Source organism: Sinomicrobium oceani (genome assembly GCF_900119185.1).
GTDB lineage: Bacteria > Bacteroidota > Bacteroidia > Flavobacteriales > Flavobacteriaceae > Sinomicrobium > Sinomicrobium oceani.
Genome location: NZ_FPJE01000017.1, coordinates 57,672 through 109,492 on the forward strand (window position 1 = coordinate 57,672; position 51,821 = coordinate 109,492).

Below are 51,821 nucleotides of genomic sequence, written 5' to 3' on the forward strand. Positions count from 1 at the left end.
ACTCCGCACGTTATTATCCACTATGGTTTGGCTGCCCTTCCCAAAGGGTGCTTTGTGTGCAGCCTCTATTAACGCCTTTGCCTGAAGTTGATTTATCGGATAGGCTATTTCGCCTATCGTTTCGACCTCCAGACCGGGAAATAAAAAATCTGCTGTGCGGATGCTTGCAAATTTCCCACTGCCTTTGATGTCTTGTAAACAGATAAGGATATTTTTCTTTAGCCGATTCATTTTCTTTTTTATTTAATCCACTTATCGTTTATTTTATAGCGGAGTTCATTGATGTGCTTCGCAATTGTTTTTAATTAGGTCAGATGCCCGCCTGCCGGCAGAGCAGGGAATTCCCTAAGAACATTATCGGTTGGTTTGCTCGAATTGTTAATGGGCATTTCATAAGTATCTACCACATTAACTTATGGTGCTTATTTTTGTATATGTAGACCTGTTTTATAATTGGTATTGCGATATGAAATAATCCAAATATTCCGGGATCATTGTCCCCAGGAAATACGGGAGGTTCATTAAAATATAAGGTGTGCCTTTAGGGGTTGTACTTTTTTGCACTTTAAATTCTCCGGCATAGACGCGAACTGCATACGGATGGTTCACGCTGTCCATAAATTGATGCAGTGATTTCAGCGAACCCGTACTCCCTGATTTGATTTCAATGGGAATTACCAGTCCTTTCGTCTCATAAATCAAATCTACTTCTGCTGAAGCCTGATTCTTTTCCCGAACCCAAAAAAGAGGTATCGTTTGCTTTCGGGACCGTATGGAAATAAGTTCCTGGGTGATGATGTGGGGAATGATGGCTCCTTTATAACTCTCGCTTAAATCCTCCATCATAACCATTTTGGAGGCAATGCCCAGGATATAATTGAGTATTCCCGTATCCAAAAATTGTAAGCGTGGATGCTTTTTTAAATCGGGGAGTATAGGTAGCTCAATAGCGGTGGTCGGATAAATGAGGTGTATGATCTTGACAAGGTCCAAGTTCCTGAATGCCTCCCCCACTTCCCTGGATCTGTAATTTGAATTTCCGAAATTCTGGAACTTGACCCGTTGATCTACTGCGAATGCTGCAGTTGCCATAATATGTTTCAGTATGTTCCTCGCTGTGGCATTGCCTGCATATTTTTCGGTATCGCTTATATAGGCTCCCCAGATACTTTCATAAATGGTGGCAAGGTCGGAAATAAGCTCCCCACTGATATGGGCATCCACAATCTCCGGCATTCCTCCTATGATGGTATATTGATTGAACAGCTTTAAAAGGGTATGGTGTGCCGCCGGTTTTATGGGAATTTCACTTAAGGCCTCAAGTGCGGCCTTTTGTCCCATAGCTTCCAAATATTCCCTGAAATTAAAAGGATAGAGATATAGAAATTCTACCCTCCCTACGGGAAAACTTTGTACTTCCTTTAAGGCAAATTCCAGTAGGGAACCTGCCGCTATCACATGAAGTTCCGGTACTTCTTCGTAAAAATAACGTAATAGCTGAATGGCTTTGGGCTGTCCTTGTACTTCATCAAGGAATAATAAGGTACTGCCCAGTTCCTTTGAAGTAATATTGTTGGATATCAATAAGGACTCAAGGATGGTATGGACATCATCGGTTTGCTCAAAATAGTTACTATCCTCTTTCTTTTCAAGATTCAGGTAAATGCTATGCTTATACGTTTTGGCAAAGTCCCTGACCAATGTCGTTTTTCCAACTTGTCTGGCCCCCCTTATGATAAGGGGCTTTCTATTGGATTTTTTTTTCCAACTGTCAAGTTCTACCGTAAGTTCTCGTTTATAGCTCACAGCCCATCAATTTGTAATGAAATAAACCCAAAAATACAATTTTCTTGTAACAAAATAAGAGTTGTTTTTCTATTTTTTTGTAATAAAACAAAGGATGCTTCTCTGTCTATTAGGAATTAAACTTATAAGTACTTTCCTTCGGCCCATTCCCCTACATTCCATTCCTCTTCACCTACGGCTGACTTCCTAAGGTGTTTATTTCCACATTTTCCATACTGACCGGTTCAGACGATACTTTACATAAAATGAATTAGTCAATATTTAATCGGACAACGACAAGTATATGAGTAATTTCTACGACAGAGCAGAAGAATTAATATCAGCTGTTCTTACTTTCCTATTTTTTCCATCATTATTGTAAATTTTATGTACCTTTGGCTCCCTTTCAGAAGACTTAGGGAAACCCCTTTCCATCTTTTGAAGGATGTACTTTGATAAAACAAGAATGGACTGTAAAAATCGCTGCCTTTGTCATAGCCGTAGCTTTACAGGTACATTAGTCGTATATTGAGCCATTTAGTATTTTAGGGTTTGGGCATTGCTAATCGCTTCAAATCCTCCAAAAAATGGTTCGAAAATTGTTTTGCTAAGGCTATTACGAAAAGCCTCAGGACATCCTGATGCGTTTTTGGGTCATTAACTCAGTTGGTTTAGAGTGTCACCTTGACAGGGTGGAAGTCACTGGTTCGAATCCAGTATGACCCACGTTTAAGTATAATAAAAAAGGTCTAAAAAGGCAGCCTCGTTTTTTTCGGGTAGGTCCGAGAAAAATCTCAAATACGCAAATCTCACGTCACGTGGAAAAAACTTTTTAGACGCCTAAAGATATCCTACCTCAACCTTACCCTCACCACATACATATCATTCGTAATATACAATATCTTTTCATCGTCTGAAAGAGCTACATTCGAAGCAGATTCTTCCAGTCTTATTTTCCCCAGCACTTTTGCATTTTTATCGAATATCCATATTCCACCCGGGCCGCTGGCATAGACATTCCCTTTTTTATCAATCTTTAATCCGTCCGGAAGTCCTTTGAGTCCTTTTCGCTCGTTCGTCGCGCTGTAAAACAGTTCGGGGTCTTGTCCGGTTTTCTCCGGGTCCAGAAGATACCAATTGGCCACACCGGGATCGGAACTGGCTACGAGGAGCTTTTGCTCCCCGGGAAAAAAGGCAATGCCGTTAGGCCTGGTAATCTTCCCGGTCAGTAATACGATTTCCCCGTTCTCTTTTAGCTTATACACTCCGTTAACATCAATTTCCTTTGCCGGATCGTCATCGTTCTGCATAGGCAGGCCGTAAGGCGGATCTGTAAAGAACAATGCGCCGCTGCTGTTATATACCGCATCATTGGGACTGCTGAATTTTTTGCCTTTATACCGGTCGGCCAGGGTTTCAAACACGGGTTTCGGATTGTTGAGCGGGGCTTTCATACGCGCCATCTGCCGGTTACCGTGCTGACAAAGCACAAGATTTCCCCGGGTATCCAGTAACAAGCCGTTACTGCCGGGCTCTTTACTCTTGCTCGGTGTTGTTCCGGTATAACCGCTGGGACGCAGGTAAACTTCTTTCCCCCCGGTTTCCGTCCATTTGAATATCGTATTCTCCGGAACGTCCGAGAACAGTAACATCTGTTCCGATTCTATCCATAAGGGTCCTTCACTCCAGGTAAAACCTTCGGCTATAACCGCTATCTCGGCATTGGTTTTAACAATGGCATCAAGATCCGGGTCGAGACGTTCGATATATCCGGAGATTTTCTGAGCCGTGACGGGGTTTATTATAAAAATCAGAATTGGTATAAGCAATGAGGCCTTCATACGATATGATGTTTCTTTAGTGTATACGGGAGATTATTTTTTTTACCTTTTTTCTTTATAAGCTGAGATAGCTTACGGCCCACCATATCAGTAAAAACTGTAAGGGTATCCGCAATATCAGCAACCAGCGTGGAACACCGGCCCCGGCTTCCGGGGAGGAAAGCATGTGAAAGTGAACGGTGAAAAATACCAGGAGCATCAATATAATACCGTAAACCGCATAGTCTTTGGTTACCGGAAAACACAGAGCCATACCGAGCAGGATCTCTGCTACTCCACTCCAGTATACCATAGCCCGATGTGCAGGAATATACGGGGGCATGATCTTTATATACATGCGGGGGTTGATAAAATGGTTTATTCCGGCCAACACATAAAGCACAGCCATCAGGTAAAGATGCCAGGGGTCATTCATTATTTTTTTAAGGTAAGATACATTTTTTATCCGGCTTTACCAATGACCGCATAGACCACAAGGTAATTTTGTATACCAAAAATCCCCCGACACTTTCCGTGCACGGGGGATATCAGCTGCTTTTTTAGCATTCCGGAGAACTACGGCTTATTGTGTCATCCCGTTATTTTCCAGCAGATAATTCGTGATCAGCGTATATAAATGCCACTGGGTATTTGCGCCTTCATAGATACCGTGCGAACGGTTGGGATAGGCCATCATCCGGAATTGCTTGTTCTGTCGGATCAGCTCATTAACCAGGTATTCCATGTTCTGATAGTGCACGTTATCATCGCCGGTACCGTGAATGATGAGCAGGTTTCCTTCGAGGTTCCCGGCATGGGTAACAGGGGAACCTTCGATAAAATCTTCCGGGTTTTCCTGAGGAAGTCCCATATAGCGTTCCTGGTAGACGTTGTCATAAAAAAGCTGGTTGGCTACAGCAGCTACGGCTATTCCCGTTTTGTATATTTCCGGGTAGCGGAACATGAGATTGAGCGTCATGGAACCTCCCCCGCTCCATCCCCAGACAGAAACTTTTTCTTTGTCTATAAAGTCCCATTTCAGCACTTCTTTTGCCGCCAGTGCCTGGTCGTCCGCATTGATTACGCCCAATTTCCTGTAAATACTCTTGCGCCATGCACTACCCTTAAGCGAGGGTGTACCGCGGTTGTCCATATTGATAATAACAAATCCCTTTTGGGCCAGGAAAATATCATAGAGACCTATCCAGCTATCGGTAGCCATCTGTCCCCAGGGTTCTCCGTATACATGAAATATTACGGGGTATCTCTTTGATGGGTCAAAACCGGAAGGTTTCGTCATACGTCCTTCTACCTCTACACCTTCTGAGGTTGTGACCCGGAAAAACTCAACAGACGGACGGTCCAGCGTTTGCAGTTTATTTTTTAATACCTTATTATCCACCAGGACACTTACGGTCTTATGGTCCGGTAAACGTACGAGCCGGGTAGTTATCGGGCTTTCGGCATCGGTATGGTGGTGAATGGCATATTTGCCATCCGGTGCTATATTGTAGGTATTCACCCCGCTGAAATCGTCCGGGGTAAGGCGCTTCAGCGTACCTTCACCGTTCAGCGGCACACTGTACAGGTAACGCTGAGCCGGATCGTCAGGCGAAGCGCTGAACAGCATATCCTTACCGGTAATGGCATAATAAGCAGCCACATCGTATTCCCCCGGGGTAAGCAATGTTTTACTCCCGTCTTTCAGGCTTATTTTATAGATATGCCTCCATCCGTCTTTTTCCGTCATCCGCAGGAGTGACGTATTGTTATCGGTCAGCAGAAAATCGTTGTTCCCCCATTGATTGGAAGATATGTCCGGATACCGCAGGTCTACCCAGGTATCTTCGGTTTCGGTATATATCTTTTGCAGATCGCCGGACGAAGGGCTATAGGTATAGATACGGAGTTCGTTTTGTTTCCGGTTGAGCTGCTGGATTAGCAGCAGGTCTTCATCCACCCATTGCATGGCCGGCAGGTAATGCTGTACGGGATCGCCGGGAACAGGTATCCAGGTAATTTCGACGGAATTCACATCAACTACACCCACCCTGGTTTCGGAAGGGTCATACCCTACTTTGGGATATTGCAACGGAACGGGTTTGGCATAGACCGAATCGGTATTGTTTATCATATAGAAAGTACCGATGTCCGAGGCATCGAGTTGCCAGAATGCTATTTTTGATGCATCCGGGCTCCAGCTGAACCCGTCGCGCATACCAAATTCTTCTTCATATACCCAATCGAACGTACCGTTGATGATGTCTCCGTCACCATCTTTGGTAAGCTGTGTAACTTCTCCTGTTGTAAAGTCTTCTTTGTAGATGTTAAATCCCTGCACATAAGCCACAAAAGCATTATCCCTGGAAAACTTGGCAAACATCAGGGAAGAGGAAGGGAAATCTTTTCCTATACGGCTCAGGTTACCGCTATCGAAATCATATACCCAGTAATCGCCCTTGGTATTGGAGCGCCAAACGCGGCTGGAATTGGTAAAGATCAGCACTTTGGATTCGTCGGGAGACAAGGTGAAATCTTCGATATTCAGGCCTTTATCCGCACCTTCCGGTGTGATAGCCGATGCGGAAAGATATATACTGCTCTTGTTATTTTTGCTGATATATTTTATCAACTGGTCTGCTCCTTTCTCATCCCGTTCTATGGTTACGAAAGCTGTACCGCCTTCGACCCAGAAAACAGGGCGTTGCCGCTCTGCACGGAATTCGGAGGAATTATAAATACGGTCCAGGGTAAGCTCCGGACCGGTCTCCTGTGCGCCGAGCCACGCCGTGCCTGACAACAGCAGGGTCAACAGTAGTTTGTGTATCGTTTTCACGTTGTCTTATGAGTTTTTGAGTTCTTCTATCGCTTCGGGGGTTTTGGCCAGGGGATCTCCGAGCAGCGTACTACCGGAATCCGTGATTACGAAGTCCTCTTCTACACGGATACCACCGAAACCTTTGAATTTTTCGACCTCATCATAATTGACAAAATCGCTATATTTCTTCTGTGCCTTCCACGCATCAATCAGGAAGGGATTAAAATAGATCCCCGGTTCTACGGTAAGTACATAACCCGCTTCCAGTTCCTTGCCTAAACGAAGCGATTTAAGTCCGAACTCGGTACTCTTTTTCAGGTTGTCGGTATAACCTACATAAGCTTCTCCCAGGTTCTCCATATCGTGCACATCCATACCCATCATGTGCCCCAGTCCGCACTGGAAGAACAGGGTATGTGCCCCTGCCGCTACGGCTTCTTCGGTATCTCCTTTCATCAGTCCCATGCCCTTCAGTCCTTCGGTGAGCCGGGTACAGGCCAGAAGGTGTACGTCTTTAAAACGGATTCCGGGTTTTAGTGCTTCTACGGCGGAATTATGGGCGTCGAGTACGATATTGTATACTTCTTTCTGCAAGGGCGAAAAGGTTTTACCGGCAGGAAAGGTACGGGTCATATCACCCGCATAGTTCATGGCGGTTTCCGCACCGCAATCGCACAGGATAAGATCGCCTTCCCCAATGACGGCTTGTGTAGCGTGATTGTGGAGGTATTGCCCGTTTTTGGTCAGGATGATCGGGAAGGATATATTTCCCCCGCCACCGATGGCTATGGCCTGTAAATCTCCCGCAATCTCCTTTTCTGTTTTGCCCGGTACCGCATTCCGGATCGCATAGGTATGCATTTGTGCCGTAATGTTTACAGCCTTGTTTATTTCCTCTATCTCTTCACCGGACTTTACCGAACGCTGTTTGACCACCGCTTTGATAAAGGCATCCGACTTGTGTTTTTCCACTTCCCCTACGGGAATGCCGAGCAGGTCGCTGAGTTGTACGGTAGTTTCGGCACGATAGGGCGGTAAAAAGTGAATTGTTCTGCCTTTTTGTTTTTGTGCCCTGATAAAACCGGCGAGTTCTCCGAAAGGTTTTACTGTGGCAATGCCGGATTTACCTGCCAAATCTGCCAACGGGTCTGCGGCGCCCGTCCAGACCATTTCTTCGGGGGTAGGGTCGTTCCCGAAAAGGATTTCCCGGTCTTCATCGATATCGATCGCAAAGTAGATATCGGGGATATTATTAATACCGGTATAGTACAAAAAGGTACTGTCCTGCCGGAAAGGGTACCAGTTGTCCTTGTAGTTCATCCCGCTTTCCCCGTTGCCCGGGAACAGCAAGATACCTTGTTTTACTTCTTTCTTCAGGTGTTGTCTTCTGGATTGATACGTCTGTTTTGAAAACATAAAAATAAACTGCTTTTATCGATTAGGGTAAAACGTCCGTCTCTTTTACCCGGATGTAATACATTTTTTCTATAGCTTCCGGAAGGAACAGGGCACGCTGATCTTCATCGACCTTTACACTTTGCCATTCTCCGGACGGAATGATACGGATCTCCGCTTTTTTGTTCTGTAAAGATAAGGGTAAATCAAAACCTTTTACAATATCGCCCCACCTGTAGTGCATCTCTTTTTTATCGCTATCGTAATGGAGTTCCAGCAGGGGGATTTGTGTGGTGGTCAGGTACTGCTCAAAAACCCTGCTGTAATCGTATCCTGCTTTTTGTGAGATATAGTCCAGTATTTCGACGCCGTCGACAGTCCGGTGATAAAACGTACTGTTCAAACCGGTAAGGATCTCCCGGAACAGGGTATCGTTATTTATACTGTGCCTTACGGTATGGAGCATATTTCCTCCCTTGGGATACATATCGCCGCTTCCTTTGGCATTGATCCCGTATTCGGGAATTATAGGCGTATCGTTCTGAATACCTTTACGGATTCCGTAATTGTACTGGTTACCGGCTTCTTTTCCGAACATGGACTCCACGAACAGGGTTTCGCTGTAATTGGTAAAACTTTCATGCACATACATGTCTGCCAGGTCATTACTGGTTATGTTATTACCGAACCACTCGTGACCACTTTCGTGTATGATGATAAAGTCCCACTCCATCCCCAGGCCTGTTCCGGAGGCATCGCGCCCACGATAACCGGGTTTGTAGTGGTTACCATAAGCTATGGCCGACTGGTGCTCCATACCGGTATGCTCGGTTTCCACCAGTTTGTAGCCGTCTTCATAGAACGGGTAGGGCCCAAACCAGTATTCGAAGCTTTTCAACATATTGTGTACTTGCGCAGGCAGGTATACCCTGGCTTTTTCGAGGTTATAATCGAGCACCCAGTAGTCGATATTGAGCTCTCCTTTTTCTCCGGGATAGGTTTCTCCGAAGTTGACATAATACCCGATATAGGGAATGATATTGTAATTGTTTACCGGGTTCTTCACTTCCCAGGTATAGGTTGTTTTTCCGTTTGCAGAAGTCTTTCCGCTGAGCCTGCCGTTAGCTATGGCGGTGAGGTCATCGGGGACGGTCATGGCAAGCGATGCACCCTGGTCGGGCTCATCGCTCTGGTGATCTTTATTGGGGTACCATACGGAGGCTCCAAGTCCCTGGCAGGTTACTGTCATCCATGGACGATTAAGGGAGTCCCGGGTAAAGGTCCATCCCCCGTCCCAAGGAGCCCGGACAGCTTCGCGGGGATTACCGCTGTAATAAACGGTTAGGGAATTCTCCTGGTCTTCGGCCTGTTTCCCGGTTTCTATATACCATACGTTACCGTCACTGGTAAAGGACAGATTTTTATTGTCATCGCTGAAGACACTATCTATTTTCAAAGGCGGCTGCAGATCGATCTGCATATAGTCGGAATGGTCCTTTTCTACCACTTTATAGGTGATCTTATTACTCCCCGTCAGACTTTTGGTATCGAAATCGGGGGTTATAGCAATGTCATAGCGTTGTACATCCCACCAGCTTCGCTCCGGTGTGATACTCCCCCGGAGCTCTTCCTGGCTCCTTTTTTCGGGTTGCTGCTTTGCTTCCTTTTTTTCTCCACAGCCTTGTAAGACAAGGAAAAGGGAGATGAAGAGGTATTTTATTTTCATGTGCTCTTATTTTTATTCTTAGCTGTAAACCATGCTTAAACAGGCCTTTCCGGATATCCACGGATATTCTCATGCGCCCGGGATTATCCTGATGGTTCGGGCTCTCAAAGCCCTCCCCCCTTCGTTATCACTCGGGTACCTCCCTTCTCCCGATAATCATCGGGATGAAGGGAGGAACTTCATATATAGCAACTCTACAAGCAAGCATCATTGCGAGCATAGCGTGGCAATCTTAGGGGGTAGACGGCATACTTCAATGGCAGGCTCAGACGCGCCAAGAGACCGCCGCGCTATGCTCGCGGTGACGATTGTTTTAATCTCATTGCCAGCCTTTCGCATTTCTTTTATTTAAAATCCGTGGAAAATTTCCACTGCGTCGAAAACTTCTTTGTCAATGGCTTATCCTGTAATACGGCCCTGAGGACCTCCACCGGCATCCTGTTCTCTTTCATCACCCGGTCGTGGAACTGCTTTTCGGTCCACCCTTTTTCGAGCATTTCTTTTCGCAGGGCGTAGAACTGCAGTCCTCCTATCATATAGGCTACCTGGTATAACGGCGGCGTATAGGTGGTGGCGAAAGATCGTCGCACTTCGGCTTCGGCATTGGCGTATTCATGTCCGACCTTATCCACCAGCATATCTATACATTGCTGCGGGGTCATTTCGCCGAGCTGAAATTTCAGGGAAAAAATAATCCGGGCACAGCGATGGATACGCCAGAAGAGCATTCCCATTTTCTGTTCGGGGGTCCGTGCAAAATCTTTATTCCACAAAATGATCTCCCAGTACAGGGCCCAGCCCTCTATCCAGAACGGGGTATCGAAAGCCCGGCGATAACTCTTGTACCGCGAATTCATAAAAAACTGCAGGTTATGCCCGGGCAGCAATTCATGCTGTACGGTACCGAAAGAAAAGTTGGGGTTGTTCCCCCGCATGCTCATCAGTTTATCCTCCTGCGACATATCCTGCGTGGGATAGGAGATACTGATTTCCCATCCACCGGTAAAAAACGGGTTTACTTTTTGCCGCTCCGGCGTCATCATGATCATCCGCCAGGTTTCTTTGGCCAGGTCCGGCAGTGTGATCAGGTCCCTTTCTTCGATAAAGTTAACGGAATAATCAAAAAGGTCCTTGATAGCCTGTGGTTGCTCCCCGGCCGGAACATAGGTATCCTTTACATGTTCGAGGGCCGTTTTCCAGTCGTCCCCGTACCCCATTTCACGGGACGCCTTTATCATTTCCTGTTTGCACCAGTCGAATTGCCTCTCTGCGGTAGCAATGAGTTCTTCAGGGGTATAGGGAATAAACTCAAAAGCCAGCTCTTTCAACAGTGCATCCCTGCCTATGGGTTTTCCTATAATACCACTTCCGTCATCCTTTACGCTGTTATCGGCATAGTGCTCTTTTAAAAAGGTTTCGTAAGCGGACAGCTTTTCATGCAGTTCTTCATAAGGTTTTTCCATCCACCAGGTAAATTCGGGATCGTAACCGAAATAAAAACCGTAAGCTTCTTCCAGGGCCTTATGTAATGAAGAGACCACGGCTGCCGCTTTTTCGGCCTGCACCCAGTCTTCGAAAGGTTTTGCTTTCAGCGCTTCCGTCTTGTTAACGATCTGTCGGGATACGGCCGTAAACCGGGCAGCAAGTTGTTTGGCATCCGGACGTTTACCATGTCTTCGCTCCCTGATAAATATATAGATATCGCCCGCAAAAGCGGTTACATCAGCTACTTTCTTATAAGCCTCATACGCGAGTTCCAAATGATAATCTTCCTTGGCTATACGGTTTTTAAGCATGATATAATCGGCTTTCCCTTCCCGGGACAACTCCTCAAAACGGATAGCTTCCAGTCTTTTGTTCCAGTTTTTATAAAAGGTACCGAACCGCTGGTAATACGTCTCGGATTCCCGGATCGTATAGGTGGCATCTAACGTCCGCTTGTCCGCCTGATAGCTTTCTACGGCATCGATCATCTCATGGGCATGCCCCGTAGTGTACATGGAAATAAAAATGACAAGAGCGCTTATTCGTTTTATCATAGCAAAGGTTTAATGAGGTTTGACAATTTATAATTCACATCCGTGAGTCCTGCAGACTTACTTTAACGTAACATCGAGATAAACCGAATGGCGCCCGTAGGTTTCGTAAAAAGGCTTAAAAACCGTATCATCGATGGTAAATTCCAATTTTGCAGGATCTCCTTTTACGGACTTGCCTATATCCCCCGCATCCAGGGTTACTTTTCGCCAGTCTTTCCGTGGTCCGGATTCCTGAGCCGCCAGTAATACGGGACCGTAGAACAGACTGGCAATGTTTTGCTGGTCCATCACCGGTTCCAGGTGAAACCCGAAAGGCATTTGTAATGTAATGACATCTCCGTCTTTCCAGTTCCGGTTCAGGGTCAGATATGTACCGGGAACAGCTTTATGTTTTTGCTTTTTGCCGTTTATCGTCACCACAAATCCATGGGTTGCCCACTTGGGGACGCGTACATTGATATCGAATTTACCACTGCCCTTCACCGTTAAACGGGTCTGATCCTCTTTCGGGAAGTCGGTAACCTGGGTCAGGGTAACATCGCGTTCTTCCCATTGCAGGACGGAAGGAACATAAAGGTTGACATACAAGGCCCGGTTATCTTTGCTTTTGAAATAAACAGCGTTCTGGAGTTTGGTACTGCTCTCTATGGCGGTACCGTTGCAACAGGTGAAGCCCGTCATGTCCGGGTTACCGAACTGCTTGACGGAACCGGGCCTGAGGGGAACGTGATAGGTGTTGGCAGGACTGTCTTCTGCCACAGAAGCGAGAATATGATTGTACAATCCCCGTTCGTAATAATCCATCAGCTCGGCGCGTGGTTCGAACAGGAACAGGTTCCGGGTTAATTTCAGCATATTATAGGTGGCGCAGGTTTCGTTCTGTCCGCCTGCGGAGAACCCGTTCTCATAGAGTGTGGCGGGTTCGGCGATAAAACATTCGGCATTGACCGGATTACGGGCTCCGGCAACGCCTCCGATACTGTACATGTAGTCATTAACGGTTTTGTACCAGAAATTATCGGCCACGCGATAATATTCGGGCGCATCGGAATCGCGGTACATTTCTATGGCACCGACGACCTGCGGAATATGCTGATTGGCATGCAGTCCGCGGAAGGAATCTACATTTCGGGCCAGTCCGTGCGAATGCCGGGCATCACCGAAAAACATCTTGATGTTGTCGAACAAGCGGGCTGTTTCCAGGTAACGCGACTCGCCCGTGATGCGGTACAGACGTGCCATGGCTTCATTCATCCCGCCGAATTCACCGGCTATGTAGGTATTCCACATACCGATAAGGGTCTCCGTAGGTAACTGACTCAGCCTGGCGTGTACCCAATCGCTCATCCCGGTGACGATATCCAGGGCTTTGGGATTACCACTCACCTCGTAAACATCCATCAACCCGGCCAGAATTTTATGAAGGGTATAGTAAGGCGCCCAGACCTGGTTTTTCTGTCCGCCGTACTTCGCCCCTTTTTCGAGCATGATAAACTGGTCCGGGGGATAGGCGCTGATATAGCCTTCTCCCCAGTTCTGGTAATCGGTACGGATCCCTTCTTCACTGAGATCGGAATCGTAATCCGGCCTTCCGGGGCCCGGAGGCACCGCAACAGGATCGGATACATGTGTGCCTCCCGCTTCTGCAGGTTTCCCGGCCATTTGCGATAATTCGTAAAGGGTATTTACCATATACTCCATTTTGTCCGCAAAATTGTCGTGCAGGCTTTTATCATATCCCGTACCTGCATAAGCCTGTGCAATCGCTGTCAGGTAATGTCCCGTAGCGTGCCCGCGCAACTTGGTTTCCTGGCTGTCCCATACGCCCAGGGGTGTTGCACTATCGGGTTGTTCCTGCCCGAAAGCGTTACGGAACATATACAGGAAAGCATCCGGATCTGTTTTGGCCAGCGTGATGATAAACTTGTCCCGGTTCTCTGTAAACTTGGTTTCATGTCCATGTGCACCCTGAGTTAAGGAAACCTGGTCCAGGGGAAAAACATCGAGTACACGTCGGGGAGTAGCTGTTTCTTTTGCTTCTTTAACGGTTACCGTAGCTTTCGGTTGCAAACCGGTGCCGGGAATACGGCCGGTTACTGTATAGCGGCCGGGTTTCAGCACCTCGCTGTTATCGGTCGGCGCCGGCCATAACACACGCACTTCCGGGCCTTCCATACCTTTGCTGTATGTCCCCTTTAGATAGCGGGGTAAGCGGGGCAGGTAACCTGCTTCCGTCTCTACCTCCACATCGGCGACACTTAAGAGATACCGGTTGTAAAGCCCGGGTTCGTTTTCGGAAAATACCGGGAGGTCATCCTCCGGCTTTTCTGTCCCTGCCGAACTTCCGTGGTCGCCGCGGAGTGCATTATTGTAAATCCGCCCTACTTGTTTTTCATTCAGGGGAATTCGATAGATACGGAAATCGTATAGGTCAGCAGAAAGATAAGGAATTCCCTGTACGAGTGATTTACCGATATAAAGCTGGTTATTTTTACCCGACTCACTATCGAAGACCTTCGCCAGATCAAGTGGTACTTCTTTACGTTCTCCTGCCTGTTTACCATTGATGTATGTTCGTATAGATTTTGAAGGGATATCAAGAACCACGGCCACATGCTCCCAACGACCGGTTTGCAAAGCGGGTGATGCGGGACCACGGGTCTGATTTTCTCCGGATATAACCGCTACTCCGCAACCTTCCCGGTCTGCTGTTCCGGAGGGCGTCATGGCAAAACGATTGCCGGTATCTTTACCGAAATCGAAAAAATGCACTCCTTTTTCATCGGTATGCAGGTAGATCCATCCGGTTATACTTAAGGATTCTATCCCGGTCAGGGCTTCGCCGGGAAGGGAAACAAAAGACTCATTGTCTCCCGGAAGTGACAGCACTTTGCCGAATTGCTCATCTTTACGGAATTTTGCGCCGGGGCCGTGAATTCTGCCATGTAAATTATTACGGGACCAGTCTTTGCTGTCGCCGTTGAATATATATCGTGCGATCATCCCGGTCTCCCCTATCCCGTCGAGGATCTGATCACCGCCTTGTGCCCGGGCCGATATTGCACAGCCTGCAAGAACCGTAAAAAAAAGAACTGTTCTCGCCAATGTCATGTTGAAGACCTTCATACTTTAAATTGTTTTCTGAAATGGTTTATAGTTTTGATTTTCTTTTTGTTGTTGCCGACAGGTTTCTTACTCATATATATCCTGCCATGACGGAGGGGTAACTTTTAAAAGGTTCTTTACAAAAAAGTCCTTTCGCTTGCGGTCTCCGTATGTTCCGCCAGAGGTATGGGACTGTCCGGGCAGTACCACCAGTTCGAAATCTTTCCCGGCTTTGATCAGGGCATCGGCAAACTGCATAGTGGTGGCCGGGTCTACATTATCATCGACCTCTCCGACCATAAGCATGAGCTTTCCGTCCATCGAGGCCGCGTTTTCGGTATTGGAACAGGCGGCATAATGGGGGCCGACAGGGTATCCCATCCACTGCTCGTTCCACCATATTTTATCCATTCGGTTGTCATGACAGCCACAGGAGGCCACCGCCACCTTATAAAAATCGGAATTGAACACTACCGCGGCCCCGGCATTCTGCCCCCCTGCCGAAGTACCGTGAATACCGACCATGTCGCTGTTGATATAGGAATATTTCTTTGCCGCAGCTTTAATCCATAATTTCCGGTCAGGAAAACCGGCATCTTTCAGATTTTTCCAGCAAACGTCATGAAAGGCCTTGGAGCGGTTGGATGTTCCCATACCATCGATCTGTACGACGATGAACCCCAGCTCGGCAAGATTGGTCATGCCGTAATACACGGTGCGAAAACTTTTGGGCACAAAAGAATCGTGAGGGCCCGCGTAGATATACTCGATAACGGGATAATTTTTGCCGGGATCGAAATTCGTTGGTCTGACGATGATCCCCCAGATGTCCGTTTTTCCATCGCGCCCTTTAGCGGTAAATACTTCGGGCGTTTTCCATCCCGTATCCATCAGGGCACTGACGTCCGCTTTTTCCAGGGGGAGCACTTCTTTTTGTGTCGCTGCATCTTTTAGCACGGTTACCGGCGGTGCATCTACCCTGGAATACCGGTCTATGTAATAGGCGTGACCGGGTGAAAAAGTAACCTCGTGGTTCCCGTTTTCCCGGGTAAAACGCACCAAATTCTTCCCGTCGAAATCTACACGGCAATAATGCAGTAAATAGGGGTCCTGATCCTTATCCATTCCGCTTGCGGTAAAATAGACCTGACGGTTCTCTTCATCGACTTCCAGGACCTTACGCACAGGCCAGTTGCCTTTGGTAAGCTGTTTTTTTACTTTTCCCGTCTCTCCGTCATACAGGTAGAGATGGTTGTAGCCATCTCTTTCGGATGTCCATACTATTTCTTTTCCATTTTCGGTATCATAGCGGTATTTTTTGCTGCTATAGTCGATGAAGGTAGGACTGGTTTCTTCTATAATTGCCCGGACTTCTCCCGTGTCGGCATCGGCCGAAAGCACACGGTACACCTGATGGCCCCGCTGGTTATACTCAAAAGTAAAAGCGCTGCTGTCCGACCTCCAGGAAAAACCGGAAAGCCCGTATTGTTCGGCAAAAAGACCGGTGTGGAGCGGGAAGTGTTTCCCGGAAGCTACATGAAACAATTGGGGACTGCGAAAAGGCAACTGGTCACCGGGCTTCAGATAATCGCGTGATTCGAGTTCGGGTTGAAACTGGTTTTCGGGTGCCGATCTCACAAAATAGATCTTGCGGTCTCCCCCGGGCCGTACTTTGTAGGCCATTATTTTTTTACTGTCCGGAGACCAGTGGATATAGGAGGAATAGAAAAAACCGGGAGAACCGTCAAAACTCAATTGGGTTTCTTCTTCCGTATTTCTGTTCTTTATATAAAGGTTACTGTTTTTTATAAAACCCACATAGCTACTGTCCGGGGAGATCACGGGGTCGTTCCCGGTTTCATCGAAACGCCCACCCCAGTACTTACGCCTTCTATCTTCTTCCCGGTCCATCTTTTTCAGTACTTCCAGGCGGTAATCCGGAAGGGAGCAACGGATCTTCAGGCTGTCCGTATGAAATACAAATGACCGATCTTCTATCAGGAGATCACTGATGCCAAGGTTTGCAGCATTCACATCATTTCCTGTGAGATCACTCAGGCGGGATGCGAGTTTACCGTGGTCGAAAGCGGCTTTCCTGGACAAGTCTCCGGTGGAAACCAGGAGGTATTCTGTTCCTTTGGCGGTATTATTTTTGTACCAGCACAGGCTATCCCCCTGCCAGTGAAAAAGTTCCGGGCTGTTGTAGACCTTGTTTTTAAACAGGGTATCTACCGCCAGAGACCTCTTATATTCTTCCGGTGTGCCCTGTCCGAATACCGAGGGGACCACACCTAAAAGTGCTAATAATACACTTAATTTCAGTCGGTTTTTCATCGCAAAATAATTATTTATAAACCTATAAATAATCGTTCGCTTTCTGTACGTGTATATTAGCCAAAACTTATACTTTATTAACAGCTATACGGAATCAAGATATGTATTTGTGATATTTTAATATGATTTTCCGTACTTTTTAACACCTCCGGCCTGCTATGCGGTTCGTATAGATATTATCGGAAACGTTCGGGTTTCAGAGCCGACAGGTCCATGAACGGTTTTTCGTCGGTCACCAATTGTTTGACCAGTTTACCGGTTACGGGCCCCAGACTGAATCCCATCATGGCGTGGCCCGATGCCACAGTGAGGTTATTGTATTTTGCCGTCTTCCCGATAAAAGGCAACCCGTCCGGAGACACGGGGCGCAACCCGGAAACTGCAGCTGCTTTTTCCCCGGCATTGATCTCAATGCCGTTATAGTATTTTTTTACGGCACCGGCAATGGCTTCTACCCGTTCTTTTCGTATATAATCGTTATTACCGGAAAACTCCATACTCCCGGCAAACCGGGTAAAGCCCTGCATGGGGGTTACGGCTACCTTGGCCTCCGTGAGAATGGCGGGCATGGTAATACCGGTTTCCCGTTTTACATTCATACTATACCCTTTACCTCCCTGTACCGGAATATACAGTCCCAGTTTTTTAGCCAGGGGAAATGTCCAGCTTCCGGCAGCGAGCACAAATTCATCGGCTTCGAAAGTTCCTTTGGTGGTATGTACGGCTGTTATTTTATTTCCGGACACCCGGATATCGAGAACTTCCTGGTCCAACTGAAACGCCACCCCTTTGTTAAGGAGCCACTGTTTCAGGTTTTGCATGAATTCGTTGGGGGTGATGTGCCGGTCGCATTCGTAGAGTACCGCTCCTCGTACATGCCCGGAAAATACGGGTTGGCGGTCGAGGAGTTCATCCTTGCTCAGACATTTTGCTTCCAGGCCTTCTTGTATTGCCCTTTCGGCAAGATGCAGTTCTTCTTCTTCCGCCTCTTCACTGCTATACACCATGAGTACCCCTTCACGGCCATAATGAAATTCGAAATCGAGCGTATCCAGCATGGACTCATAGAGGTCCCGGCTTTTCAGGTTCAGTTCCTTGATTACGGGAATAGCGGCTTCTACGCGTTGTGCCGTAGCGGATTTTTTGAACAGCAGTCCCCATTTTATGAAATCGGGATCAAGACGTGGTTTTATATACAACGGGCTTTTACTGTTGAACATCCACTTCAGGCCTTTGGTGACCATCCCGGGTGCGGCCAGGGAGATGATATGGCTCGGGGTAAGATACCCTGCGTTTATAAAAGAGGCTCCCCCCGAAATATTGCTCCGGTCTACAACAGTAACCTGGTGGCCTTCCTTAACCAGGTAGTATGCCGAGCAGAGCCCGGCTATTCCACCACCTATGATAATTGTCTTTCTCAATGCGCTGTGCTTTACTTATAAAACCTGGAACCCATGGGCATACGGGTCGTCTTCCTCGTCAATAATAATCGTGTTGTACCCTGTTACTTTGGCCCAGCCTTCTATACTGGGCACTATGGCTTTGTGACCGGCGAGTTCGCATTCTTCTTCGATACGCCCCACGAATTTACTGCCTATGATACTTTCATGAACAAACTCGTCTCCTTTTTTGAGTTTTCCCTGGGCATACCACTGGGCCATCCGTGCCGAAGTACCGGTACCACAGGGAGAACGGTCTATGGCTTTGTCTCCGTAAAACACGGCATTTCTGGCCGTACTTTGCCCATCCAGCGTAGCTCCGGTCCACAGAATATGGCTCAAACCATTAATAGTCGGGTCTTCAGGGTGTACAAAGGTATGTTTCTCATTGATACGGCTTCGCATTTCCCTGCTCCAGGCAATCAACTGACCGGCCTGGTAATGCTCCAGCCCTGCAAAATTGTCCTGAACCTCTACGATAGCGTAGTAATTTCCACCATAGGACACATCGACTGTTAATAACCCGAGATCCGGACATTCCACAGTGATATTCTCCTCCGCCAGGTACGACTTTATGTTGGTCAGTCTTACCGAAGTTACTTTATTTCCTTTCCGGGTATAGGTAACTTTGACCAGTCCGGCCGGGGTTTCCAGGCGCAGACTACCGGGAGTTTTGGGAATAACGAGTCCTTCTTCGATCATTACCGTAACGGTACCGATGGTCCCGTGCCCGCACATGGGCAGGCAGCCGCTGGTCTCTATAAAGAGAATCCCCACATCGTTTTGCGGATCGGAAGGCGGGAACAATATGCTCCCGCTCATCATATCATGTCCCCGCGGCTCGAACATGAGCCCTTTGCGGATCCAGTCATATTCTTTTAAAAAATGCTGACGTTTTGCACTCATGGTAGCTCCCTGCAAAAAGGGGCCTCCGCCTGCCACTACCCGAACCGGGTTCCCGCAGGTATGTGCATCTACACAAAAAAAGGTTTTTCTCGCCATTGGCTACACAGCGTTTTGAGTCACTTCTCCGTTTATGGTTCTTACGATTTGTAATGGATTACTGTTTTTCAAAGCATCGGGCAATAAGGCATCCGGCCAGTCCTGGTAAGATACGGGACGTACCCAGCGCTTAACGGCAGTCAGGCCTACCGAGGTAAACTTGCTGTCGGATGTAGCGGGAAAAGGCCCGCCATGGGTCATGGCTGCACTTACTTCCACACCCGTAGGGACGCCGTTAAAAATCAATCGTCCCACACGGCTTTTCAGGGCTTCTATAGTTTCTGCAAAATGCCGTAATTCGCCTTCATCTTCACTGAGGATCGTACCTGTAAGCTGCCCTTCGAGGTGTTCCAGTACTTCGGTGAGTTCTGCTTCATCCTTACACCGGACAATTACGGAAAACGGTCCGAATACTTCTTTATGATAGGCTTTATTCTTTAAAAACACTGCTCCGTCTACCGCGATAACCTGCTGTAAGGCATAGTTCTCTTTTACCTTCGTATGGGGTGCGGCTACTTCGCTGTATCCCGACTGAGACAACACTTCCTGTTTCGTCTTTTCGTATTGTTCTTTGATACCGGGATGCAGCATACAGGTGGGGGCTATATCGGAAATTGCTTCTCCCAGCGCTCTGGTAAATGTATCGAAAGCCTCACTTTTAACGCCCAGTATCAGCCCGGGGTTGGTACAGAACTGACCGGTTCCGGCAGTAATAGACCCCGCGTATTGCGTTGCCCAGAATGAGGATTTTTCTTTTAAGGCAGATGGTAATACTACGACGGGATTGATACTTCCCATTTCGGCATATACCGGTATGGGCTCTTCCCGTTCGGCTGCCAGTTTGCACAATGCAGTCCCTCCTTTGATGCTTCCTGTAAAGCCTACAGCTTTTACCAGCGGGTGCTGCACCAGCATCCGGCCGACCCCGATACCTTTACTGTTGAGGTTGGAGAATACACCATCCGGCATGCCTGTTTCTTTGGCAGCTTTGATGATCGCGGAAGAAACCAGCTCTCCTGTCCCGGCATGCAGGGGGTGCGATTTTACGATCACCGGACACCCGGCGGCGAGGGCACTCGCGGTATCTCCGCCCGCCGTAGAAAATGCAAAAGGAAAATTGCTTGCTCCGAATACGACCACGGGGCCGACAGGGACCTGCATACGTCGGATATCAGGTTTCCCCTCGGTAACATGGAGTATAGCCTCTACCCAGGATCCTTCCCTGAGCATCGTGGCAAAAGCCCGGAGTTGACCGGTAGTCCTTGCAAATTCGCCGTTGGCACGTCCTCCGGGAAGACCGGATTCTTTCATATAGATATCGGTAAGGCTGTCTTTTATGGCCTCCAATTGGGTTGCTATAGCATCCAGAAAAGTTGCCTTGTCCTTATCGCTTGTATTCTTGTATGTTCTGAAAGCTTTTACGGCGAGGTTAACCGCCTTGTTCACTTCTTCGTCCGTAGCTTCGTAAAACACGGTTTTGTTCTCCGTATTCGTTTCCGGGTTTACGGTTTTGTAGGTTACCTGTCCTTTGGCGGAAAGCTCTGCTCCTATATAGTTTTTTCCTGTAATCATAGCTTTCTTGTTTTAGGGTTATTATAAATTCAAATAATCCGGTAATTCCGGGCGGGTTTTCATGGCTTCGTCTATAATGGCCAGTACCCTTTTACGCTCTTCTCCCTGTAAAGGCAGACGGGGTGCTCTTACATTCTCGGTACCGATACCGGTAGCTACTTCAGCCAGCTTGATATTCTGCACGAGTTGCGGAGATATATCCAGTTCCAGCAACGGCATAAACCACCGGTAGATGGCTATGGCTTCTTCCATACGCCCTGCTTTTACCAGCTTATAAATAGCTACGGTTTCGGCAGGATAGGCATCCACGAGCCCGGCTACCCATCCGTCTGCACCGGCAGACAGGCTTTCGAGGGCCAGGGTATCCACTCCACCGAGGATCTTTAAGCGGTCCCCGAAACGGTTTTTAAATCGGGTAACATTGGTAATATCTCTTGTCGACTCTTTTACAGCCTGGATATTATCGAGCTCCAGGAGTTCCTCAAACATATCAAGCGTTACTTCTATCTTATAATCTACAGGGTTATTATAGATCATGATCGGAAGTGCTGTACTCTTGGCTATTTCTTTAAAATAAACCACGGTTTCATAATCCGTAGCCTTATAACGCATCGGAGGTAGGATCATCAACCCGTTGGCTCCCAGTTTTTCTGCTTTTTGTGCTACTTCGATAGCTTCCCTGGTTGTCTGTTCTGCAATATTGATTACCACAGGAACTCTTCCGCCGACCATGTCAAGCGTTTCCCTGACCAGTGTTTCTTTTTCTTCACTGGTCAGCGTACTGGCCTCGCCAAGCGTTCCGCCAAGTATAATACCGCTGACGCCGGCTGCTAATTGTGCTTCAACATTTTTTTTGAAAGTGACCAAATCTAACTGGTCGTCATCAGTAAACTTTGTCGTTACTGCAGGCATTACGCCTTCCCATTTTAGTGTCATCTTGAATTATTTTTTAACAAAAGTAACAGTTATGAAAAAGCTGATATACGCAATTATTAGCATATACTTACACTATATTACCACATATATTGACACTAAAGGTATTTTTTAGTAATATTTACAAAAAATTAATGTTTTGAAAGTCCTCCCCTTTAAAATCCCCAAGCCCGAACAGGAAGCATTGGTCTACCAGGAAGACCATGAAACTGCATTTTACGACCAGCTCCATCAGCACGAAGAGATACAGATAAGTCTTATTGTCGAAGGAGCAGGCTCATTGATTGTAGGTGATACGATCAACCATTACAGCAAGAATGACATCCTGGTCATAGGCGGTAATATTCCCCATGTATTCCGCAGTGACATGCAGGCTGCTCCCCACTCTGTCATGTACACGCTGTTTTTCACCAAAACTTCTTTCGGAAAAGATTTCTTTTTAATTCCGGATCTTACGGATACCAACGTATTTTTTAAAGAAGCGGAATACGGCATCAAAGTGCTTTCGGGCAAAAAAAAGATCATAAAGCGCTTCAACAAATTGAAAGGAGAAAGCAAAACGGAACGTATAGGGTCGTTACTGAAAATCATGCACCATATTATAAATGCGGAGAAAGCACCTTTGTCCTCTTTTGTATACCGAAAAAAGTACACCGATGACGAAGGGAAACGCATGAGTGCTGTTTTTGAACACGCCATGGAACATTTCAATGAAGTGATCTCCCTGGATACCGTGGCAGAGAAAGCCAATATGAGTAAAAATGCATTTTGTCGTTATTTCAAAAAGCGTACGAACAAAACATTTTTTCAGTTCCTGATCGAAATACGTATCGAAAATGCCTGTAAACTGCTCTACCGGAACCCCGAACTATCCATATCGGCTGTTTCGGAAATGTGCGGATTCCAGAACATCACCAATTTCAACCGCAAATTCAAAGAACTCAAAGAAGTCACGCCTTCACAATACCGATCGCAGTATTAGTGCAAAAGCGAATGGACCCAGTTGTCCATTCGCTTTTTCTGACATTTCACACAACAAGGAATCAAATATATCCGCTCGGGATATATTTTCTACTTTATATAGCCCGGATTCTGGTCTAAATTAGTGTTGGTATTCAGTTCTTCCAGTCCTATCGGGAAGATGATGGTATGATCTCCCTGGGGCTTATGGTTATACCAGTTTTTGGTCTGAAACACTCCGAAACGGATAAGGTCTGTTCTTCTCCTGGCCTCACAGGCAAATTCCCAGCCGAGTTCATCGAGGAAGCGGCCGTATGCAACGGGCGACTGATCTCCGGCTTCATCTATATTACCCTCCGTATCCAGCGTACCGTAGGCCATAGTGGTATCTCCTTCCAGCTCCGCACCGGTGACCACGGCATCATCCGGGTCATCAAAAGAGCGGCTTCTGACGTCCGTAACGATCTGTGCGGCTTCGGCACTACGCCCTGTACGCAGCAGGCATTCGGCTTTCATCATCAGGACATCGGTATACCTGTAGAACGGAAAATCATTGCTCAGGGATCCTGTTGCTCCTTCTTCTATTTCATATTTTCCACAGCGAAAACCCTGGGTAGCATCACAGAATTCAATACTGGGCATTTCTTTGGTGAGGGTCATTACCACACTTCCGTTATTTTTATTGAGCTGATCTCCCATAAGCCAGGTATCCTGCAGGCGGTTATCGCCCTCTTCATAACTGTCTATAAACTGCGGGTTACAGCTGGAACCTCCCCAGGGCTGCGTTTCCATACCAAAAACATGCCTGTGATCCGGCAACAACATTTTCATGTGAGCGGTCCATTGTTTGGCATAAATAGCATCATAAGGAATAGCAAAGACCATCTCCGGATTTTTGTCATTGTTCGTCGCAAAAATATCACTATAGTCCGGAGAGAGACTGAATTTTCCATCATCGATAATGGCATTACAGGCATTTATACATTTTTCCCATTGGGCGGTTCCGGTATACACCTCGGCATTGAGATATATCCTGGCCAGGGTATGATATGCGGCGTACTTGGTCATACGTCCGTAAGAAACATCACCCACGACATCGGTAAGGAACGGAATAACTTCCAGCAACTCTGCTTCTACAAAGTCGAATACCTGCTGTCTGGTATGCTGCACCGGAAGTTCGTCTCCGTAATCGGTGATAATAGGCACATTGCCGTGTGTATCGAGGAGTATGGCATAGTAAAATGCCCTCAGGCCCCGCATCTCATTGATAATGTCTGTTGCCTGTTGTTCATCTACGGGGATCAGCCCGGATTCTACCTGAAGAATAACCCGGTTGATACTGTTTATCCCCCGGTAACAAGACCGCCAGGTATTGGTAGGCTGCCACTGCAGGTTATCCCATTTGTGCCAGTGCATCCGCTTGTAAACCCCGCCGTCGTCCCAGCCATTGGGCCGGGTGGGTGTTACGATAATATCTGCCGACTCTTCCTGAAGGTCAAAATATCCCTGCCAGTCCATAACGAAGCGCATCGGGGTATAGGTGGAGGCCATAAGGGCTATGATATCCGATTCTCCGGGAACAAAACTATCTTCGGTAACTTCAGAGAACACCTCTTCATCCAGCCCGGTACATCCCAGGGTTAACCCCGACAGGATGGCTAACATCCATACTTTCGCTTTCTTTATCTTCATATATTTTACAAAAAATTCCATAACTGTCCGTATTTTAAAAAGTGAGGTTGATTCCTAATGAAAAAGTCCGGTTGGAGGGATATTTATCTCTTTCGTCATTCCCGGGATCAAGTCCGTCCGTATCGACTTCAGGATCGATACCCTTGTAGCCGGTTATAGTGGCCAGGTTTAATCCGGTAGCATAGATCCGGAAGTTTTCCACAAACTTAAAAGCAGACTTCGGCAAGGTGTACCCTATGGTCACATTATCCAGTTTTACAAAATCTCCATCCTCTACATAATAACTTACCAGTCGCTGGACATCGCCTAATACGGCTTTTCCGTAGATTTTGTCGTAAGCCGAGTTGAGCGTATTATAATTGACCGTAGGGTTTTCGTAATACATGCGGGGGAAATTGAGTATCTGGTACCCCAAAGCACCACGGATATTGACATTAAAATCCCAGTTTTTATACTTCACGGTGTTATTCCAGCTAAAATAGGACTTGGGCAGTCCGTTCCCCAAAACCTGCCGGTCTTCGGTAGTGGCTTCGGTAGATGGTACAATATTTCCGTCCCGGTTTTCGATCAGCCATATCCCGTCTTCGGTGATATCCACACTTTTCCAGCCGAAAAAATTACCGATCGGCTGTCCTTCCTGTACCCTGTGTGTACTCACCTGTATGGGCTCACTGGCATAACCGGTATCGAAAAAGTCGTTAGTGAGCTGAAATTCACTGTTCGATAAGGACACGATCTCATTACTGTTGGCAGAATACGTAAAATTGGCTGTCCATTGGAAATTGTCGGTCTTAAACGGTATGGCCGTCAGCAGTATTTCGAGACCGGAGTTTTTTATCTCCGCAACATTGGCAACCATCTCGTTATAAAAATAAGGAGGTGTAGGCACACTGTAATTATGTAAGGAATTTTTGGTTCTCCTGCTGTAATAGTCTACGGTACCGCTTATGCGTCCGTCGAGGAAACCATAATCCAGCCCGAAATTGATTTCTTCCTTTTTCTCCCATTTCAAATTCGGATTGGCGTTTCTGTTGGGCACCAATTGCCGTATCCACTCTCCGTTATAAAGGAAGTAATCGCTATAGGTAAGCCCGCTCAACGATTGATAATTGCTACCGGCATTAATTCCCGTAACACCGAAACCGGCCCGGAGTTTCAGATTATCGAGCCAGGTAAAACTATCCATAAAAGATTCTTCGTGCATACGCCAACCTGCGGAGACTCCTGGAAAATATCCCCATTTGTTATTAGCCCCGAAGCGGGAAGACCCTTCTCTTCGCAAACTGGCCATGAGCAGATAACGATCGTTAAAATTGTATGTAACCCTGGAGAAGAATGCAATGAGTTTACTGGAGTTCTTATAACTTCCCATTCCGGCCCGGCCTTCTTCCAGCCATTTCCCGGTACCGATATTATTATAGGTAAAACCATCTGTGGGGAAATTGCTGTTGTTGACCCAGAATCCCTCATCCATATTATCTTCATAGTTATATCCTATCAGTGCACTGACCCGGTGTTTTCCGAAAGATTGGTTATAATCGAGGGTAAGCTGACCGTAATTATTTATAAAATTATCGGCTCCCCTGGAGGCAAAACCTCCCTGTGAGTATTTTACGGTCGAAACATGGTTCTTGGTTTGGTAAAACCCTCTTATTTTCGAGTTCCCTCTTCGGGCATATAGGGCCTTGGCCGAAAAATTATCATTGATCTTATAACTGGTACTGAAATCGAAACGTACATTTCTTTCCCTGTTTTCCCCGAGAGTTTCCATAATATAAGCTACCGGGTTATCATAAAAATACTCGTCCCTTTCCATCCAGGTACCATCTTCGTTCTTTACGGGCTCGGTAGGATTTCGGATCAACGCCTGCCGGTAGATATACGGATTGAAACTGGTACCGTCTCCCAGTGCATTAAAAACCTGCTCACTGACAATAAAGCCTATTGTAGACTTTAACCTGTTGTCGAACATGGAATGTGCCACATTGACTCTTCCGGTATATCTCTTGTTATCCGATTTCAGAAATATCCCTTCCATATCCCTGTAATTCAATGATGCGGTGAGGCTTGTACTTTCGTTACCTCCTCTGAACGTAAGGTTGTGTACCTGGCTAAAAGCATTCCTGGTTATTTCGTCCAGCCAATCGGTATCGGCCCCGTAATCGCGGATATTTGCTCCTATAAAAGTATAGCCTTCATCCCATCTTTTCCGAAGGTCCGAGGCATTCATAAAATCCAGCTTCCTCGCAATAGTCGACAGCGAAGCGTAACCATTGTACTCTATGGTTGGCTTCATATTATAACTGCCCGATTTGGTCGTTATAATAATCACCCCGTTAGTACCACGTGTTCCGTAGATCGCTGTTGCGGAACCATCCTTGAGCACATCGATAGACTCAATATCTTCGGGAGCTACCGTATTGAGGCTTCCGGGAACTCCATCTACCAACACCAGGGGATCGGATCCGCCGGATAAAGATGAGATTCCTCTTAGTTTTATCTGTGACCCGGAGGTAGGATCTCCCGAAGGGGTAGAAATTGTAAGTCCGGCAACCTTTCCCTGGATAAGCTGCGCGGCATCTTTAACGTTTCCCTGGATAAAATCTTCCGATTTTACGGAGGCCACGGCACTGGTTACATCCGCCTTTTTCTGAGAACCGTATCCTATAAGCACCACTTCATCGAGCTTTTGAAGGTCTTCTTTCAAAACAATCGTTATGGTCGTTTGTTCGCCCACTTCCTTTTCCAGGGTTTTAAACCCCATATATGAAAACACCAATACGGAAGTTCCCGGTTTTACGGTGATATTAAACTTTCCGTCAAAATCTGTCACCGCTCCGTTGGAGGTGTTTTTTTCCTGTACCGACACCCCTCCTATCGGGATGCCCTGGTCGTCTGTGACTGTCCCGTTGATAAGCTGTTGCCCGAAGGCCGTAAAGGAGCAGCACAATAGGACTATAAAGCACCAGGTCCTGACCCTGAAACTATCCCTGTTGTACGACTTCACGGATAAGTTAGTTTGTTCCATAATTAAAATTTTACCGGTTAGATCTTTGTTTTTAGTTAGCTATCTGAGGTTTTACCCCCAGGAGGCTTTTAACTCAAGTCTTAATGTGTTTATAAAACACTTGTAAAAGTATAATTACTTGGAACCGGGATATGCCTAAATATTAGCTGATCCTGACACTATTTTACCTATTATCCATAAAAAGACGCGAAAAGCAGAAATAAAATCAGTAAAAAAGCAAAATAGAAGAGATAAAAACCAAAAAAAAGGCTAAATCATACAAAAAACACAACGAAGCAAGCTTTATGATTATTTAACGGGAGTAGCGTATTGGCTTTATTGGGTTATTTAAAGAAGAGCCTGTTCACCGCTTTAGAAGAAGACCAAACAGTTACATGATTAATTCAGGCATTACAGCTTTCTAAAAAAGAAGAATAAATATCTGAAATACATAAAATTACACTCCGGGTAATATAAAGAAAACCGGGTAAGATATACGTTGTTTTTATCCGTTGCCTGCTACAGAAGCTAATGGATTTAAGTCATACACCCCAAAAACAAAAGCCTCCCGTTATCCGAGAGGCTCATATCTGATTATGAAAAATATTTATCACTACTCACCAGGGTAGTCATGCAGTTGTAAATGTAATGATTTCTTTTTTTATTTTGAAAACTTTAACAAATTGTCTTTATACCGCCTGTAACCCGGGTCTTTCCTAACTCTTATTGTAATTTAAACGTAATCGGAACGCTGAAAGGAACCCGGACCCGCTGGTTCCCCTGTTTGGCAGGGGTCATTCTGGGTAGCCTGTCTATAATACGTCCGGCCTCTGCCTCCAGGCTTTTATCCGGTCCCCGCATTTTGACGCCTGTGATATTTCCTTCTTTGTCTATGACAAAACTCACATAAACCTTTCCCTGTACTCCTCTATCCTTTGCAGTTTCGGGATACCGGAAATTATCCCGGATATGTTGTTTCATACGTTCTTCGAAGCATTTGAGTTTGTCTTCGGCATTTTCACAACCCGGAAATACAGGAACCTCTTCTACAATATTAATGGGAATGATCTCATCGGGTACAGGATCTTCGGTTACCGGAATATCATCGAAATCAACCGGATCGTCCGGCATAAGATCAGAAGGCTCCAGTTCGGACTCCTTAACCGGGCTGTCGTTTTCAACAGGCTCAAAATCTTCAGGGATAGTCAACACGGGCGGTGGCGGCGGGGGAGGTGGAGTATTCCATGTAATCAGTGGGATTACCGGCTCATCGAGCGGTGTTTCCGCTTTAAAATCCACCTTTTCCGGCTTTTTGTTCTCATATTCTTTCCATTCTATTCCTTTCCAGGAAAGGAATAATACGGTAGCCATCCCTATGGCAAAAAACAGTCCGCTTTTCCGGGCCATATCGACTTTCGGATTCTTTTTTGGTATCATACTATAAAATTTAAGGTTAATTAAATACTACTGTTAGAGACGTCGATTACAGTATAAAAGCAACTTCTCAACAACTGTACCAGAGTAACTTTTGTAGCATGAAGTAAAAAACGGAACGTGTATATTTATCTTCGGGTATTTTAAAAAAACCTCCGGTATACACAGCTCCATAGCTGCGTATGTTCTCATCGGGATATAAAAAAACCCGTTCGATGTGAACGGGTTTTAAAACGAAAAATATATCTTATTGCAGTCGGAATGTAATCGGTATACTAAATGGAACCCTTACCGGTCTTCCCCGCTGCTTACCAGGAGTCATCTTAGGTAACTTATCGATAATCCTCTGTGCTTCTTTCTCCAGGTTTTTGTCCGGTCCACGCATTCTTATATTTGTGATACTACCGTCCTTATCTATGGTAAACATTACTGCTACCCTACCCTGAACTCCCATTTCCTGGGCGATTTCCGGATAGCGGAAATGCTTACGGATGTGTTTCTGCATCATTTCCTGGAAACATGCTCTTTTATCTTTAGCATCTTCACAGCCGGGAAATACCGGTACATCTTCAATAACCGCAAAAGGAACATCCACATCTACGGGCTCTTCCACTTCAACGATTTCTTCTACTTCAACAACCTCATCCTGGCTGGTTTCCGTAGATTCTATAACGGTTTCTTCGATTTCTTCATCATCCTCTACAACCTCGATCACTTCGGGTGCTGCCGGTGGTGGCGGTGGCGGTGGCGGAGTCTTCAGCATTTCAGTAATCGGAATTTCTTCTTCCAACTCTTCATCCACATCCATCTTATACGTGAATGCCTCGTCCTTGTCGTACTGTTTCCACTCCAATCCCTGCCAGGTCAAAAACAACACCACAGCCATCCCTATCGCGAAATAGAGGCCGCTGTTCCTGGTGAGATCGGCTTTTGGATTCTTTTTAGGTTCCATTGATTCAAATTTTATCGTTTGGTTTACTTTTTATTCGTCCATCACACAAACTACGCACCGTTTCCGGGTGTTTCGCATGCCGCGCTCGCATCTCCAAATCTTTTATCGGTCGCTAATTTAATTATTTATTTGAAATGAAAGCAACTAATTTGCCCTTTTTATGGTTTTATTTATGGCATTCCACAGAATGACTGTAAAAATCCCACAAATTATTCCGGCCGTATTTGCAAGGGCATCAAAGACGTCACCGGATCGACCTTTTCCCATACTGTACTGAAGCACCTCAACAACCGTACCATAAGTAAATGCCATAGCAAAAGCTATGAACAAAGCCTTCTTTTTAACAGTTTTAAACGGTTGCGGGCCACAAAGGGCATAATACCACAATATAAAAAATATGTAGTAGAATATGAAATGAACGATTTTATCCAGATGCGGATAAGATATAGAGGGCAAATCCGAAGGCGGGGCCAGACTCAGAATGGTTATGGCCAGCACCCATCCGATTGCCAATATCAAAAATATTTTACTGCTATGCTCCGATAAGCTCTTTGTATGCTTCACTACTCAACAGATCATCTGCTTCCGAAGGATCACTGATTTTCAGTTTGATCATCCAACCGTCATTGTACGGATCGGAATTGACTTTTTCCGGTTCTTCCTCCAGAGCTGTGTTAAACTCAATAATTTCTCCGGAAAGCGGTAAAAACAGGTCCGATACCGTTTTTACGGCTTCAACCGTACCGAAGACCTCTTCTTTGTCCAGGGTCTCATCGACAGTTTCTACCTCCACATATACGATATCTCCCAATTCGCTCTGGGCAAAATCCGTAATACCTATGGTGGCAATATCGCCTTCTATTTTAACCCATTCGTGGTCTTTGGTGTACTTTAAGTCAGATGGTATGTTCATTTTATAATGTGTTATGTAATTATTTTGCGACAAATGTAACTTTTAAAGTATTTGCATCCAAAAGTTGTTACCGTTAAAATAACAGTGTTCATACCTTTATTTTGCTACGAGCACAAATATTACATCATACCACCGGCATCCACCTGCAAAACCCCGAAGAGACGAGGACTTACCGCACCTTCCGTTTAATTTCCAAAATTATAACGCAGGGTTATGCCCGATCGTATAGTGGTTTGCGGATATGCTGTAGAAACTGCATATTTGGAAAAGGTATGATCGTAAAAAAAGAGGGTCGTGAAATTCTTGGTCAGTGCATAATCGGCAGTAAACCGCACACTCCATATCGTTTGCCCCGAAGTCACCTGATTGTTATCGAGATCGAGGTTACGAATAATAGTGATATTATCCCTGAGCGATAAATCGGCTTTGAGGTTTATATCACCTTTCAGGGTCTGCCTGGTTCCCCCTATCCCGGTGGTAAAAGGTACTTCCTTAAAACGGTATCCAAGCCCGAGGAGATACTCTTTCCCGGTAGTTTCGGTAAGCAGATTATTGTCGAAACTGAGCGATAATGCCCGGTCTCTTTTAATTTCGGCCTGAATATTGATCGAATTCTTCATTTCGAAGTCCACTCTCACCAGAGGGTTGAATTGCTCGACGAGGGTTACGTTTGTATAGAGCAATTCATTCATGAAGTTACCGGACTGATCGACTTTATCCGGGTTCTGCTTACTGTATTCGAGATTGGTACGAAAGGAGTTGACACTATAGCTGGCCCGGTAACCATGTCCCAGTGAAAATCTCCGGAAACGGTTCTTAAACCAATCCAGCCGCATTAAGCCCGTATATTTTACCGTCCAGTTGGGGATCGGGACATCACGGAAGGCCCCGAAGCTCATTTTATCTACACTTTTGCCCTGATATGCAGCCAGGAAGGAAGGTAAAAGTACTGCCTGGTTATTTTTCCCGTATCCCTTCGGATATCCTTCCTCGTCCAGGTTGTCCGGATCGGTAATATCAATACCCCGTTGAACGGCAAGACGGTTGGCCACGACTTTACGGTTCTGACGAAATTCTTCGAAAGCTTCGGAATTTACTTCATCGCTTTTACTGAAAGCTGTTTTTATAAGTACGGTAGATATGGAGAAGTCACCATACTGATTACCGAGTAAACTCTCATACTCAAATTGCCGGTTACCCACTTCATTCACCGCAAAGTTTTCCGTATAGCTATCGGCATACTGCCTGTTTGCCACGAGATCTACAGTGAGGTCGGGGGTCGGCTCCAGATTTGCGGTAATATTCAGCTGACTGCTGTTCCGCTCCATATACTGCTGGTTGAGATCAGGGAAACGGGTCAGCCAGCCTTTCTTCGCAGCTTCATAACGGATGTCCGACTGTCCACCGAATACAAACCCCCAGGAAGGCCGCAGTGTTCCGATAAAACCTACAGACTCGGTATATCCCGGAAGCACCTTACCCCGGTTGTCGGTATAGCTTACATCGATACGCTTTATCATAGTCAGAAGATCGATACCCGCGTTGGCCAGGCCCGAGCTTTTATCTTCTTCCGGCTCCAGGGTATTTTCCCCATCGTCTCCCAATGGCGCTCTCCGGCGGACCGGTCGCTGACGCTGACGTGACTCTTTTTTAAGGCCGAGGTACGAATAAAAACGGTCCATCCCCATAGAAGCATTCAGCACATGGGTAGAAGCGTTCTGAATGGTATTGACATTTTCCCCGGCAATCTCATTGATCACATCATTACCCCGCTGCCAGTCGAAATCGCCGGTATAGGTATAATTGGCTTCTATGAAATTCAGGAAGGGGATCTTACTGAAAGGCAGCTCGTAATTGATCTGCAATTGCTGGGTATGTCTGTTAGGGTCGCCGGTGTTCCAGAAGCCATCCCAGATACCGTAATCTTCACGGACGATCCTGTTATCATCCTCGTCACGGTCGTAATAATTCCGTACAATATTATGGTTGGAGGCGGTAAAGTTCAGCCGGAGTGACTTGGTTATATTGTGATTGATGGTATATTGCCAGTCAAATAAAAAATTGCGTTGCTGTAAGGTCGGAAGGGCCAGCTGGTCTTCGGCATCTACTCCATCTATACTTACCGAACGGAACCTTTGCTCGTTGAAACTCCTCGTAATATTGGAGTTGACCGATATATTGGTGGGCAGGGGATTAATATTAAAATCTTTCAGCCATTGCCAATACCTGTTACGCAGTATGGAGTCGTTCTTTTTGAAAGGTTCTACCTGGACCGGCTTAAAGTTATAGTTATATATAAACCCGGTTCGGATATTCTGATCGCGCATATCCTCGATCTCGTAATCGCGATGATTGACCTCATTGTAAGAATAATTAAACGTAAAGTTCTCTATATCATAGACCCGTTGTTTCTGCTCTTCTCCCCGGTTCTTCCGCACCCCGATCAGGTTTATACTTCTTCGTTTGGTGTAATCTTCGGCACGTCTGCGGATATCTTCTTTTTCGGACTGGGTCACTGCGGCATTGATACGATCCTGCAGTTTCAGATCTTCGTAAACCGGATCGAATTCGGGTGTAATGAGTTCTTCGGACACGCTATAATTCAGGGGCACCTGTATTCCCCAGTTTTTCGGCAATAGCTGTCCGAGGTTCACGTTGGTATTGAGCCCGTACTGCATCACATCTTCCCGGCTTCGCTCATTGGGTCGCTGGTCTATGGCTCCGAAGCCGGATGTACTCATGCTTCCGGTGGCCGATACGTTGGCAAAATCGGCAACATTGGCATCGATCTGTGCTATCGCCGCCCATCCACCTTGATTATCGAGTTCGGCCAGGCGTAATTCGTTAAACCATACTTCCCCGCACATCCTGTTGCCGGTAACGTTTTTTACCCCGACCATAATGGCCCTGATACTTCCGAGGGAAGGATTACCCTTGAGTCCTACCCGCAATTCACCGGGCTCCCGGGGATCGAATTCTTCCACACGGTTTCCTTCGGCATCGTAAAATATCATTTCGGAAAGGGTAGAGTTGGCAATTCCGTCCGATTTTATCTTGGAAAAGAGACTAAGGGCTACATCCATATTGTTCAGTTCCGGCCATACTTCTTCGGAAGTAGACGCCCCCGGACGGGTAACCTGCAACGGAATTTCTACCTGATAGAAGTTTTCGGAAAAATCGGTCCCCATACGGAGGAAAGCTACGAGTTCCCCGTCTCTTAACGAATTGTTTTTGTAAGCTTCGGCATGGAGAAACATCTTCAGTCGTTTGTACTGCCTCATATCCATCTCCACGTTTTTATACACTCCTCTCGAATCTCCGCCTTCGAGTCCGCAAACGGCAAAGGAAAGCGATTGTTCATTTTGTCTCACCACCATATTGTTGTTGGTAAGCTGTTCCCGGATCACACCGGGAGGCAGGCGGTACGGAATGGGAGTACGTTGTTCGTTTTCTTCTATGTTTACGGTATTTACTTCGACCGTGGTTCCGTCGTCATCCGGATTGGTATCTACATCGGGTTGCAGTGTTCGGGTATAGGTACGCCAGTCTCCGCGAACGAGATCGAGCGTACCGAAACGCAAGACGACATCTTCACTGAAACCGGTAAGATACATCCTCATAAAGCTCATGGAACGAAAATCGGATATACCTCCTATGGCATCGTCAAATTCCTTTACGGGAATCTTAAACTGTATCCACCGTCCTCTTACCGTCCTGTTGTTCGGCATTTTGCGTTCTACTTCCTTGATATCGGACACATACCTGTCGGTTCGCTGTATGTTGGGTTTTATCGGGATACGATACTCATAATAACTGTTTATGGTGTTCATGGTACCGTCACCGTTAACATCTTCTACGTTAGGTTCGGTCGTGGAACCCCGGTTGTTGTTCCCGACATTAACCGGCGAGTTTCCCTGGGGGTTGTTATAATTGAGATATCTTTCGAGGATACTCCCGTTGGCACTGATGTAAAATTCGTAATTATCCAGAGCGGGATCGGGCCCGGGGTTATTGGTAAATACAGCGGCCTCTGCGGCATCATCGAGCCCGTCGAACCCTACGTCCTGAAGGGCTCTGTTCTGGGTGTCCGCATCAAAAGCGTACACGAGAGATTGTGCGGAAGGCACTCTACCCCAGGAAGTCTCGGCTACCAGCTCGTTGCTCCCCACGCCGGGCAGTCCGTTTTCATATTGTTTCTTTCCGTCTTTGAGAATATCTTCGGAAATATTACCAAGGTTGAACACCAGCTCTCCTCCCAGACCACCTGCCGTGCCTTCCACGTAAGGGTCCATAACCCAGAACTGTATGTATTCGACATTTCCCTGCTCGAAGTTGGTACTGGTCAGCCCCCGCATGATCCCTCCCCACCGCTCTTCTGAGGGCAAGCCTTCGAACTCGTTTTCCGGACTGTTGTTGTACGGACCTTTACGCGTAGGGTAGTAGGCAAGGTCCAGGGTTGCCTGTACTGTTGTTTCCCCCTGTGACACATCGATTTCCGGGAATATTTCGTCTATGTATATTCTACGGGTCGGATTCAGGGATATATCGTCGTTGCTGATACCGGAAGGCTTTTGAGAAGTATAAAAAATGGGGTCTATGGTATACCAGGCCATCTTGGACCTCTTATACCCGTTTCTGAGGTTCTCCGGATCATTCGGAGAACTTCCGTAAAGCTCGCCCCCGGGGACAAATTCGAGTGGCGTGCTGGCAAGAGACCATGCCAGTGGTGCCCGCATGTCTATAAGGGTCTGAGCACCTTCGAAATCATCTACATATACGGTAGTCTCCCCGTCAAAATTATCGTTCTTCGGCGATCCCGGAAGCAGATAAGCAACCTCTCCCCTAACGGAGAGATTGGAAGGTACATCGGTATCTATGTTCGGAAGTTTATTGACCCATCGGGTCAGGAAAGGCATTTCGGTAGAGAAGTTTCCGTTAACACCAAAAATAGTATTGTTAACAGGTTCCAGCCCGTAGCTGGCCTTTTGCGTCAGTGGTTTTTCACTCATGTTGAGCAACGTGGCCCCGAGCATGAAATTTTTGTTGAACTGGTGCTCCACATTCACTCCGGCAAACCTTCGGGTCTGTCTCCCGAATACGGAATTGTTTTCTACGGAAACCTCGATCGGAACATTGGATGCTTTGATTCCTTCATCGAGTATATATACGGTCCCTGTCTGATAATTCACCGTGAAATCGATACCTTCCTGTAGCCTTCTTCCCCCGGCAGTGACATTTACGGACCCCTGCGGCACGTTGAACGCTCCTATGGGAATACCTTCTCCTCCTTCGGATTTATACCGTCCCTTCAACTGGAACTTGTTCTTATCCGTGTCCTCCAGAGCAGCGGCTTTGGTCAGGGTGTACATATTGCGGAAGACATACTTGCTCTGGTTGGGGTTGTACGAATCGGGCTGATCGTAATCTCCTCCTCCGAGAAGTGTGTGCAGGTACTGACCGAAAGGTTCCACTTTGGTAAAAATGATCCGCCCGGTCTGGGGATCTATGGTAATACCCGGCAGGTAATCGAAAAAGCCATCTCCCCCGGTCTGAGGATCGTTGTAGGCGTTGAGCCTGTCAAAATTGAATACATCCAGGAGTATCCTGTCCTGCAAGCCGGCGGGCCAGGACGATTCGTCAACCGGTTTTATATAATTTACAGGAGAGGGGTCCCTGTAGAGTATATTCATTTTAAAGTCTTCCTGGCTGAGCTGATACGCACCGGTTGCATATATGTTTTTCATCATCAGATCCCATATCGGATCGGATACATTGGTTACATTGCTCTTGAGCAGTTTTACGACCAGGGTCTGATTGTTTACGGCAACTACCTGCCCGTTCGCCCCGGTTTCGTATTCGGTAGCGTTGACCCCGTCGTTGGCAAATTCTCCTACCTGATAGGCCTGTCCGCGATAGGTGTACTGATAGGCTACGGCCAGTACTTCGTCATTGCTCAGCCGCTGGTTCAGGGAAATATAACCCAGTTTAGGATCGAAGGTAAAATCCGTACCCTGAATAAGTTTTTGTGCGTTTTCCAGTATGGCGTAATCATATCCCTGGTTGACTCTTGAACTCAGGGTTCCGAAACCGGATTGCACGGTAGAAACATCCCTGATCTGCTCGGTAAGCACGGAAGAGCCTCCTATATCTTTAGGGTTATAATCATTAGCATCGTTACGGGGGAGCAACCCTCCGGTTCCCGGATTGAAAAATCCGCCCGGGGCATTGGTATTGATCCTGGTATTCTCCGGGTCGGCTTCTCCCAAATCCTGTATCCCCACAATATTCCGGATATTATCTATACGCATGCCCCTGTTGGTCACCCATACTTCTATCCTGGTAATCTGTACCTGGCTGTTGATAAACGGGTAATTTGCCAGGGCCTGATCGTATTGATCGCGGAAGAAATGCGACAGGAAGAAGTGCCGGTCTTCATCATAATCCAATGCGAAGAGTTCGAAATCATCGACGGTACCGCCTCCCTGTGCTACGACCGACCTGGTCTCTGAGCGTTGTTCGGAAAACACACCGGTAACTCTCGTTTTTCCGAACTGTAATTCGGTCTTTACACCAAAAAGGCTTTGTGCCCCGGTAATCAGCGAACTGTTTAGGGGCATACTCACATTACCGACTTCTATTTTCTGTATAATATCATCTTCCGTAGGGGCGTATTCCAGTTTGATCAGGTTCTGAAAATCAAAAGTCGCCTGAGTATCGTAATTGGCCATTACGGACATTTTCTCCCCTACTTTTCCCAAAAGGCTCATGCTTATCCGCTGGTCGAAATCGAAGGTAATGGTGCTGCGGTTCCTGGGTGAAAACGAGGGATTATCATTACGGTTGTACAGAACCCCGAGATCGACCGCAACGGATCCCTGGGGTACGATATCAATGTTCGTTCCACCGAAAATAGATTCGAAAAAACTGGAATTCACATAAAAATCGGGCAAAAGGTCTTTCTGAGCTTCTTCACTTCCTTCTTTCTGGCCCGAAATAGCATCCATTTTCTGCTTGAAATAACGCTTCATACTCTCTTTTCGTTCCAGTTCCCGGAATTGTTCTGGAGTAAGTATGACAGGGTGATCTATATCGAAGCCATCTATGGTAGAGGAATAGATATACATGTCCATGACAGGATCATAGACATACTTTGAGGAAATACTTTCCGGAAGCTTCAGTCGTATTTCCCCGGGTACTCCGGCCGTGCCTTTGAGTGTATCCTGTTCCTGAGTTTCTGTTTCTTCCTGCGCGAATGATACCGATACGCAGAGTAAGAAAAGGGGCCAGAAAACAACTCTTAACGGTGTATTTTTAAGGTTGGTAATTGTTTTCAATTAACTATAGCATTTTAAGCGCGTTTTTGATGATGTCTTCTACACTTAAATCCGGTGCCTCTTTCGTAATCTTATCCACAACTTTCTCGGATTGTTTTCGGGTAAAGCCAAGAACCTCCAATGCCGACAGCGCCTCTTCTCCGTTTGTACCTTTGTGCCCCGAAGCGGTTTCTTCCAGGTCGTATATTTTCAGTACTTTGTCTTTCAGGTCGAGGATCACCCGTTGTGCTGTCTTTGCTCCTATTCCCTTTATACTCTGGATGGCAGCAACATCATTAGACGCAATGGCATCACGGACCTGGACAGGAGTAAGGGAAGAAAGCATGGTACGTGCCGTGCTGGTTCCTATACCCGAAACCGAGATCAGAAGACGGAATATATCACGTTCGGACTTGTCTGCAAATCCAAAAAGTGTATGGGCATCTTCACGAATATGAAGATGTGTGTAGAGTTTTAATTGTTCTTTATCCGGAATCCTGGAATACGTATGCAGTGAAATATTCAGAAAATATCCTACTCCGTTACAATCTATGACAACGTCCGTAGGGTTCTTCTCTACTAATTTTCCTTGTATATGTGCGATCATAAATATCCGGTTAGCAGTCCAAATGTACTAAAATATTTCACAAAAGCGGTATAAAGGCTTCGCTATCCCACAATTAAAGATTCGCAAAATACGAAACCCGGTCTTATGTCGCTCACGGAATTTCGCATATTGCAGACTATCAGCTTTAGAGATCAGAATTCCGGGTGCTTACATTTTTTTATATCTTTATTCAAAACATAAATTTTTGCCTATGAAACGTATTTTGGTACCTACGGATTTTTCTGATGAAGCCGAATTTGCACTACAAACAGCAGCAAATTTTGCCAGAAAATTCGGTTCGGAAATATATTTGCTCCATGTTCTTGATCTTCCGGTGCATCTTGCCACAAGTGAAACGAGTGAGCTCCCGGAAGCCCTGTTTTTTGTAAAGCTGGCACGTCAGAAATTCGAATCTTTTACCGATAAACCGTACCTGAAAGGGATCAGGGTTTTTGATATCGTAGAATCGGACACTATTGCCAGTGGCATTACCAAATCGGTCACCGACAACAATATCGACCTAATCATCATGGGTTCGGGCGGAGCCACGGGGTTCAAGGAAGTATTTATAGGTTCTAACACGGAAAAAGTAGTACGCATGGCCCAGGTCCCGGTATTTACGGTAAAGTCCTTGTTTGAGATCCGCGATGAGGAGAGTATGATCTTTGCTTCGGATTTTTCCAGGGAAAGTGTAGAGCCTTATAAAAGAGCTTCGGAATTTGCCAAAAAAACAGGAGCGACCCTCCACCTGCTGTTTGTGAATACACCAAACAATTTTGTCACGACGCGTGAAGCTGAAGAGCGTATGAATTTTTTTATCAAAAACGGCACCCCAAAAAAGTACTCACTCAATATTTATAATGACCATACCATAGAACAGGGTATCATCCATTTTGCGAACATTGTAAACGCGCGGATGATAGGCCTGAGCACCCATGGCCGGACAGGGCTCTCGCATTTCTTTAACGGAAGTATCAGTGAAGATATCGTGAATCATGCTATGCGTCCCGTCATTACATTTAAAATTCCCGATCAAACCGAAGGGTAATGCTATCTTATCCCGCTGATTAAAAAATACCATAGGGCTTGTATTTTATACAAGCCCCATATCTTTGGCTAAAGCCACCAGATGTGCAGGGGTATTTGCCCTGAATATATCCTTGAGTTTATTGATCCGCTTCTCCACGGAGCTAAGGCTATACGGGGTAATCCCCTCCTGTTCCAGATACCTGCATATTTCGGGTTGAGACTTCCCTCCTGCCAGCTGACGGATGATGGTAATGTCGTAGTCATTGATCTCTATATCGGACCGGTCTCCCATAGCGGCGCGTACATCGGGAGATATATATGATTTGCCTTCATATACTTTACGGATCGCCAGCCGAAGTTCGTCGAGTCCCTTTCTTCCTTTGCATGCATAGGCGTCGATTTCACCGGAAATCATAATACTTCTGACCTTCTGGAAACGGGCTTCCACCGTATAAACAATCGTTTTCAAGTCAGGAAATTCTTTTTTCAACGCCATGGCAAGTACATCTCCCGAGGCATATTTCTGGTCACGATGATCTTCTTCAAAAAACAGATCCGTGATCAGCAATTCATACGGTTTACCATCCATAGCGGCTTTTTTTATCCTGATAAAGGCATCATCACAGTACTGGGTCTGTGCTATTTCCGATATGCCGAGTTCCGAAAGTGCATTGTAAACCGACTGATTAATACCGTCCTGGTCTTCTGCGATCATTACTTTTTTAAACATAAGCTATATGATGATTTTTACATAAAACCCTTCTTCGGGTTCCGATACAAAACTAACCGTACCACCGACAAGTTTCATACGGGTTTCCACATTGGTCAATCCTTTTCCCTTTTTCTGTGTACTTCCTTTGCCATTATCCTTATAGACTACATGGACATGCCTGCCGAAATGTAGAAACTGTATGAGTACGACAGAGGCTTCGCTGTGCTTTCGCATATTCACCATAAGTTCCATGAGCACGTAGGACAACATATATTTTTTATCTTTTTTAACGGATTCCCAGGGTATATCGGATAGTCCTTTTAGTATGATGTTTACTTTCTCCGTCCTGAACTGCAATAACAATCCCGTTAATACCTCCGGATAATCTATGCCCGGTTCCGGAATTTGGATCTCCCTGGAGAGGTTTCTTGTCATGCTATAAATACGTTCCAGATCGTCCAGAATCTCAGGAGGTAAATCGTATTTCGTCTGGAGATTGATCATAACACGATACATATCATTGGCGACTTCATCGTGCATCTTCCTGGAAATAGCAGCTTCTGTGGCATTTACTTCTTCGATGATCTTCCGCTTCTGCCTGATCCGGAGATAACGGTAGATCCAGATACTCATCAGTATAAGAAACAGCAATACGAACTGAAATACGATTCTACGGGACCTTTCTTTTACCCGCTGCAATTCACTCTCTTTGGCTTTTCGCTCCTGCACCTCAAAATTATACTTTGCAGAAATGTACGTATTGCGTTGCATCTGCTCTGCATCTGTTACACTATCGGTATAGCGTTTGAATTCCAGGATATCCGCATCATCTTTCAGGTCAATGATTTTGGACAAAACATGAGACCGCCATTTGGGATTTTTGGAAGCAAACGCAATTTTCCGGGCCTCCGCAGCCATAGAGTCTGCCTTTTTCAGGTCTCCCTGATCCCGATAGTAATCGATAAGATGTGTATAGCTTGTTATAATCCCGGAAGTATGATTTTCTGTCTTCCGGATTTCCAGTGCTTTATTCATGTGAGCGAGCCCTTCGGGCATTCCGAGTTTTGCCTCGACAACCCCGAGGTTATTCATGGCCCTTGCCACTCTTAACGCATTTCCTTCGCGAAGGGCATACCGATATACCTGCTGTAACTCTTCGAGTGCCTGTGTATACTGTTCTTGTTCTATATATACATTGGCTTTGTTGTTCAGAGCTGCATTTCTATAAGGTTCGTCGGTAGTAAGGTTAAGGATACGGTTATAGTAATAGAGTGCCTTATCGTAATCGTTCCGCTGTTTGTACCAGATACCCAGATGGTTGTATATTCCGATACGCGGTTCCGGCAAGGTGTCCTGTCCGTTCAGGTTATCCAGAAGTTTCAGGGCTTCGGCTATGGATATTTCACTTTCATAGGAAAATCCCAGTTTATTCTGAATCTCTGCTATATATCTCAGGTAGAGTATGGCACCTAACGAATCTCCTTCCCTAAGGCGTTTCTTTCTGTTGTTTTCAAAGTAAATATAAGCGTCGTGTAATCCGGAATGATTTGTCGGCTGCCTGAGAATGTTGTAATAATAAAAGGAACTGTCCGTCTGCTCTTGAGCGCGAACACTACCTATGGTTATAAACACCATGCAGACAAAAAAGAAGAGGAATGAATCTTTTGCAGGTTTCATTCCTCTAAAATAGCAACTAATTATTAATTATTTCCATTTCCGGGAGGTGGCGGTGGAGGTGGCGGCAAAATTATTTCATCATCGTCACAGCACCCCTGCGTATCTTCTATTCCCGGAATTTCATCCGATTCGTCGTGGGGATTACAGGAAAAAAGACCCAGATTGAGGATTCCCGCAAGAATAACTACACATATTTTTTTCATTTTGTAAGAATTAAAAATTAGAAAATTCGCGTGCTGTCCGGAAATTCCCGGATATCGTAATCGCGCAGCAACGCGCTGAAAAAAATGAGAGAGACGTCTTTCTCTTTTGGGAAGTTTGAAGCGCACCGGGCAGAGAAGTATGGCTACTTCCCGGAAGTCATTCCCCCCTGCCCGGGGTTCTTTTTAATTAGGATCAGGATTCGTATTGCCAGCAATTTGTTCCTTGATTCTGAAGCAAATAAAAGGAGGAATTCCGGGAAGGACGGGAAAGAAAAAAGAAAGTATCGGGAAACTTTCGGGAAGCTATTTTCCATGTATTTTCCCTGGTTTTTCCAACTATTTTCCAGGGATTTAAGAAATAATTTTAGTAATTTGAAGCATGATAACCGACCATCAAATACACCGCAGACTTATTGAGCTTTCTTTTGAAAAGGCAAGAGAAGAATTAAAAAAAACAGGCACCTCGTATCACTCCAAAAAGCAAAAAGCCGAAGTGCTTTCTGATGTGATATCCGAATATGGATATACGTATTCGCCCAAGAGTATTATAAACCTGTACCGAAACCTCATCGAACTACACAAAGACGAACTGATCAAAAAACCGGAAGTTATTCTGGCCCTGTGTAAATACCTCGGGTATCCGGACTACGAAGCCTTTAAAGTACCCTTAACGGATAAGTATACAGAACCTTCCCCTACAGAGCGCGAAGAATTAAAAACTGTTTCTCGCAGATCCTGGAATAAAAGACGTATTGTCATTTCAGGCATATTTGTTATGAGTATACTTGCAGGGTTATTGTCCTTTAAGGTACTGATGCCCCATCAACGCTGGATGGAATGGCAGGGCACACATTACGAAGAAGTGAGCTATGATCCGCAGAAACTTCAGCACGGTACGTTGAAATTATATAAGGAAGAACGGATCCGGATCTTTAAAAAGATAACACCAGATTGCAATACTGAGTTTTTTACGGAACACGGAAAGGAAAATATATGGTACGGAAAGAATGAGGCCGGCCAACTTGATTTTTTCACCGGTCACGGTCTGCACCCGGAAACAGGTAAAACCCTTAAAGCTATTACACCATATATGATAAGGAAGTATATTTGTAAAGACTACTAAACCATAGGTTTCGACAAGCAATAAAATGGCCATACTGGTTACTCGTTCTCAGGTTATTCGGGTAACAATCCGATAACATATTAACCCGATAAACCCATTCAATCCGTATCATAACTTTTTTAGAGGCTAAAGCGAGATCCACTAAAGCACATAGGTTTGAACTTCGAATGAGACCACTAAAAGCAACAAAGGCTATTGAAAAATCAATAGCCCCTGTTATCTTAAGTTCTTATGAGGTATTATTCTGCCGGATCCAGTTTGCTTATGGCGGTAATAAATCCACCCTCTACTTCCAGCCCCTGTGAAGCGGTTGCAGCATCGACATCTATACTATATACAAAGCTTCCTTCACTTCCTTCCAGTGTAATTCCCACGTAAACGACACTACCGTCTTCGGAAACATAGCTATTTCTACCGGTAAGCTGTTGAATTTGCGAAGCAGTCGGCAATCCGGTTACGGAAGTCGTTGTTTTATTGTAAGCATCAATAATAACAAAGTTTTTCCCCGTGCTGTACGCCGAAGTCTTTTCTGTTTCCATGATACCGAGAAACTTACCATTACCGGCATATACATGGTCTGTAAGGTACATCCCGGTAGCCTCTTCGAGGTCAAAATAATAGTCATCGAATTCGGTAGTTCCTTTTTTGATACGGGTAATAGCCGACGGTTTTTCGGAAGTTACTTCTCCGTTGGTCGTCGCGATGCCGGATGAAAAAGCGTATGCATCCCCGTTTTCATCAACGGTAAGGCCATTTACAAAATATCTTCCTATGTAACTGGTCCTGTCATCGTGGATAATAGTCTCCAGTTCCATCTCCGGATAAGTATATACGGCAATATTCGCTTCATTCGCATACTCGGTTCCGAACGTATCGTTACAACATCCTTTTACGGTCATATAAGGCATGTACACTTTTTCTCCTACTTGTGTGATCCAGGTAAAAAATGCAATTTCCCCGTTTTCTTTATCTGCGAGCTCCTGGGTATTGATCTGTCCTTCGGCGACAAAAGTTAAAGATTCGGTACTGAAACGATACCAGTAAGCCATCGGACTCTCTGCATTACGGGATATTTTGGTTAATAGAATATCATCATTTACAGGAGCAAAAGCCTGTACTGTTTCTGACTGAAAATTGGTTAATCGTTCCAGGTCCCCGTTATTATTCAACTCGTATGCCGTAACAGCACCCGGATTTCCCTGCCCGTAAAGCATACTGAAGAACATGTTGTTTGTGGTAACGTAATACCTGTAGGTACCGTCCTGCTCTACACCGTTGCCCTTCGTGGAAATACGTCCTTCCGTAAGCTGATCTGCTGTGAGAATATAGTCTGCTACACTTTCGGAAGTATTGGGGGTGGCCGTTATAACGTATTTGGAGTCCGATCCGGGATTTTCTCCTCCGCCTCCGGAAGTATCATCATCACTGCTACTGCATGCCGTAAACAGGGTTGCAGATCCGAGCATTACAAGACTTAAAAAATAGGATGGTTTTCTCATTGTACTATGTAGTTTATGGTTTAATTATAAAAATGTGTATTTGATCTTCGCATAGAAACTTCTTCCCGGTTTTTGAAGGCTGAAATTATCGTAGAGATTTTTGTCGAGCAGATTCCTGCATTCCAGGGTAAACTGGACTTTATTGTTAAAAGAGTAGGTAGCGTTAAGGTCGTGAGAAAATTGTTCCGGGATTCCTCTTTTGGTATCCTTCCCCCCCAGACTCGGCCAGAACAGGTAAAAGTCGTGAACATACAGCATGTTATAGCCCAGACTCAGGGTGTTATTTTCTCCCCCGACGTCAAAGAAATTATAAGTAATATCCGCATTGCCATATAAATAAGGAATATTCGGAATACGATCGTTATAAACATCGTTTCTCGTCTTGTTGAGCATGTGCTGATAGGTGATATTCATTCCGGCCATCAAGGTATTACGGTACTGATAGCGTATTTCACCTTCGATCCCGGTATTGGATACGGTTCCGAGGTTATCCATAATCTGCATGGCCTGGTTGGTATTCAGCCTTCGATATATGAAGTCGTTGGCATCCCTGTAAAACCCGTTAACACTGAAATTCAACTGATGATTGGTAAGAAACCGCCACCAGTATGCTGCTCCGAGATTGTAATTATGGCTGTGCTCCGGTTTAAGATTTATGTTTCCTTCCAGGTTGATAATATCCCCGAAAAGTTCTTCGTTGTCAGGCAAGCGGTAACTTTTTTCATAAGAACCCTTTAACTGCAGATTATCCGTTATAAAATAAGTCCCCGCTATACCGTATCCGGAATAGTTGAACGTATTCGTTTTTTTGATGTATTCCGATTCACTGCCCGTTACATCGATCCTCGTGGAAAACTTGTTCTGCTGAAAATACTGCTTTCCGAATACGGAGACGTTCCAATTATCCGATTCGTACTGATATCCCAGCCCGATGATGTTTTTCATGGTCTTTTGCGGCTGTTCGTACCTCTCGCTGTCCGTGGCGAGCCTGTTCCTTCCCTTCCTGTCGAAAGTGTTGAAAGTATTGTTGAGCGTAATCTTGTTTTTACTGTTAATGGCATAATCCCAGTTTGCCGAAGCCAGACCGTTATTATTACGGAAATAATACAGAGAATAAGACCGTTCCCCACCCGGAGTATCATACTCTTTATACTGACCAAGCCAGTTGTACCTCCTGTTCAGGGTATCTATGTTTTTTTCCTGACCGAGATTAAAGTTGGCATTCAGCCGGAAATCCAGTCCTTTGGTAATAAAATCATCCTTTTTGTATTTCAGGGTGGGCATTATAATATTCCCCTTGCGGTGCCAGGCCCCGAAAACCGATTGTACTCTTGCTCCCGTCTGTATCTCCTGGTATGCAGATCCTACGGTAACCCCAAACAACAACTTATCGGCATAAGGTTTGTTGACCACTCCTATATTGGCGATAAGCATCTCGTTATGATAGGTATCGTGAAACCTTCTTACGGTTCTCGTCGGATAGTATTCTCCGGTTTCCAGGTCGGAAACCTCCACATCCATTTTATAATTGTTATCAGAATAGTTCTGATAGGCATTCAACTGGGCAATAAAACCGGACTTCGCCACATATACGGCATTAACCATAGAGCGGTGCGTATTAAAAGAGCCATACGAGTATGAAGCATCTACATGGCTTTTGTCATAGGTATTGGTTACGATATTGACTGCTCCACCCAGCGCATCGGCACCGAGCCCTACCGGAACCACACCTTTATATACTTCTATACGCGCCGCCAGGTTTATGGGAATATTGTTGAGCTGGTAGGAAGACCCGAAATTATCCATGGGAATCCCGTCTACAAAAAAACGTACCTGTCTTCCGCGAAATCCGTTTATGGAAAAGTTCATCTGAGACCCTACTCCTCCGCTCTCCCGGACCCTGATCCCTGAGACCCTGTCCAGGGCATGTGCGAGATCGAGTGTCGTATGATGCAGCTTTTTGGCATCGACGACACTAACATTAAATGCTTTTTCTTCTACCTGCTGCACTATACTTTTCCCCGATAAGACCACTTCCTCAAGGGCATAAGTAGACTCTTCCAACACTATACGCAACCCGGAAATTCCTTCCTGCTTTACCCGGACAACTTCGGAATGGGGCTTATAGCCTATATATGAAATGTTCAGATGGTGATCACCTTCCGAAAGATACAGCTCAAATGCTCCTTCTTCATCGGTAACCACACCATAAGTGGTCTTCCCTACGATTATGGTAGCGCCATAGACTCCATTTCCCGAGGCATCAGCTATTTTTCCGCTGACCAGAATATTCCCGGATTGTGAAACCGCCATTAAGGGCACCAACAATATCAACCAAATCAACCTCACACACTTGTTTACAGACTGCATATTCTATGATTTTGAAAACACATTTTATATTTATTTAGACTTAATATTCTTAAAGCGGCAAAACTATTTCTTTTCTTCGCCTGCAACATACGTCAAACGGAGAATTAGCTACGCAAAACAGTAAGCCCGAAGACAGGAATTCATGCCAGTGATTTCTTTTTCAACTTAAATACTACAGCAAAAGAAATTACCGAAAGGGAAATCCAGAACAGGTCTACTACGAAGATTTGGGAATATTCGTCGGCTACGGATATCCAAGGCCATCGACCGGTCTTTACGCCATTGGATACAGGTACCAGAAGGGCTAAACAACCACCGAGAATCAGTGTGGCTTTATTGGTAAAATGAGTACTCTTTTTGAAAAGTAACAAAACGGTCAGCACAAGCCATGACCAGAAAAAAGTCGAAAAAATAAATTCTTTCCTGTCTGTCCCATCATCTCCGGCCAGGAGTTTCACCATAATAAAGGTAAATGCGGTTACGGGATACATGGCAAGACAAGCGGAAAGGTAAATACGGGCAAGCCAGTTATTGAAACGTCTTTTGGCCGGGGCTACATTCTTTTTATCTCGTGCGACCAGCCAGATCAACACTCCGGATAATATTACAAAACAGGTGATAAAACCGAGTACGAGATATATGATTTTCATACCGTATCCGCCGAAATCCCCGAAGTGAAGTCTGGCGAGAAGATTGGTACTGCCTTCGCGATACGATACGGTGTTGAAAGGATCTTTTTCGTCTACTGCTTGTCCGTCTGAAACCCTGAACGTCTGATAGCCGCCACCCAGCAGTTTATTCTTAAAAGAAGGCACTGCCATTACTTTGACATGCATATTCGCGTCACCGTAATTGATAACCTGAAGTCCGTTAATTTCTGCCCCCGGCCATTTTTCGGCTGTTCTTGCCACAAAATCATTAAAAGAAAAATCACGGTTTACCGCTTCTCCCGAAAAATCATAGTCTTTTGGTTCCTCATAGCGCATAACCTCTTCCATTTGGGCATCGTTTCCTTTGAACAATACCGAAGACACCGGAGCAAGCATTACCGAATATCCCACTATAAAATACACCCCGGTAAATGCAAACATAAACTGGTAAGGCAGTCCGAGCATCCCTAAGGCCACATGGGCATCTGTCCAGATTGTCTTCCATTTGCCCCCGGGACGAAAGACATAGAAACCGGAGATAATCTTTTTCCAGTGCACTATAACCCCGGTAACGACAGCAAAGAGAAATAAAAACGCTACCAGGCCCGCCAGGTAATAACCGGATCTGCTATGAAAATTTAAAGGTGCAAAAAAATGTAAGCGATAAAAAAACTCTCCCAGCGAATAGTTTTGAACATAATCTCTCCTGATGTGGTTTTCGGTATCCAGATAAAAAAAATTTCTTCTTCTTCCTCTTCCGCGTTCTTCCCGTATGGTCGTGTCTTTGGGTGATGACTTAAAAACCGAAACCCGTTTTTCGTAAAAACGGTGTGTTAGCCGTATATCCCGGCTGTACAAGGCCCCCTCCTTTTCCATCTCACCGAAGGCCTTGTCAAAGTCGATAGTGGCAAAGTATCCTTCCGATATCGGTTCATTGCGCTCCCAGGCGTTGATCTCATCCCTTAAAAAAGAAACCGATCCTGTGAAAAAGATAACATATAGCAATGCACTGATAAAAATTCCGCTTATCGTGTGCGTGTGAAATATAATATTATAAACTCTTTGTGACATTCTTAAACCAGTGGATTTACATCATTTCCCAGATAGATCATCGCATAAAAAAATACGCTCAGAAGAAGGTAAAGCCCCCATATCTTCCAGCCGTTCCTGGCAAGAAAAGCGAGGATCATTAACGCAACCCACAACATCGCCCCGGCAAACCTAAGGGTCATGAGGACATTCCCGGCATGTGTCCAGGAAGCAAGGGCCATACAGAAGGCTTCAGTAACAGCGTATCCTCCTGCAAAACCAGCTGAGATCTTGGCGAAACGCTGTACGGGAGATTGGGTAAGGTATTTTTTATTCGGCGGCATGTGTAGTCTTACATTAAGGTATTACTATTTTGCATCTGTGATTTTCAGAGGCTTTTCGAGTGTGATAAGTACATGCTCATCATGTGGTATAGCCATGTTTTTATCCGTGTCTGATTCCAGGTGGTACATCCCGAAATTTCTGAGAACAAATCCTGCCTCCAGTGCAGAATCAACCAGCGATACGGCTTCATCAAATGCTTTCCGGGGTTGGTACAGGACAACGAGAATCCCCCCATACCCAAGAACGCGGTATGCTTCGGTAAAAAAGTAACCGGATATATGTTCCGCACCAGAGAGCCTGCATAAAACGCGGTGAAAAAAACGGGTTACATACGGGATCTTTTCTCCTGAATATACGCTGAAAGCTGCTTTTCTCTTTTCTGTATACGATTTGAACATCCGGGATGCCTTACGTACCGGAGCTTCGGAAGTCTCCAGACCGAAATAGTGTGTTTTCCATGCCTCTGCGGTAATTTCCGCTACCCAGGACCGGGTCCCGAAAAAAATATCCAGTATCCTGGAGTTTGCATCTATACAAAGTGCCTGAATGGCATATTTTCTGTATGTTTCAGCATCTATACTTCTGCTACTTTGCCATATCGGCTCCCCGGTGAGGTAAGGAGGCCGGATGTTCCCTTTCATCAACATATCTTTTTCTTTTAAGAATTTGACACTGTTTTTATTTAGATTTATTTCAAATAATTATATTTGCGGGCAAAGTTATGCCAACACAATTATTTGAAAGTACGCCAAAGGGAGGAAAACGTACGCAAAACGAAAAAGGTCATAAAATCATGGGATATAGAAAAATAGCTATAAATACTTCGGGAATATCTGCTTTTGATTTTGCCTCGGAGTGTTTTGTAAACCATGTGGACGGGATTACCTGTGGTACGGCGGATTTTGACGAACCGGAAATCCGGGGCCAGGTCCGGGAAACACTACTGAATGATTTCAAAGTGATTAATGTCAACCTTAAACTCTCGGGAAAACCTGTTATACATTTTTCCTATTCCGGTCGGGCACTTGAAATGCTGTTTATCACCAAAGGCAATCTCGCTATGCACTTCAAGGATCAGCAGCAGCATATATTTCACAGGCATACGCACAACCTCCTCTTCAGCAATCATGCAAGTGGCTATTTCGAGCCTGACGGAAAAGAACTTCAATTTGTGTGTATTCAGCTGTATCGTGATTTTTTTGATAAATTTCTTCCCTGGGACAATTGTTTCGGCGCTTTCCGGAATATGATAAAACAGGGACAGACCGGGTGTATTAAAAACACAAACTATCCGATAACACCGGAGATGTATTTTCTGATCGAAGATATGACGAGTGCATTACAGGAGGAGATACCGAAAAAGCCATTGATCTATGCACGGATACTGGAGCTTCTTTTATTACAGACCGAGCAGTATGGCGATCCGAAAGGGGAAGCCCTGAAAAATATCTCTCCTTCCGACCGGGATAAAATATATAAAGCCAAAGCGTATCTGCTGAAAAACTACGGGCAGAAAATCACCTTACAGGATCTCGCCAAGAAAATAGGTACTAATGAGTTTTTACTGAAAAGCGGTTTCAAGACCATTTTCGGCACCACGGTGTTCGGTTGTATTCACCACCTGAGAATGACGCAGGCCCGAAAGTTGCTGCTGGAACAAAAACTCACCGTAAGTCAGGTGTCTGATATGACTGGATATAAAAATCCGCAGCACTTCTCTACGGCCTTTAAGAAAAAATTCGGCTTTGTCCCCAGCAAACTGAAAAACAACTGATTCAGCTTTCGGCCGATCCCTTCGGTTCTTTCTTGTGCCAGTACGATGCCAGTACCGATCCGGTAATGTTCATCAGCGGACCGAATATCGCAGGGGCCAGACCCATCGTGGCGATCTTACCCACAGAATGTGCGATACCCGATGCCAGGCCACCGTTCTGCATACCCACCTCTATGGCCACCGTACGCGCATCGCGCTCCGGTAACCGGAACAAACGCGCATACCAGTACCCCAGCGTATAACCGAAAAGATTGTGAAACAATACCAAAAGCAGCAACACCAAACCGATATCCAGAAGACTATCGCGACCCGCAGCTGTGATCACCACGATAATCAGCGCTATCCCCGCCATGGAGACCACAGGCATCGCACGGTCCAGCCACTTCGCCCTACCGTGCAAAAGCCGGTTGAAAATCAGACCCGCCCCGATAGGGATAATGATCATCTTAACGATGCTCCACATCATGGCCAGCACATCGATGGCTATAAACTCCCCCGCAAGTAACTTCATCAGTACCGGGGTCAGGAAAGGCGACAGCAATGTGGCGATAGACGTAATGGTCA

The 51,821-nt window shown here is 45.7% G+C and carries 35 protein-coding genes and 1 tRNA gene (1 of these 36 only partly in view); 5 read left to right on the forward strand and 31 right to left on the reverse strand.

From position 1 onward, the window contains the following. Positions 1–231, reverse strand: the start of a protein-coding gene (locus tag BT112_RS15165; protein WP_072318236.1) for a 2OG-Fe(II) oxygenase. 1,929 nt of this gene lie to the left of the window's left edge; only the first 231 of its 2,160 coding nucleotides appear in the window; its start codon is at positions 229–231; its stop codon lies beyond the left edge, outside the window. Between the two features lie 216 nt (positions 232–447). Next, positions 448–1,806, reverse strand: coding sequence for an ATP-binding protein (locus BT112_RS15170; protein ID WP_072318237.1), 1,359 nt, complete (start codon positions 1,804–1,806; stop codon positions 448–450). Positions 1,807–2,436: 630 nt separating this feature from the next. Between BT112_RS15170 and BT112_RS15175 the strand changes: the two genes are divergently transcribed. Further along, positions 2,437–2,511, forward strand: a tRNA-Val gene (locus tag BT112_RS15175). A 125-nt stretch (positions 2,512–2,636) separates the two neighbouring features. Here BT112_RS15175 and BT112_RS15180 read toward each other — a convergent pair. The 12 genes from BT112_RS15180 to BT112_RS15240 form a co-directional block, all read right to left on the reverse strand. Next, positions 2,637–3,626, reverse strand: a complete 990-nt coding sequence (locus tag BT112_RS15180; RefSeq protein WP_072318238.1) for an SMP-30/gluconolactonase/LRE family protein — start codon at positions 3,624–3,626, stop codon at positions 2,637–2,639. A 55-nt stretch (positions 3,627–3,681) separates the two neighbouring features. Next, positions 3,682–4,041, reverse strand: coding sequence for a DoxX family protein (locus BT112_RS15185; protein ID WP_072318239.1), 360 nt, complete (start codon positions 4,039–4,041; stop codon positions 3,682–3,684). Between the two features lie 147 nt (positions 4,042–4,188). Beyond that, positions 4,189–6,441: a S9 family peptidase gene (locus tag BT112_RS15190; RefSeq protein WP_083564949.1), complete on the reverse strand. Its 2,253-nt coding sequence runs from the start codon at positions 6,439–6,441 to the stop codon at positions 4,189–4,191. A 6-nt stretch (positions 6,442–6,447) separates the two neighbouring features. After that, positions 6,448–7,839, reverse strand: a complete 1,392-nt coding sequence (locus BT112_RS15195; protein ID WP_072318240.1) for an aminopeptidase P family protein — start codon at positions 7,837–7,839, stop codon at positions 6,448–6,450. 22 nt (positions 7,840–7,861) lie between these two features. Further along, positions 7,862–9,544: a M1 family metallopeptidase gene (locus BT112_RS15200; protein WP_139276236.1), complete on the reverse strand. Its 1,683-nt coding sequence runs from the start codon at positions 9,542–9,544 to the stop codon at positions 7,862–7,864. Between the two features lie 344 nt (positions 9,545–9,888). Further along, complete coding sequence (locus BT112_RS15210) at positions 9,889–11,583, reverse strand: DUF885 family protein (RefSeq protein WP_072318242.1); 1,695 nt, start codon at positions 11,581–11,583, stop codon at positions 9,889–9,891. Positions 11,584–11,640: 57 nt separating this feature from the next. Continuing rightward, complete coding sequence (locus BT112_RS15215) at positions 11,641–14,709, reverse strand: beta-L-arabinofuranosidase domain-containing protein (protein ID WP_072318243.1); 3,069 nt, start codon at positions 14,707–14,709, stop codon at positions 11,641–11,643. A 66-nt stretch (positions 14,710–14,775) separates the two neighbouring features. Further along, positions 14,776–17,022, reverse strand: a complete 2,247-nt coding sequence (locus BT112_RS15220) for a S9 family peptidase (RefSeq protein WP_072318244.1) — start codon at positions 17,020–17,022, stop codon at positions 14,776–14,778. Positions 17,023–17,198: 176 nt separating this feature from the next. Continuing rightward, positions 17,199–18,443: an NAD(P)/FAD-dependent oxidoreductase gene (locus BT112_RS15225; protein ID WP_072318245.1), complete on the reverse strand. Its 1,245-nt coding sequence runs from the start codon at positions 18,441–18,443 to the stop codon at positions 17,199–17,201. 15 nt (positions 18,444–18,458) lie between these two features. After that, positions 18,459–19,463, reverse strand: coding sequence for a 4-hydroxyproline epimerase (locus tag BT112_RS15230; RefSeq protein ID WP_072318246.1), 1,005 nt, complete (start codon positions 19,461–19,463; stop codon positions 18,459–18,461). 3 nt (positions 19,464–19,466) lie between these two features. Further along, the gene (locus tag BT112_RS15235; protein ID WP_072318247.1) at positions 19,467–21,035 is read right to left on the reverse strand and encodes an aldehyde dehydrogenase (NADP(+)); all 1,569 of its coding nucleotides are present in this window, start codon (positions 21,033–21,035) and stop codon (positions 19,467–19,469) included. Between the two features lie 21 nt (positions 21,036–21,056). After that, a complete protein-coding gene (locus BT112_RS15240; protein WP_072318248.1) occupies positions 21,057–21,971 on the reverse strand; it encodes a dihydrodipicolinate synthase family protein in 915 nt (304 codons plus the stop codon). A gap of 136 nt (positions 21,972–22,107) precedes the next feature. On the opposite strand from BT112_RS15240, the gene BT112_RS15245 reads away from it, so the two are divergent. Next, on the forward strand, positions 22,108–22,950 hold the full coding sequence (locus BT112_RS15245; RefSeq protein ID WP_072318249.1) for an AraC family transcriptional regulator: 843 nt from the start codon (positions 22,108–22,110) through the stop codon (positions 22,948–22,950). An 89-nt stretch (positions 22,951–23,039) separates the two neighbouring features. Here BT112_RS15245 and BT112_RS15250 read toward each other — a convergent pair whose 3' ends face one another. The 8 genes from BT112_RS15250 to ruvA form a co-directional block, all read right to left on the reverse strand. Further along, a complete protein-coding gene (locus BT112_RS15250) occupies positions 23,040–24,620 on the reverse strand; it encodes a RagB/SusD family nutrient uptake outer membrane protein (RefSeq protein ID WP_072318270.1) in 1,581 nt (526 codons plus the stop codon). Positions 24,621–24,654: 34 nt separating this feature from the next. Beyond that, positions 24,655–27,648, reverse strand: coding sequence for a SusC/RagA family TonB-linked outer membrane protein (locus tag BT112_RS15255; protein WP_072318250.1), 2,994 nt, complete (start codon positions 27,646–27,648; stop codon positions 24,655–24,657). A 702-nt stretch (positions 27,649–28,350) separates the two neighbouring features. Then, positions 28,351–29,064, reverse strand: coding sequence for an energy transducer TonB (locus tag BT112_RS15260; RefSeq protein WP_072318251.1), 714 nt, complete (start codon positions 29,062–29,064; stop codon positions 28,351–28,353). A 244-nt stretch (positions 29,065–29,308) separates the two neighbouring features. After that, complete coding sequence (locus BT112_RS15265; protein ID WP_072318252.1) at positions 29,309–30,013, reverse strand: energy transducer TonB; 705 nt, start codon at positions 30,011–30,013, stop codon at positions 29,309–29,311. Positions 30,014–30,157: 144 nt separating this feature from the next. After that, complete coding sequence (locus tag BT112_RS15270) at positions 30,158–30,526, reverse strand: VanZ family protein (RefSeq protein ID WP_175545804.1); 369 nt, start codon at positions 30,524–30,526, stop codon at positions 30,158–30,160. Positions 30,527–30,545: 19 nt separating this feature from the next. Then, a complete protein-coding gene (gene gcvH, locus BT112_RS15275) occupies positions 30,546–30,926 on the reverse strand; it encodes a glycine cleavage system protein GcvH (protein WP_072318253.1) in 381 nt (126 codons plus the stop codon). A gap of 185 nt (positions 30,927–31,111) precedes the next feature. Continuing rightward, on the reverse strand, positions 31,112–38,260 hold the full coding sequence (gene sov, locus BT112_RS15280; protein WP_072318254.1) for a T9SS outer membrane translocon Sov/SprA: 7,149 nt from the start codon (positions 38,258–38,260) through the stop codon (positions 31,112–31,114). Between the two features lie 4 nt (positions 38,261–38,264). After that, on the reverse strand, positions 38,265–38,846 hold the full coding sequence (ruvA, locus tag BT112_RS15285) for a Holliday junction branch migration protein RuvA (RefSeq protein ID WP_072318255.1): 582 nt from the start codon (positions 38,844–38,846) through the stop codon (positions 38,265–38,267). Positions 38,847–39,057: 211 nt separating this feature from the next. Here ruvA and BT112_RS15290 point away from each other — a divergent pair, with 211 nt between their 5' ends. Further along, positions 39,058–39,894, forward strand: coding sequence for a universal stress protein (locus tag BT112_RS15290; protein WP_072318256.1), 837 nt, complete (start codon positions 39,058–39,060; stop codon positions 39,892–39,894). Positions 39,895–39,939: 45 nt separating this feature from the next. On the opposite strand, the gene BT112_RS15295 is transcribed toward BT112_RS15290, so the two are convergent. From BT112_RS15295 to BT112_RS21670, 3 genes are read right to left on the reverse strand one after another with little or no spacing between them, the layout of a single operon-like run. Next, positions 39,940–40,605 carry a DNA-binding response regulator gene (locus BT112_RS15295; RefSeq protein WP_072318257.1) on the reverse strand — a complete coding sequence of 222 codons (666 nt, stop codon included), beginning with the start codon at positions 40,603–40,605 and terminating at the stop codon, positions 39,940–39,942. A 3-nt stretch (positions 40,606–40,608) separates the two neighbouring features. After that, the gene (locus tag BT112_RS15300) at positions 40,609–42,264 is read right to left on the reverse strand and encodes an ATP-binding protein (protein ID WP_139276238.1); all 1,656 of its coding nucleotides are present in this window, start codon (positions 42,262–42,264) and stop codon (positions 40,609–40,611) included. Between the two features lie 23 nt (positions 42,265–42,287). After that, positions 42,288–42,467 (reverse strand): hypothetical protein, encoded by a 180-nt coding sequence (locus BT112_RS21670; RefSeq protein ID WP_139276240.1) that lies wholly within the window; start codon positions 42,465–42,467, stop codon positions 42,288–42,290. A gap of 379 nt (positions 42,468–42,846) precedes the next feature. Here BT112_RS21670 and BT112_RS15305 point away from each other — a divergent pair, with 379 nt between their 5' ends. After that, entirely contained in the window at positions 42,847–43,590 is a 744-nt protein-coding gene (locus tag BT112_RS15305; RefSeq protein WP_072318259.1) for a hypothetical protein, read from the forward strand. Between the two features lie 239 nt (positions 43,591–43,829). Here BT112_RS15305 and BT112_RS15310 read toward each other — a convergent pair whose 3' ends face one another. The 5 genes from BT112_RS15310 to BT112_RS15330 form a co-directional block, all read right to left on the reverse strand. Beyond that, entirely contained in the window at positions 43,830–45,089 is a 1,260-nt protein-coding gene (locus BT112_RS15310; protein ID WP_083564951.1) for a DUF4374 domain-containing protein, read from the reverse strand. Positions 45,090–45,113: 24 nt separating this feature from the next. Further along, positions 45,114–47,438, reverse strand: a complete 2,325-nt coding sequence (locus BT112_RS15315; protein ID WP_394333367.1) for a TonB-dependent receptor — start codon at positions 47,436–47,438, stop codon at positions 45,114–45,116. Positions 47,439–47,599: 161 nt separating this feature from the next. Further along, a complete protein-coding gene (locus BT112_RS15320; RefSeq protein ID WP_072318262.1) occupies positions 47,600–49,180 on the reverse strand; it encodes a PepSY-associated TM helix domain-containing protein in 1,581 nt (526 codons plus the stop codon). Positions 49,181–49,182: 2 nt separating this feature from the next. After that, positions 49,183–49,482 carry a hypothetical protein gene (locus BT112_RS15325; protein ID WP_072318263.1) on the reverse strand — a complete coding sequence of 100 codons (300 nt, stop codon included), beginning with the start codon at positions 49,480–49,482 and terminating at the stop codon, positions 49,183–49,185. Between the two features lie 24 nt (positions 49,483–49,506). Next, positions 49,507–50,124, reverse strand: coding sequence for a class I SAM-dependent methyltransferase (locus tag BT112_RS15330; protein ID WP_072318264.1), 618 nt, complete (start codon positions 50,122–50,124; stop codon positions 49,507–49,509). 80 nt (positions 50,125–50,204) lie between these two features. On the opposite strand from BT112_RS15330, the gene BT112_RS15335 reads away from it, so the two are divergent. Further along, positions 50,205–51,257 carry a helix-turn-helix transcriptional regulator gene (locus tag BT112_RS15335; protein ID WP_083564952.1) on the forward strand — a complete coding sequence of 351 codons (1,053 nt, stop codon included), beginning with the start codon at positions 50,205–50,207 and terminating at the stop codon, positions 51,255–51,257. Between the two features lies 1 nt (position 51,258). Here the strand turns inward: BT112_RS15335 and BT112_RS15340 are convergent. Beyond that, the coding region (locus tag BT112_RS15340) for a bile acid:sodium symporter family protein (protein ID WP_139276242.1) at positions 51,259–51,821 on the reverse strand (563 nt) is incomplete at its 5' end.

Excerpts from the sequence above, each read along its gene's own strand:
- BT112_RS15185 (WP_072318239.1), bottom strand. The coding sequence starts at position 4,041 with ATGAATGACCCCTGGCATCTTTACCTGATGGCTGTGCTTTATGTGTTG.
- BT112_RS15320 (WP_072318262.1), bottom strand. The coding sequence starts at position 49,180 with ATGTCACAAAGAGTTTATAATATTATATTTCACACGCACACGATAAGC.
- BT112_RS15330 (WP_072318264.1), bottom strand. The coding sequence starts at position 50,124 with ATGAAAGGGAACATCCGGCCTCCTTACCTCACCGGGGAGCCGATATGG.
- BT112_RS15260 (WP_072318251.1), bottom strand. The coding sequence starts at position 29,064 with ATGATACCAAAAAAGAATCCGAAAGTCGATATGGCCCGGAAAAGCGGA.
- BT112_RS15195 (WP_072318240.1), bottom strand. The coding sequence starts at position 7,839 with ATGTTTTCAAAACAGACGTATCAATCCAGAAGACAACACCTGAAGAAA.
- BT112_RS15240 (WP_072318248.1), bottom strand. The coding sequence starts at position 21,971 with ATGACACTAAAATGGGAAGGCGTAATGCCTGCAGTAACGACAAAGTTT.
- BT112_RS21670 (WP_139276240.1), bottom strand. The coding sequence starts at position 42,467 with ATGAAAAAAATATGTGTAGTTATTCTTGCGGGAATCCTCAATCTGGGT.
- BT112_RS15335 (WP_083564952.1), top strand. The coding sequence starts at position 50,205 with ATGCCAACACAATTATTTGAAAGTACGCCAAAGGGAGGAAAACGTACG.
- BT112_RS15200 (WP_139276236.1), bottom strand. The coding sequence starts at position 9,544 with ATGAAAATAAAATACCTCTTCATCTCCCTTTTCCTTGTCTTACAAGGC.
- BT112_RS15180 (WP_072318238.1), bottom strand. The coding sequence starts at position 3,626 with ATGAAGGCCTCATTGCTTATACCAATTCTGATTTTTATAATAAACCCC.
- BT112_RS15265 (WP_072318252.1), bottom strand. The coding sequence starts at position 30,013 with ATGGAACCTAAAAAGAATCCAAAAGCCGATCTCACCAGGAACAGCGGC.
- BT112_RS15230 (WP_072318246.1), bottom strand. The coding sequence starts at position 19,463 with ATGGCGAGAAAAACCTTTTTTTGTGTAGATGCACATACCTGCGGGAAC.
- gcvH (WP_072318253.1), bottom strand. The coding sequence starts at position 30,926 with ATGAACATACCATCTGACTTAAAGTACACCAAAGACCACGAATGGGTT.
- ruvA (WP_072318255.1), bottom strand. The coding sequence starts at position 38,846 with ATGATCGCACATATACAAGGAAAATTAGTAGAGAAGAACCCTACGGAC.
- BT112_RS15310 (WP_083564951.1), bottom strand. The coding sequence starts at position 45,089 with ATGAGAAAACCATCCTATTTTTTAAGTCTTGTAATGCTCGGATCTGCA.
- BT112_RS15255 (WP_072318250.1), bottom strand. The coding sequence starts at position 27,648 with ATGGAACAAACTAACTTATCCGTGAAGTCGTACAACAGGGATAGTTTC.
- BT112_RS15295 (WP_072318257.1), bottom strand. The coding sequence starts at position 40,605 with ATGTTTAAAAAAGTAATGATCGCAGAAGACCAGGACGGTATTAATCAG.
- BT112_RS15300 (WP_139276238.1), bottom strand. The coding sequence starts at position 42,264 with ATGAAACCTGCAAAAGATTCATTCCTCTTCTTTTTTGTCTGCATGGTG.
- BT112_RS15215 (WP_072318243.1), bottom strand. The coding sequence starts at position 14,709 with ATGAAGGTCTTCAACATGACATTGGCGAGAACAGTTCTTTTTTTTACG.
- BT112_RS15210 (WP_072318242.1), bottom strand. The coding sequence starts at position 11,583 with ATGATAAAACGAATAAGCGCTCTTGTCATTTTTATTTCCATGTACACT.
- BT112_RS15290 (WP_072318256.1), top strand. The coding sequence starts at position 39,058 with ATGAAACGTATTTTGGTACCTACGGATTTTTCTGATGAAGCCGAATTT.
- BT112_RS15235 (WP_072318247.1), bottom strand. The coding sequence starts at position 21,035 with ATGATTACAGGAAAAAACTATATAGGAGCAGAGCTTTCCGCCAAAGGA.
- BT112_RS15305 (WP_072318259.1), top strand. The coding sequence starts at position 42,847 with ATGATAACCGACCATCAAATACACCGCAGACTTATTGAGCTTTCTTTT.
- BT112_RS15220 (WP_072318244.1), bottom strand. The coding sequence starts at position 17,022 with ATGAAAAACCGACTGAAATTAAGTGTATTATTAGCACTTTTAGGTGTG.
- BT112_RS15250 (WP_072318270.1), bottom strand. The coding sequence starts at position 24,620 with ATGAAGATAAAGAAAGCGAAAGTATGGATGTTAGCCATCCTGTCGGGG.
- BT112_RS15325 (WP_072318263.1), bottom strand. The coding sequence starts at position 49,482 with ATGCCGCCGAATAAAAAATACCTTACCCAATCTCCCGTACAGCGTTTC.